The sequence below is a fragment of the Bradyrhizobium sp. 170 genome, from assembly GCF_023101085.1.
Taxonomy (GTDB): domain Bacteria; phylum Pseudomonadota; class Alphaproteobacteria; order Rhizobiales; family Xanthobacteraceae; genus Bradyrhizobium.
The window spans coordinates 7,416,902-7,474,572 of the sequence record NZ_CP064703.1 but is presented as its reverse complement, the minus strand read 5'-3'; the positions used below and the strand labels follow the sequence as shown (position 1 = coordinate 7,474,572).

The window sequence follows — 57,671 nt, the reverse complement described above, 5'->3', positions numbered from 1 at the left end:
TTTCGGCGCCAAGGACTCGATGACGCTGCTGAGCGGGGACGGCACCCTTCTGATGCGCGCGCCGTTCGACATCGACATGATCGGGCAGAGCCTGCGCAAATCCACGGTGTTCAAGCAGTTTCCAAGGATGCAAAGCGGCTGGTACGAGACGGCTTCGATCCTCGACGGCGAGAAGCGCCTGTTCGTCTTTCAGCAGATCGGCCAGCATCCGATGCTCATCATCAACGGCGTTTCACTCGACACCATCTATGCGGACTGGTGGCGGGAAGCCTGGCTGATTGGCTCGATCATGCTGGCGCTGTGCGCGGTGACGATGGCCTTGACGGTGTTCCTGGTGAATGCGCTGAAGCGGCGGACCGCCGCCGAAAACAAGCTCGCCCTGCTGGCGAACACCGACGCCCTGACCGGGCTTTGCAACCGGCGGAAATTCGATGAGGTTCTTTCCCGCGAATGGCGCCGTTCGCAGCGGACGGCGACGCCCGTCTCGCTGCTGATGATCGATGCGGACAGCTTCAAAGCTTATAATGATGCGCACGGACATCAGGCGGGCGACGCGGCCCTGACCTCCATCGCGCAATGCATTGCCGGCGGGACGCGGCGCGCATCCGATCTTGGCGTCCGCTACGGCGGCGAGGAGTTCGCGGTGCTGCTGCCAGGCGAAACCGCCCAGGGTGCACTTCGGATCGCCGAGGAGATTCGTGCAAGCGTGGTGTCGCTTAGAATCCAGCAGCACGGTCGCCCTGACATTTGTCCGACGATCAGCGTCGGCGTGGCCTCCATGATTCCTCAGGTTGGGCTGACGCCAAGCGACCTGATCAAATCGGCGGACCTGGCTCTCTACGAGGCCAAGCGTTCGGGACGCAACCGTACGGTCGCGGCGCCGACCATGGCACGCGCCCATCGCGTGGCGGCCTGAACCGTCCGATCCGGCGCTTCGCTCGCAGTGATGTGGATGCTGCGGCGTGTGGATATCCGCGCACGCAAGGCACGTGACGGGTGACGGCGGTTGCAGGGTTCGCCGCGTTCTCGCGTGGCATGGTATGATTAGAATCACACTAATTCCAAACTTCATCCGGCGGCTGCGAGTCGTTCGTTTGGACAAATACTAATTCTAAACGCGTGATTGATGCGCGCTGTATCCTTCACGCACTTCATCGCAGTGGACGCGCTTGTTACTGGTCCCGCGCAAAGCGATGAGGACTGGAAATGAATGCATGCTTGAAGACCGCGGGATGGCTCGGCGCCGCGCTGCCGATGCTCGCCGCGATGATCGATGTGACGCCGGCGCAAGCGCAATCGTCCACGCGGGAATTACCGGCAGTCGTCGTCGACCAGCCCTCACGTCCGCCGGCTGCGCGGTCGCGCCCCGCACCCAGACGGCAATCAGCGTCGGCCGCGAGCCGTCGCGCAGCCCAGCGCGCGCAAACGGCGCCTGATGCCGCGGCGGCCGCAGGCGCGCGCGCTGAGACCGCGACCGGCCCGGTGCGCGGTTATCTCGCGGGCCAGAGCGGCACCGGCACCAAGACCGACACGCCGCTGCGTGAAACGCCGCAATCGATAACGGTGGTCACCGCCGACCGCATCACCGACCAGGGCGCGCTCACCGTGCAGGAGTCGCTGCGCTACGTGCCCGGCGTGTTCGCCGATGCCTTTGGTCCTGATTCGCGCGGCGACTATCCGCGCATTCGCGGCCAGGATCCGAACATCTATCTCGACGGCACCCGGATGGTGAACACGTGGCAGTTCAACGAATGGCGGCCGGAGCCCTACACGCTGGAGCGGATCGAGGTGCTGCGCGGCCCGGCATCGGTGCTGTATGGCGACACCTCGACGGCCGGCCTCTTGAACCTGGTCTCGAAGCGTCCGCAGGCGGAAAGCTTCAACGAGATCGGCGTGCAGTATGGCAGCTTCAATCGCAAGCAGGTGCAGATGGACAGCACCGGCAAGCTGACCAAGGACGGCGAGTGGCTGTATCGATTCGTCGGCGTATTCCGCGACAGCGGCACGCAAACCGATTACGTTCCGGACGACCGCATCGTGCTCGCGCCGTCGCTGACCTGGCGGCCGACCAACAACACCAGCTGGACCGTGCTCGGCACCTATCAAAAGGATATCAGCGGCTCATCTACCGCCTTCCTGCCGCACGAGGGCACGCTGTATCCCGGCCCCAACGGTCTTATTCCGGTGCGGCGATTCGCCAGCGAGCCGGGCTTCGACAAATACCAGACCGAAACCGGCGCGGTCTCTAGCCTGTTCGAGCACAGCTTTGGCGATGGCCTGAAGATCCGGCAGAACATGCGATACGCCCACGTCGAGGGCATCTACCGGACGATGTATCCGAATTTGACGATCGATCCAGCTAATCCGGATTCTCCGTTTCTAGATCCCAGCAGACGCACCGTGGCGCGCAGCATCTGGAGCCGCGAGACTGTCAAGGACAGCCTGACCTCCGACAGCAATGCCGAACTCAAGGTGCTCACGGGTCCTGTTGCGCACAAGCTGTTGTTCGGCGTCGATTACCGCGAACTCAGGGAACGCGCGCGATCTGCCTTCGTCAGCGATCCCACGCCATTTGATCTCTACGCGCCGGTTTACACCGGCGTGACTCCGCCGGCGCTGTCGCTCGAACCTGACCTGCGGCAAAGCCAGCTCGGATTTTATGTGCAGGATCAGATGCGACTGGGGCCATGGTTGGCGATCGTCGGGCTACGGCAGGATTATGTCACCAACGACGTCGTGGGAGCACCGGTGGAAAACACCAAGGCGACCACTGGCCGCGCCGGGCTGATGTATGAACTGCCGTTCGGCCTGACGCCTTATGTCTCCTACGCGCAGTCGTTCAATCCGAACTTCGGCAGCGGCGTATGCGTCGGTGTCTGCCTGGCCTCGCGCGGTGAGCAGGTGGAGCTCGGCTTCAAGTACAATCCGTTTGCCGGCACTGCGATCAACGGTGCAGTCTTCGACACGACGGAGAAGAACCGGCTGGCAACCGATCCCAACGCCTCGCCGTTCTCCATCCAGACCGGCAAGGTGCGGATTCGCGGCGCCGAGCTTGAGGTGATCTCCCGCGTGACTCCGGACCTCGACCTGATCGGCGCCTATTCCTACCTCAATGCGATCGTGGAAAGCGGCGACAACGCCGGCAAGCACGTCGAGACCGTTCCTGAGCATCAGGCCTCGCTATGGGCGAAGTACCGTCTCACAGCGCTCGGCCTGCAGGGTGTCACGATCGGCGGCGGCGTGCGCTATATCGGCGTCTCCTGGGACGGCACCGACAAACTCCAGACGCCCGATTACACGCTGTTCGACGCGATGGTCCGCTACGAGACCGGGCCGTGGCGCTTTCAGGTCAATGCCACCAACATTGCCGACAAGCGTCATGTCACCACCTGTCTGGCGCGTGGCGACTGCTTCTTCGGCATCGGCCGAACCGTGCTGGGGAGCGCGACGTACAGGTTCTAGACGGGGGGAGGCCGGTCCTACTTCGGCTTTGCCCGATACGTCTGCAGAAAGAGCCGCGTCGCGCTGTCAACCACGCGCGCGATGCGCTCCGCCGATGGCGCCGGCTCTGCCTGGAACACGAACGGCAGAAACAGCGTCGCCTGACACATTTGCAGGAACTGCGCTGCTGCAAGCACGCAATCGTCGATCGCAAGATCGTCCGGCCCGACATGGGCCCGCAGATAATCGGCGAGACGGTTGATCGTCTGAGCCAGCACGTTCTCGTAGAACTGGCGTCCGACCTCCGGCATTCGCTCGGCGATCGCCATCACCGTGCGGATCGACGATCCGCCGCCTGGCCGGCACATCGATCCGATGTAGGTTTGGCCAAATTCACGCAGCGTGGTTTCGACATCGCGTTTGGGGTCGAGATTGTATGCGATCCTGGCCTTTTCGAGCGCTTCGTCCTCGACGATGGCTTCGAACAGCCGGCTCTTGTCGGCGAAGTAGACGTAGAGCGTGCCCTTGGAGACGCCGGCGGCGCGCGCGATCTCGTTCATGCTGGCTCCATCAAAGCCCAGATCCATGAACACCTTTCGCGCGCCATCCAAAATCTGCCGGCGCTTCGAACCATCCTCTTCGCCAAAGGGATGAATGGTGTTTGATGTGGATGCAACCATTGGTTTATCTTCTCGCGCAAGAATTCAACCCGGGATATGGCGGGAAGCCTTTCTCGCGTTATGGTAGGTACAGGAGCAATATATCTTGACCGAACCGTTCGGTCAATGATATGTTTTAGATTGAGCGCCAATGCGGCCGGTTTCCTTGGCCTCACGTGCATCGTGTTTTATGGGGAGGCCTGTAATGGCCGCAGCGAGAGACCAGGCCGCACGCATCGTTCGCGAGACGGCGAACGATGAAGCTGCGCCCGAGGCCAGTGCGCAGCTTGCGGACCAGTTGCGGACCCACGTTGCGGAAGAAACCAGGCGTCGTCCCGCCGAGGCGCCCGGCGCTCCCGCAGCCGAACGGTCAGACGCGCCGGTTGCCGGCACCGCCGATGCGGCGGCAAAACCGGGCAAGCGCAAATTCGTGATGATCGGTGCGCTCGCACTGCTCGCGCTGGCCGCGATCGCTTACGGCGTCTACTTCGTCCTGGTCGGGCGCTTCTACGTTTCGACGGACGATGCTTACGTTCGCGCCAACAACACCACGCTCGGCGCTCGGGTCTCGGGCCATGTCGCGGCCATCCTGCCTCGCGACAATTCGATCGTTCGCGCCGGCGACGTGATTTTCAGGATCGATGACGGCGACTATCGTATCGCCGTGGAAGCCGCGCGCAGCAAGATCGCGACCCAGCAGGCCACCATCGATCGCATCGGCCGTCAGGTCACGGCACTCGAAAGCGCCGTCGAGCAGACCAAGGCGCAGCTCGCTTCCGCGGAAGCCGCGATGAAGCGCGCCGGTCTCGACTTCGACCGCCAGCAGACGTTGAGCACCAAGGGTTTCGCTTCGCGTGCCGCCTTTGAAGTTTCAGAGGCCAGCCGCGATCAGGGCATTGCGGCGGTCAGATCGGCGCAAGCGGCCTACGACGCCGCGCGCGACAATGTCGAGGTGACGAAGGCGCAGCAGGCCGAGGCCCGCGCGCAGCTCGCGGAACTGCAGACCCAGCTTGCCAAAGCCGAGCGCGACCTTGCCTTCACCTCGGTGCGCGCGCCGGTCGACGGCACCTTCTCCAACCGCCTCGTCAATGCCGGCGACTTCATCCAGGCCGGGCAGCGGCTCGCCAACGTGGTGCCGCTCAACGACGTCTTCATTGATGCCAACTACAAGGAAACCCAGCTCAAGCGCATCCGTCCCGGCCAGCCGGTGAAGATCTCGGTCGACGCCTATGGCCATCGCAAGTTCGCCGGCGTCGTCGACAGCATTTCACCGGCGGCGGGATCGGTGTTCACGCTGCTGCCGCCGGATAACGCGACCGGCAATTTCACCAAGATCGTGCAGCGGCTGCCGGTTCGTATTCGGGTACCGAAGGACGTCGCCAAGCAGAACCTGCTGCGTGCCGGCATGTCGGTCTATGTGACCGTCGATACCCGCGAGGGCGCGGCCGACGCCGACAGCGAGGCCGACCTCGATGCGCCCGGGATGGTTCAACCGAAGTAATTTTTCCTTAAAGCTCCGGGCAAAGGCCCGGCGCCTGTTCCGAGCTGATCATGGCTGACGCCACCGCTGCATCGCCTTCCACGATGAACGCCGCGGCCGATGACCGCATCCCGCCGCGACGGCTGCTCGCGTTTCTCATCATGGTGTTCGGGATGTTCATGTCGATCCTGGACATCCAGATCGTCTCGGCGTCGCTGCAGCAGATTCAGGCCGGCCTTTCCGCCAGTTCCAGCGAAGTGTCGTGGGTGCAGACTTCCTACCTGATTGCCGAAGTGATCGCGATCCCGCTTTCCGGATTCCTGTCGCGCGCGTTCGGCACGCGTTTGCTGTTTGCGATTTCCGCCTCCGGCTTCACGGTCGCGAGCTTCTTCTGCGGCTTTGCCTCGACCATCGAGCAGATGATTCTGTGGCGCGCGATCCAGGGATTTTTGGGCGCGGGCATGATCCCCACCGTGTTCGCATCCGCCTACACGGTGTTCCCCCGTTCGAAATTCCATATCGTCGGTCCCATCATCGGCCTGGTCGCGACGCTGGCGCCGACGATCGGGCCGACGGTCGGCGGTATCATTACAGACATGATGTCGTGGCACTGGCTGTTCTTCATCAACATCGTTCCCGGCATCGCCATCACCATCGGCGTGCTGGCGCTGTGTGATTTCGACAAGCCGAACTTTGCACTGCTCGAGCATTTCGACTGGTGGGGCCTGCTGTTCATGGCCGGCTTCCTCGGCACGCTCGAATATGTGCTGGAAGAGGGCCCGCAGTCGCAATGGCTGGAAGACACGTCGGTCGCCGTCTGCGCGGCGATCTGTGTGGTTTCGGCGATCGCCTTCTTCTGGCGCGTGTTCAGCGTCAGGGAGCCGATCGTCGACCTCAGGACCTTCGCCGACCGCAATTTCGGTGTCGGCTGCCTGATCTCGTTCTGTGTCGGCATCGGCCTTTACGGCCTCACCTACATGTATCCGCGTTATCTCGCCGAAGTGCGCGGCTACAGCCCGCTGATGATCGGCGAGACCATGTTCGTCTCGGGTATCGCCATGTTCCTCACCGCGCCGATCGTGGGCCGGCTGATGGCGAAATACGACATGCGTTACCTGATCGCGGTCGGCCTGGTGCTGTTCGCGCTCGGCTCCTATCAGATGACCTGGATCACGAAGGAATATGATTTCTACGAATTGCTGCTTCCGCAGATCCTGCGCGGCGCCGGCATGATGCTGGCGATGGTGCCGACCAACACGATCGCGCTCGGCACGCTGGCGCCGGAGCGGGTGAAGAACGCCTCGGGCCTGTTCAACCTGACGCGCAATCTCGGCGGCGCGGTCGGTCTCGCGCTGATCAACCAGGTGCTGAACGAGCGCACCGACCTGCACATCTCGCGCCTGCACGACCGCATCAACTGGGGCAACGCCACCGCGGTCGAGACGCTCAACATGTTCACCCAGCGTCTGCAGGGCATGGGCGATGCCACGCTGATGGCGATGAAGCAATTGTCGCAGATCGTGCACCGCCAGGCCGTGGTGATGGGCTATGGCGACGCCTTCTTCATGCTGACCGTGTTCTATTTCGGCCTCAGCCTGTTCGTCGTGGTTTTGAAAAAGCCTTCCGCGATAGTGGCCGGGGGCGACGCGCACTAGCAGGCGTGGCAATACGCGATCACGCTGATGTCATGTTGCAAATCACCCGCGATGCATTTATAAGCTGCGCATTGTCGCTCGAACCGGGGAGATTTGCATGATTTCGATGTATTCGCAGATCGCACCCTCGCGTCCGATGCCCGTGCTGGATTTTCGGTCGCTTAGCTGACCGCGATCACCGCCAGCCCTGATCGGGCCTGACGTCCCGATCATCAAGCTTCCCAACGACTTAACGATATTTTCAACGACGCTTGCGTTCGGCCTTAGGCCACCGCGCGTCAATTCAGATGGAGCCGGCGGTGTGCCTTGAGCGCAGCCGGATGACGCGATGACCGTTCAAACAGATAAACGTCCCGCGGCCATACGCGTGGTGATCCCGTTCGTGTTCCGCCACTGGCTGCAACAGCCCGGCCGCGCCGCCATCGTCGCCGGCGGCCTGCTCGGCGCGACCGCGGCCGACCTGTTCATGCCGATCTTCTCCGGCCGCCTGGTCGATGCACTGACCTTGGGTGCTTCGGACGCGGCGGCGCGGCATGCGGCGTTCGTTGCCTTCGGTGGGATCGTGGCGCTCGGTCTGATGTCGATGATCCTGCGGCTGACCGGCCTGCAGGCGATCGTGCCGTTTACGCTGAAGACCATGTCCGACGTGTCGCGCGACGCGTTCGCACGCGTGCAGCGTTTCTCGACCGACTGGCACGCCAACAGCTTTGCCGGATCGACCGTGCGCAAGGTCACGCGCGGCATGTGGGCGCTCGACCTGCTCAATGACACCATCCTGATGGCGCTGGCGCCGTCGCTCTTGGTGTTGCTGGGCTCGATGATCCTGCTCGGGCTGCACTGGCCCGTGCTCGGCGCGGTCATCGCGGTGGGCACGGTGATCTACGTCTCGATGACGCTGGCGTTCTCGATGAACTACATCGCCCCCGCCGCACGCGTCTCCAACGCGTGGGACACCAAGGTCGGCGGCACGCTGGCGGACGCCCTGACCTGCAACGCCGTGGTGAAATCCTTTGGCGCGGAAGCGCGCGAGGATGCGCGGCTGGCTGGCGTCATCGGCCGTTGGCGCACGCGCGTGCGGCGGACGTGGTACCGTTACAACTACACCTCGACGGCGCAACTCGCGGTGTTGTTGTGCTTCCGCGCATCCGTGATCGGCGGCGCGGTCCTGCTGTGGATCGCGGGCCGCGCCACGCCGGGCGACGTCACCTATGTGCTGACCAGCTACTACATCATCCACGCCTATTTGCGCGACGTCGGCATGCACATCAACAATCTGCAGCGTTCGGTCAACGACATGGAGGAGCTTGTCGCGATCCATGGCGAGCCGATCGGCATTGCCGATGCGCCTGATGCAAGACCGATCGACATCCAGGGCGGCCGCATCGTGTTCGACGACGTGACCTTCCATTATGGCGGCCATCGCGCGCCGCTGTATGACGGCCTGTCGGTGGAGATCCGCGCCGGCGAGCGGGTCGGCCTGGTCGGCCGTTCCGGCTCCGGCAAGACCACCTTCGTCAAGCTGGTGCAGCGGCTCTACGACGTCAGCGGCGGAAAAATCCTGATCGACGGTCAGGACATCGCGAAAGCTGTGCAGCATTCGCTGCGCAGCCAAATCGCGATCGTGCAGCAGGACCCGATCCTGTTTCACCGCACGCTGGCCGAGAACATCGCCTATGGCCGGCCGGGCGCCAGCATGGCGGCGATTGAGCAGGCGGCGCGGCTTGCCAATGCGCATGACTTCATCCTGCGGCTGCCGAAAGGCTACGGCACGCTGGTCGGCGAACGCGGCGTCAAGCTGTCGGGCGGCGAGCGCCAGCGTGTCGCGCTGGCGCGCGCGTTCCTGGCGGACGCGCCGGTTCTGATCCTGGACGAGGCGACCTCGAGCCTCGATTCGGAATCCGAAGGACTGATCCAGCAGGCGATGGAGCGGCTGATGAAAGGGCGCACCTCGATCGTGATCGCGCACCGGCTGTCGACGGTGCGCAGCCTCGACCGTATCCTCGTGTTCGACCGCGGCGAGATCGTCGAGCAGGGCACCCACGCAGGCCTGACGGCGCGTCCCGGCGGCGTCTATCGCGGGCTGTTCGAACTGCAGGCGACCGAGTTCGGCCGCATCTCGGCGGCGGAGTGAGGTGCGTTCTTGCAGTCCTGCTTGGTGTCGGAATATGCTTCCGGCAGCGAGAGGACTTGCGCGATGCGCTGGTTTCATAGGCAACGGCGGCCGGAAGTCTGGGAAGTTGCCGACGATCAACCGTTGGGCGATATCGGTGCGGCCCACAAGATCCGCGATATTTGCGCTTCCGCCGGCGCCATCGCGGAAAAGCTGGTGGCGGCCGGCGGGCCCGATGCCGAGAAGAAGCTCGCCGCCGATGCCGAGCGATACCAGGCCGCCATCAAGCGCGCGCTCGAAATAGCGATGCAAATCTCCGACGATTCGATGCGTGACGTTTCAGTGAGCCAGATCATCAAGCTGTGCGTGCAGGTGGATCATCTGAAAACCGCGAGGGTCCTGCTTCGCACAGTACAGTCGGAAAAGACGAGGGCAGAATTGGTGGCCGATCACCCCAAGCTGATTGATCAGGATGCCGCCAACTGAGGCGGCTCCCGATCCTGCTTCGATGGCGCCGGCGCCACAGATGCGCGCGTGCGGCTCGAGATCGCAACTGTCACCACCACGGCTGTGGCGAACAGCAGGATCTGCAGCGTGATGGTCTCGTCGTTGAAGAACGCCGCGAGCGCAAAGGTGATGAAGGGTTGCAGCAACTGGATCTGCGACACCCGCGCGATGCCGCCCATTGCGAGGCCGGCGTTCCATGCGAAGAACCCGATCCATTGCGAGAACAGCGCGACATAGAGCAGCCCGAGCCATGGCCTCAGCGCGATGTGGGTGATGTCGGCAGGCATGGTCAGCGCGGCCGCGGGAATCGAGAGCGGCAGCGCGATGACCAGCACCCAGCTTATCACCTCCCAGCCCGGCATCTGCGAGGTGAGCCGGCCGGAGAACGCATAGCCGATCGCGGCGACCGCGACCGACGCGAACAGAAACAGGTCGCCGGCCGCGAGCGCGCCGCCGCCTTGACGCAAGGCAAACATGATCACCAGCGCGGCGCCGGCGGCGGAAGCGATCCAGAACAGCGGCCTCGGCCGCTCATGGGTGACGGCGACGGCGACGAGCGCGGTGGCGATCGGCAACACGCCCAGCACCACGCCGCCGTGCGACGCGTCCACCCTCTGCATCCCGAGCGACATCAGCAGCGGAAACAGGACGGCGACGCAGAGCATGGCGATCACGAGTTGCGGCCACAGCGCGCGGGGCGGCAGCTTGCGGCGCAACACCAGGAGGAGCGCCAGAGAACATAGCCCGGCAATCACGGTGCGCAGCGAGGTCAGTGCAATCGGATCAATTTCCGCAACCGCGATCCGCGTCGCCGGTAGCGTGCCGCCGAAGATCGCCATGCCGATGAAGCCCAGCAGCAGACCGAGACGTTCGCGCGACGCATTGGAAGTCATGACGCGATGGGTTAGCTGCTTTGCCGGTCAGCGTACAGCAATCTACTCGGAGCACATGGCGGCCATGCGCGGCTACCTCGGAGCAATGCTGCTCCACACCAATCCGAGCCCCGACAGAAACAGCAGCGCCAGCACGACGTCGTAGAAATTCCGGTCGTTCAGGGCGTGGTAGGTGCGCATGCCGAGGCGGGCGCCGATCAGCGTGCCGGGCATCGCCAGCAGCGCCAGCCAGAAGACGTTCAGCTTCACGAAACCGGTGGCGGCTTGCAGGATCAGCGCGGCGCCGAGCACGGTGCCGTTGAAGATCTGGAAAACGCCGCGGCGCTGATCCTTGGTCCAGCCGCGGATGCTGGCCCACAGGGTCGGAAGCGGGCCCGACAGGCCGGCAAGGCCGCCGAGAATGCCGCCGGCAAATCCGACGCAGGCATCCGCGATGCGGCCGCCGAAACGAAAGGCCATCGGCTTGCGGATGAAATAGAGCGCGGTCGGAAACACCAGCAGCATCACGCCGACGCTGAGCTTGAAAACCTGCGGGTCGGCGCGCGCGACCAATAGCGCCCCGATAGGCATGCCGAGGAGTCCGCCGGCCACGAACGGCAAGGCCAGTTTGAAGTCGAGCAGCTTCCACATCGACGGCAATGTCGAGATCTGTGAGCTCACCGAACAGATCAGGACCAGCGGCACGGCAATCGCGGGCGGCAGGATATATAGCCAGATCCCCAGCGCCATCAGCGCCGTGCCGAAACCGGCAAGCCCGGAGACGAAACCACCGGCGAGCGCGCCGGCAAGCAGGATCGCGTAGGTGGCGACGTCCACTCTTTTCTTCCTTCGTCATTCCGGGGCGATGCGCAGCATCGAACCCGGAATCTCGAGATTCCGGGTCTGGTCCTTCGGACCATCCCGGAATGACGACGTTGAATTTGCGCCGACGTTTACACGACGCGGCGGATGGGTACTATCGCAATTGAAGCCTTCAACAACAACCCGGTGGAAACGGCCCTATGAGCGCAACCTCTTCGAAAACATTTCTCGTCTGTCACGGCGCGTGGTCCGCGGGCTGGGTCTGGAAGAAAATGCACCCGCTGATGCACGCGGCGGGGCATCGTCTGGTGACGCCGACCTATACGGGTCTCGGCGAACGCGCGCATCTGGCCCATGCATCGATCGATCTCAATTCGCATATCGAGGACATGCTGAATGTCATCAAGTATGAAGACCTGCACGACATCGTGCTGATCGGCCACAGCTATGGCGGCATGGTCGCGACCGGCGTCGCCGATCGCGCCCGCGACAAGGTCAGGCAGCTCATCTATGTCGACGCCTTCGTGCCGCAGGACGGCCAGTCGTTGCTCGATCTGAACGAGGCGGCGCGGGCGCGCATGCAGGAGCTGGCGAAGAGCGGCGATGGCTGGCGCGTTCCGCCGAACCCGACGCCGCCGGATACCTCGCCTGCCGATGTCGAATGGCTCAGCGCGCGCCGCGTCGACATGCCGATTAAATGCTTTGAAACAAAACTCAAGCTGCAAGGCGGCGCGCTGACCCTGCCGCGCAGCTATATCTACGCCACGCGCATCACGCCGGCCGATACGTTCGGGCCGTTCGCCAGAATGACGAAGGGCGATCCCGCCTGGAGCTATCACGAGATCGACGCCAGCCATTCGCCGAATGTCACTGCGCCGGAGGCGTTGATGGCGTTGCTGCAAAAGATCGCTGCGTAGTTGCGTCGCTGCGTAGCCCGGATGTAGCGCAGCGAAATCCGGGACCGGTGCCAGATGCCATGCCAAGTATAGCTATTGAGCGAGCCGAGCGCTCAGATCCCGGATTGCGCTGCGCTCCATCCGGGCTGCGAGGTGGCTCCGAGGATTGACTCTCCACCATGCGCCCAACAAGCTGGGGAACCGGTGGTCGACGTCGATCGCGGAGGGCGGGTCATGACAGCCAGGACGACGGCAGGCATCGAGACGTGGTCGACCGGTCTGGTCGAGCCTGAGCGGCGCCTGGACTATTGGATCGGCGCCGTCTGCGAATGTTTTCTCGAAATGGACATCACGACGCAGGTTCGATCGGGCTTCGACTGCTCCGTTCAGCGCGGGCAACTCGACACCATCGGCATCAACCGGGTGCAGGGATCGGCGCAGCACGTCTACCGCCGCAAAGCCAGCGTCGCCCGCAGCACGGCCAACTACTATTACCTGCTGTGCAAGACCGACAACGACTGGACGGTGATGCAGAACGGTCACGCGTCGCGGATGCGGCCGATGGATCTCGTCCTGCTGGATTCCCGGCGCTGCTATGAATTCAACTTTCCGGTGAACGCGGACACGCTGTCGCTGGAGTTGCCGATCGCCTGGGTCGAATCGTGGATATCAGATCCCGAGCGGCGCATCGGACAGCGCATCGACGGTCGCGCCGGCTGGGGCGCGGCGCTCAGCGCATTTGCCTGCCAGCTAACTCCCGAGTTCGCCACCGACCGGCCGCTGCCGGCGCGGGTGCTGACCGACCAGCTCGGCGCGCTGCTGGCGCTTGGGTTCGGCAGCGAGATTCCGGCGACACCCGCCGAGCAGCGCGATGCCGCGAAACTTCTGGACCAGATCGGCCGTGTCATAAGGCTGCGCTACGCCGAACCGGGACTGACGGCTGTGGCGGTCGCGGAGGATTTGCGCGTCTCGGAGCGGACCTTGCACCGCTGCCTCAACAAAGCGGGCCTGACGTTCAGCGGGCTGCTCAACGATTGCCGCATGGCGGCGGCGCGCAGGATGCTGAGCGAGCCGCGGTTCGATCGCATCAGCGTCGGCGGGATCGGGCTGCGGGTCGGTCTGTCCGACCCATCCCACTTCATCCGCCAATGCCGCAAGTTTCTCGGCATGACCCCGGGCGCATTCCGGCGGCAGCGCTAAAGCCTTGTTGTAATCCCCCTGGCGTAATCAGGCGATGGCGGTGGCCGAATCCGGCCATCGGGGGCGAGACGCCATCTCTATCAAGGTCTGATTTTTCGAAATCGAGGGGAGACGGGAATGGCAGACACTTACGTACTGGTTCACGGCGCGTGGCATACCGGCGCCGAGATGGAAGCGGTGGCCGGACATCTGCGAAAGGGCGGCCACGTCGTGCATTGCCCGACGGTAGCCGGCAACAACAAGGACGACGATCGCGAGAAGATCGGCCTCGAGCAGGCGATCTCGTCGATCGTTTCCTACATCGAAGCGAACAATCTGCGCGACATCAGGCTTGTCGGCCACTCCTATGGCGGCATGGTGATTTCGGGCGTCGCCGACCGTCTGACGGACAGGGTCAAGCGGCTCGTCTATGTCAACGCCTTCGTTCCGCTGGACGGGCAGTGCCTCAACGACATGGTGCCGCCGCACTATGTCGGCCTGTTCGACGCGGTGGCCGCCGCCAACAAGGGCGCGGTGATGTTGCCGTTCGAAATCTGGCGCGATGCCTTCATCAACGACGCCGACCTCGAACTGGCGAAGTCCGCCTTCGCCAAACTCAATCTGCATCCGTACAAGACGTTCACCGACAAGATCGCGCTGAAGCACTCGTTGGCCGAACTGCCGGTCGGCAAATCCTACGTCAATTGCCGGCAGGACATCGCGCTGCCGCACAGCATGCCATGGCATCCGCGGTTGTCGGAACGGCTGGGGCTGTTTCGTTTGGTCGAGTGCGACGGCAGCCACGAGATGTTCTTCAGCAATCCGGCACGGCTGGCACAGGCGATCGCGGAAGCGGGGCGCGACTGAGGTTATTGCACCGCGTAGCCCGGATGGAGCGCAGCGCAATCCGGGGGCCGCTGTCAGTTTCAGATGCCGTGTCAATATGCGGAACTATTGAGCCAACCTGACGGATAGATCCCGGATTGCGCTGCGCTCCATCCGGGCTACGGGTTGCGTTGGTTGAAATGGCGAGGGGTCCGGCGTGTTTGCGCCGAACCCCTCATTCTCAGCGTTTTCTACTCGCTCGAAAACGCTTTAGAGCATCAGCCAGCCTGTAAGCCGGGTTCTGTAGGGCACCACTCTTGCGAATGGTACGTGACGGCCATTCCTCTGGGACCATGTTTGCACATGGCCTCGAGCAACCTACCCGGACGGCGAGCCTGACATCGCCCTGCGGAGTTATCACCCGAAAGCGAACTTTCCGCGTTGCCGTCCCTATTCGGTTTTGCTCCCGGTGTGGTTTGCCATGCCGTTTCCGTTGCCGGATACGCGGTGCGCTCTTACCGCACCTTTTCACCCTTGCTCCGTCCGGAGACGGAGCGGTTCGTTCTCTGTGGCACTTTCCCTGGGGTTGCCCCCGCCGGACGTTATCCGGCACCGTATGTCGATGGAGCCCGGACTTTCCTCCCCCGCAGCCTTTCGACCATAGCGGGAGCGGCCGTCCGGCCGACTGACGCCCTACGCATGGGGATTTAGGTGCGTCGCGTCAAGGGACCACGATGGTTAATCGGGTTCCGTCCGAGCTTATTTTGACATCCGCGGAGCAGCGGCATTTGATGCCAATGACTGAGGACGACGAGCAGATACGCACGATGAACATTCCTGCCGGTCTTGGTGAAGCCCTGCTGCACAGCGCCTCCGACGCGATCATCGCGACCGATCGCGAAGGCCGCATCACGTTCTGGAATCCCGGTGCGGAGCGGATATTCGGCTTCACGGCCGCCGACGCTGTCGGCCAGTTGCTCGACCTGATCATTCCCGAAAACCTGCGCGCGCGGCATTGGGAAGGATTTCGCCATACGATGACGACGGGAACGAGCCGCTATGGCCACGGTGACCTGTTGTCGGTACCCGGCCTGACCAGGGACGGCACGCGGATTTCGGTTGAGTTCACGATTCTGGCGCTGCGCGATGAAATGCAGGCCGTCACGGGCACCGTGGCCGTCATGCGCGACGTGACGAAGCGCTTTGCGGAAATGAGGGAATTGAAGCGGCGGCTCGCCGGGACCGGCGCGCAGTCCTGATCGCCGGCTCCGGGATTGCCGCTCCGTCTGAAAAATAATTTCCCGGACCATGTCGTCTTGCCGGGGGCCCGTTCGACTGGGTGTCGGCGATCCAGCCGATCAAGAAGGAGTAAAGCGATGCAGTATCTGCTGTTGATCTATCGGAACGATGCCGAATACGTCAAAATGGGCCCTGCCGAACGGAAGCAAATGAGCGCGGAGTATGGCGTCTTCACCCAGGCCATCGTTCAGAGCGGCCATTTCAAGGCTGGCGACGGCTTGCAGCCGACAACGACCGCGACCACCGTGCGGGTACGCGACGGCAAGATGTTGACCACGGACGGACCGTTCGCGGAGACGCGCGAGCAACTCGGCGGCTATTATCTGGTCGAGGCCAAGGATCTCGACACGGCCCTCGGCCTCGCCGCGCGTATTCCTGGCGCCAAGTCGGGTTCGATCGAGGTCAGGCCGGTCATGATCTATGACTGACGGCGAAGCCGTCATTCCGGGCTCGAAGCGGTAAACCAGATGACTCCGGTCGAGATCGAAAAGATATTTCGCGACGAAGCGGGCAGGGCGCTGGCGACCCTGATCCGCCTCGTCGGCGATTTTGATCTCGCCGAGGATGCACTGCAGGACGCATTCGCGGTGGCGCTGGAGCGCTGGTCCGTCGCTGAAATGCCGTCCAATCCGCGCGCATGGCTGGTCAATGTCGGGCGCAACAAGGCGATCGATCGCATTCGCCGCAACGTCGCGCTTCGGGGCAAGCAGCAGGAGTTGACGCGCGAAATCCTGCTCAATGCGTCGGCGCCTGACGAGGCCACGGACGGCGTGCTCGATGACGACATGTTGCGGCTGATCTTCACTTGCTGCCATCCGTCCTTCGCCGCGGAGGTGCAGGTGGCGCTGACGCTGCGCACGGTGTGCGGGCTCTCGACAGCGCAGGTGGCGCGGGCGTTTCTCGCGAGCGAAGACGCGATGGCGCAGCGCCTGGTGCGCGCCAAACAGAAAATCCGTCTCGCCGGCATTCCCTATGAGGTGCCGGAGCGCGACGCGCTGGAGCCGCGGCTGCGCGGTGTGCTGGCCGTAATCTATCTCGTGTTCACCGAAGGCTATGCGGCGACGTCAGGCGAAGATCTGATGCGGCCTGATCTGGCGCGCGAAGCCATCCGGCTGGCGCGGCTGCTCGATGCGCTGATGCCGGGGCGTGGCGAGATCAAGGGCCTGCTGGCCCTGATGCTGCTGCACGATTCACGGCGTGCAGGCCGCGAGACCGCAGGCGGCGACATCGTGCTGCTGGAAGAGCAGGACCGGACGCTGTGGGATCGCGGCCAGATATCGGAGGGCCTGCTTCTGGTGGAAGAGGCGCTGCGGATGCCGGGTCGGCCGCAATCCTATGCGGTGCAGGCGGCTATCGCCGCGCTGCATGCGCGTGCGCCCGGTTACACGGATACCGATTGGCGGCAGATCGCCGGCCTCTATGAAGTGCTGCTGCGGATCAGCCCGTCGCCGGTGATCGAACTCAATCACGCCGCTGCGGTGTCGATGGTCGACGGGCCGGCGCGGGCGCTCGGCCTGATCGATGCACTGGAAGCGCGTGGCGGGCTGAAGGGGTATGAGCTGCTGCCGGCGGTGCGCGCCGATTTGCTGCGCAGGTTGGGCCGACGTGACGCCGCGCGGGAGGCGTATCAGGCGGCGACGGCGGCAACGCAGCTCGAGCCGCTGCGACGATTTTATGCGCGAAGGATTGCGGAGATGGAGGGAAGCTCAGGCGGCCCTTAGTCCGTCATTGCGAGCGAAGCGAAGCAACCCATCTTTCCGCGCGCGGAGAGATGGATTGCTTCGTCGCTTCGCTCCCTTGCGCAAACGCTTCGCGTTTGTCGCAGGCAATGACGGCTGGGGATGCACCCGTGAGCTACTTCGCCGCAACCACCGTCGTGGTCGCATCCGCCGGCAGGCTCGCCAGCAGCGCATGCAGCGTGCTCATGGTCGAGTGATCGGCGATCCCATCGACGCGCGCGGGACGGAAGTGACGCTGAAACGCGGTGACCACTTCCATGGTCGGGCCGTCGAACTTGCCGTGGGTCGGGATATTGTAGCCGTATTTGGCAAGTGCGGCCTGCATACCTGCGACGTCGTCGCTGATGCTGCCGAGCTTGAGCGTTTCGCCGCGCACGATCGGCGCCGGCTGCACCCAGTGGCCGACGCCGGAATTGGCCAGCGAATGCCACGGAAACTTTTCGCCGGGATCCCTTTTGCGCGCCGGGGCGACATCGGAATGCGCGAGCACGCGATGCGTAGGAATCTTGCGGCGGAGCATGATGCCGCGGCACAGCGCGATCACGGCGGCGATCTGGCGCAGCGGGAAATCCGGATAGCCCCAGTCGTGGCCGCGATTGATGATTTCGATCCCGATCGAGCAGGAATTGATGTCTTCCTCGCCGGCCCAAAAGGACACGCCGGCGTGCCAGGCGCGCTTGGCTTCCGGCACGCACTGCACGATGCGGCCGTCTTCCAGCACGATGTAATGCGCTGACACGTCGGTGCCGGGAGTGCAGAGCTGGGCGATCGCGCCTTCCACATCCGGCATGCCGGTGTAGTGCAGCAGGATCATATCGGCGACGCGGCCGTTGTTGCGGTCGCCGTGGTTCGGCGACGGGATGACATCGGATGCGATCGAGGAATCTGGCGTAAAGGTCTTCATGTCGGCGTTGGCCCTGGGAACGGGAAGGGCGCGTTGACGCCTCGAATCAATACCAGCAGATGCGAACGTACCAGTAGCCATTTTTTAAACCCAAACCGGGCGGGAGCGCGGCAACATCGTGGCTTAAGCGGCAATGCCGTTTACTATTCATTTACCTCGTGGCCGCGCAATCCGGCGACCGAGTTCCAGCTCGCATTTTGACCGAGTGTGTGCGGGGCGCATCACCATTTTTCAGTATCTCGAAAACACTATAGAAAGCGCGCAAAACCCGTAGCCGGTCATCAACGCTTTCTTAACGCTAAGTGCCGTTACTAAGTGGTGAAGAGCCGAACCGGGTTGGGGACGGCCGAGGCCCTTTTTCGCGCTCGAAATGCCATGGCAACCCAGCAAATTCCGTCTGGAAATGAGGGGGCGCGGGACCGGGCCAAAAACGGCAATCGCGCCGAGTCGCGGCTTTTTGGCCGGAAAAGCGCGGCGAAGCGCAGAGATTTGAGGCGCAATGGGCCCGTTCGCGTCCATCTTTCATTTTGCAGGCTGGAATACGCCAGGGGACGGCGCATGAGCCCGGCTGCGCCGCGCCATATCTCGGTGCTCGGCCGCGAGGCGGTCGAGATGCTCAATCCCAAGAGCGGCGGCATCTATGTCGACGCGACCTTCGGCGCCGGCGGCTACAGCCGCGCGATCCTCAGCGTCGCGGGAACCCAGGTCATCGGCATCGACCGCGACCGGTCAGCGGTTACCGGTGGGTTCGATCTGGTCGAGCAGTCCGACGGCCGGCTGACCCTGGTCGAGGATCGATTCTCCAACCTTGCGGACATCTGCACGGCGCAAGGCATGGCCGAAGTGGACGGCGTCGTGATGGACGTCGGCGTTTCCTCGATGCAGCTCGACCAGGCCGAGCGCGGCTTCTCGTTCCGGCTCGGCGGCCCGCTCGACATGCGGATGGGCCATGACGGCCCGACCGCGGCGGATGTCGTTGCGAAGGCTTCCGAGGCCGATCTCGCCAACATCATCTATATTTTCGGCGAAGAGCGCCATTCCCGCGCCGTGGCGCGCGCCATCGTGGCGGCGCGCAAGGAAGCGCCGATCACGACGACGCAAGCGCTCGCCGATATCGTCGGCAAGGTGGTGCGCTCCAAGCCGAACGAGATTCATCCTGCGACGCGCACGTTCCAGGGCTTGCGAATTTTCGTCAACGCGGAACTCGACGAATTGCATCTGGCGCTCGTGGCAGCCGAGCGCGTGCTGAAGCCTGGCGGGCGGCTGGTGGTGGTGTCGTTTCATTCGCTGGAAGACCGCATCGTCAAGGATTTTTTCAACGCGCGCGGCAAGACCGGCGGCGGATCGCGGCACCTGCCCGAGGTGGCGCAGGCGGCACCGAGTTTTCATATCCTGACCAAACGTCCGGTCACGCCAACTGAAGCGGAAGTATCAGCCAATCCACGCGCGCGTTCCGCAAAATTGCGCGCTGCCGAGCGCACCGCGGCGCCCGCGCATGCGGCAGACCGCCTGCCGGCCTGGCCCGTTCTTGCCGATGTGATGAGGGGAGGCTGACCATGCGGATCATCCACCTCTTCGTCATCGGTGTGCTGGTGTTCGCGGCGGCCTACGTCTATCGGATCAAGATGGAATCGACCTCGCGCGTCGAGCGCGTGCTGCGGCTCAACGCCGAGATCCGCGAGCAGCGGGACGCCATCGCGGCGCTGCGCGCGGAATGGGCCAAGCTCGATGCGCCGCTGCGGCTGCAAGGGCTCGCCGAGCGCCATCTCGGCCTGAAGCCGCTCAACGCCACGCAATACGATCAGTTGAAGAATTTGCCGGAACGGCCGCCGGCCTTTGCAAGGCCCGGTGCGCCCGATCCGATCGGCGCGATGATCAACACTATCGAGGCGGCCGCCGATGCGCCGCCCACAACCGGGTCCGTGCCCGCGCCGGGAGATCGGCAATGACCGGCCGGGCGCTCACCAACACCAGAAGGCCCGTGGAGCCGTGGCGGCAGCGGCTGATCCGCAGCCTGCTCTACGGGCGCAACGTCGATCGCGCCGCCAAGGCGCGCGCCCGGGTAGGATTGGCCATCCTGCTATTCGCGGCGATCTATGCGGTGCTGGCCGGACGTCTGGTGATGTTCGCGGTCGGCGCCGACAGCCACGGCGCGCGCCGCGCCGGCTCGCAGGACGCGATTGCGACCGCGCGACCCGACATCGTCGACCGCAACGGCGAGGTGCTGGCCACCGACGTCAAGGCGCCGAGCCTGTTCGGCGAGCCCAGGCGCATCATCGACAAGGACGAGGCGATCGAACTCCTGACCGCGGCGCTGCCGGACCTCGACACGGCAGAGGCGCGCACGCGCCTGTCGTCGCGCAAGGGTTTTGTGTGGCTGAAGCGTGAGATCACGCCAAAGCAGCAGCACGACATCCACAAGCTAGGCATTCCCGGCATCGGCTTCCTGCGCGAGAACAAGCGGGTCTATCCGACCGGTGCTGCGGTCGCGCATTTGATCGGGCTCGTCAACATCGACAACCAGGGCATCGCCGGGATGGAGAAGTGGCTGGACAATAACGGTCTGGCCGATCTGCACCGCGCCGGCTTTGCCACCGATCGCTTGCAGCGGCCGGTGGAACTGTCGATCGACCTGCGCGTCGAACATGCGCTGCGCGACGAGCTGTTGAAGGCGAAGGAGAAATACAAGGCCAAGGCGGCGTCCGGCCTCGTCTCCAACGTCCGGACCGGCGAGATCGTGGCCCTGGTGTCGCTACCGGATTTCGATCCCAACAATCCGAAAGAGGCGCACGACCCCGAGCGCATCAACCGCCTGACCACGGGCGTGTTCGAAATGGGCTCGACCTTCAAGGCGCTGACGCTGGCGATGGCGCTGGATTCCGGCAAGGCCACCCTCAACACGCTCTACGACGGGCGTGGGGCGCTGAAATTCGGCAAGTTCACCATTCACGACACCCATCCGGTCGGCCGCCCGATCACGCTGTCGGAAGTGTTCACCTTCTCCTCGAACGTCGGCGCGGCCAAGATCGCACTGGCGCAAGGCGTCGAGGCGCACAAGGCGTTCCTGAAGAAGCTCGGCCAGATGGACCGCTTGCGCACCGAACTGCCTGAAAGCGCCTCGCCGATCGTGCCGAAGCGCTGGAGCGAGCTCAACACCATCACGATCTCCTTCGGTCACGGCATCGCGGTTGCGCCGCTGCAGGCGGTGATGGGTATCAACGCCTGCATAAATGGCGGTCTCCTGATTCCCCCGACTTTCCTCAAGCGGTCGGAAGAGGAGGCCAGGGCCATCGCCAAGAAGGTGCTCCGAACCGAAACCTCCGACAAGATGCGCTATCTGATGCGGCTCAACGCCGAGATCGGAACCGCCAAGAAGGCCGACGTCAAGGGCTACTATATCGGCGGCAAGACCGGCACCTCGGAAAAGGTCGTCAACGGGCGCTATTCCAAGAAGCAGGTGCTCAACTCGTTCACGGCGATCATTCCGGCCGACAATCCGCAGTACCAGTTGCTGGTCATGCTGGATGAGCCGAAGGCGCTGCCGGAAACCCATGGCTTCATCACCTCGGGCTGGAACGCGGTGCCGACCGGCGGCAAGGTGATTGCCCGCATCGGGCCGCTCCTGGGCATCGAGCCGCGCTTCGATCTGCCGCCGTCCGACCGCCTTATTCTTGCGGCATCGAGGACAACCCAGTAAGGCGTAGGATCAAGGCGCGCCAAGCTGCGCCGGGCCGGACTGGAAGAATATGAAACTTCGCGACCTCTTCAGCGATGACGCTGCGATCGAGCCGCAGGCGGAAGCTGTCGATGTGAAAGGCCTCGCAGTCGACAGCCGCGCGGTGAAACCGGGCGACCTGTTCTTTGCGCTCGCCGGCAGCAAGACCGACGGCTCACGCTTCATCGATTCGGCGATACAGGCGGGGGCTGTCGCGGTCGCCGGTGACCATGCGTCGCCCGGCGGCCTCCGCGTGCCCCTTGTCGTCACGTCAAATCCGCGCCGCGCGCTGGCGCTGGCCGCGGCGCGATTTTATCCGCGTCAGCCCGCGACAACAGCAGCGGTGACCGGGACCAGCGGCAAGACCTCGGTCGCAGCCTTCACGCGCCAGATCTGGGAACGGCTCGGCCATGCCGCGGCCAGCATCGGCACCATCGGTCTGGTTTCGCCGAAGCGCACGGTGTACGGCTCGCTGACGACGCCGGACCCGATCGCGCTGCACAGGCAGCTCGACGAAATCACGGGCGATGGCGTCACGCATCTCGCCTTCGAGGCGTCCTCGCACGGGCTCGACCAGTTCCGGCTGGACGGCGTGCGCATCGCCGCCGGCGGTTTTACCAATCTCACGCGCGACCACATGGATTATCACCCTGACGTCGCGCATTACCTGGCCGCCAAGCTGCGGTTGTTCCGCGATCTCGTCGCGCCTGATGGTGCGGCGGTGATCTCGGCCGATCATGAGTGCTCGCCGGAAGTGATCGAGGCGGCGCGGACGCGGGGCTTGCGGATCATCGCCGTGGGCCGCCATGGGGACGGGGCAGGCGAGGGTATCCGCCTTGTCGAAGCTGCGGTCGAAGGCTTTGCGCAAAAGCTCACGCTCGAACATCGTGGGCGTAAGCACACAATCAAGCTGCCGCTGGTCGGCGAGTTCCAGATCGAGAATGCGCTGGTTGCCGCAGGGCTGGCGATCGGCACCGGCAGCGAGGCGGATGCCGTCTTAGCGACACTGGAACATCTCGAAGGCGCCAAGGGGCGGCTGGAACGGGTCGGCGAACACAACGGCGCGCCGATCTTCGTCGATTACGCGCACAAGCCGGACGCGCTGGCGAAGGCGCTGCAGGCGCTGCGGCCTTACGCGAAACGCAAGCTCGTCGTCATCTTCGGCGCCGGCGGCGACCGCGACGCCGGAAAGCGCCCGATCATGGGCGCGATTGCGGCCGAGAATGCCGATCAAATCATCGTCACCGACGACAATCCGCGCAGCGAAAATCCGGCAACGATCCGCGCCGCCATTCTGGCGGCGGCGAAGGGCGCAAGCGACATCGGCGATCGCACTGAGGCGATCAAAGCTGGGATAGCGGCGCTGCAGCCCGGCGATGTGCTCTTGATCGCCGGCAAGGGGCATGAGACCGGCCAGATCGTCGGCGACAAGGTTTTGCCGTTCAGCGATCACGAGGCGGTGGCGGCCGCGTTGGCAGCGAGGGTGACATGAGCACGGCGCCATTGTGGACGGTTGCCGAAGTCGCGCGCGCGCTCGGGCTATCAGGCGAATATCCGGATACGCCGATTGATTTCGTCACGCAGGACAGCCGGCTGGTGAAACCAGGCTGCCTGTTCGTGGCGTTGAGCGGTACGCCGAGCGGCGGCTTCATCTCCAGTTTCGCCAGCGCGCGCGACGGCTGGGAATTCGCCGACAAGGCGGAAGCCGCCGGCGCGGCGGCGATGATCGTTCCGCATCGGATCGACGGCGTCAGCGTTTCGCAGTTGATCGTCAAGGACACGCTGATCGATGGCCTTTGGACGCTCGCGCGCGCCGCGCGGGCGCGGTTTGCCGGCCCGGTGATCGGCCTGACCGGCAGCGCCGGCAAGACCAGCACCAAGGAATTCCTTGCCGCGTATCCTGGCGCCTATGCCAGCCCGAGCAGTTTCAACAATTTCTGGGGCGTGCCGCTGACGCTTTGCAATGCCAGCCCCGAGGCGAGCGTGTGGGTCGTCGAAATGGGCATGAACCAATCAGGCGAGATCGCGCGGCTCAGCGAACTGACAAAGCCCACCGTGGCGCTGGTCGTGAACGTCCAGCCGGTGCATCTGGAAAAGCTCGGCAGCCTGGAAGCGATCCGGCGCGAGAAGGTGAGCATCGCGCAAGGCTTGCCCAAGGACGGCGTGCTGGTGTTGCCTGGAGATGTCGAGGCGCCGGAATGGAACGGCAAGGTCGTTCGCTTCGGCGAAGCATCAGAGGTCCGGGAGCTGCAGCATACCGCCGAGGGCGAGAGCTGGAACGCCGCCGCTGATGTGAACGGCAAGCCGATCGAATTCGGCCTGACGCCCGGTGCGCCGCATCGCCTGCAGAACGCGCTTGCCGCGCTGGCCTCCATCCATGCCGCCGGGCTCGAACCTGCGGCGCTGGCCAAAGAGCTCAGCCATGTCGGCATCATGACCGGCCGCGGCGTGGAGCAGGCAGCCCATGGCGTCACCGTGATCGACGACAGTTTTAACGGCAACCCGGCCAGCATGGTGGCCGCGCTTGGCAGCCTGAAGGCGCGGCCGGTGAAGGCCGGCCGGCGCATCGCCATTCTCGGCGACATGCTGGAACTGGGAGCTGACGCGCCCGGCTATCACGAGAAGCTCGCAGGCGACCTCCCGGGCATCGACGGCATTTACTGCGTCGGCCCGCTGATGCGCCATTTATACGATCTTGTGCCGGCGGAGCGGGCGCTCGGCTGGCATGCAGACCCGGCCACGCTCGATCCCCGGGAAATCGCCGCTTTGCTGCGGGACGGGGACGTGGTGGTCGTCAAGGGCAGCAAAAAGATGTTCTGGGTGAACAAGTTTGTGCCAAGGCTGCTGGCCGCCTTGCAGGCAAAGGCGTAAACTGGCCGTATTTGGCGGGTGGGTTGCGTCCGCGAGAGGCGATTCGTCAACACCCCGTGCATGGCCAACATTTGCTTGGTTTGAGGATGAAAACGATTATCAAGACGTTCCCGTAGCGCATCCCGCTCCAGAGCGCTTACCGCCAAAGACGGCGCAACCAAGCTGCGTGATAGGGCCTACCTGAATGTTTTACTGGCTGATCGAGCTTTCCAATACCGTCCCGGGTTTTGGTATCTTCCGCGGCGCGTTCAACGTGTTTCGCTACATCACCTTCCGCACCGGCGGGGCGATGGTGACGGGCGCGCTGTTCGTATTCCTGTTCGGGCCCTGGATCATCGATCACCTGCGGCTTCGGCAAGGCAAGGGCCAGCCGATCCGCGCTGACGGGCCGCAATCACACCTGATCTCCAAGAAGGGCACGCCGACGATGGGCGGGCTGATGATCCTCTCAGGCCTCGTGGTCTCGACGCTGCTGTGGGCCAATCCGCTCAATCCTTATGTCTGGATCGTGCTGGCGGTGACGCTCGGCTTCGGCTTCGTCGGTTTCTACGACGACTATCTGAAGGTGACGAAACAGAGCCACAGCGGTTTCGCCGGCAAGCTGCGGCTCCTGATCGAAGCGGTGATCGCGATCGTGGCCTGCTACGCGCTGGTGCGGCTCGGCCGCGACGCGACCTCGACCTCGCTTGCGGTACCCTTCCTGAAGGATGTGGTGATCAATTTCGGCTGGTTCTTCGTGATCTTCGGCGCCTTCGTCATCGTCGGCGCCGGCAACGCGGTGAACCTGACCGACGGCCTCGACGGCCTTGCGATCGTGCCGGTCATGATCGCCGCCGCGAGTTTCGGCATGATCTCGTATCTGACCGGCAATGCGGTCTTCTCCGACTATCTGCAGATCAGATACGTCGCCGGCACCGGCGAGCTCGCGGTGCTGTGTGGCGCGGTGCTCGGCGCCGGCCTCGGATTCCTCTGGTTCAACGCGCCGCCGGCTTCGATCTTCATGGGCGACACCGGCTCGCTCGCGCTCGGCGGCATGCTTGGTGCGACGGCGGTTGCGGTCAAGCATGAGATCGTGCTGGCCGTGATCGGCGGATTGTTCGTGCTGGAAGCCGTCTCCGTGATCGTGCAGGTCGCCTCGTTCAAGCTGACGGGCAAACGCGTGTTCCGGATGGCGCCGCTGCATCATCATTTCGAGCAGAAGGGCTGGACCGAGCCGCAGATCGTGATCCGGTTCTGGATCATCTCGGTGATGCTGGCGCTGGCCGGCCTCTCCACGTTGAAGCTGCGGTGAGCCGCGCGCGATGATCCCCGTCACGTCATTTGCTGGCAAGACGGTCGCCGTCTTCGGCCTCGGCGGTTCCGGCCTTGCGAGCTGCCACGCGCTGAAGGCCGGCGGCGCGGAAGTGATCGCGGGCGACGACTCTGCCGACAATGTCGCCAAAGCGGCGCAGGCCGGTTTCACCACCGCCGATCTGCGCATGGTGTCGTGGTCGAATTTTGCGGCGCTGATCCTCACCCCCGGCGCGCCGCTCACCCATCCGGCGCCGCATTGGTCGGTGCTGATGGCGCGGCAGGCCGGCTGCGAGGTGATCGGCGACATCGAATTGTTCTGCCGCGAGCGACGGCGCCACGCGCCGGACGCGCCGTTCGTCGCCATCACCGGCACCAACGGCAAGTCGACCACGACCGCGCTGATCGCGCATCTGATGAAGGTTGCCGGTTACGACACCCAGATGGGCGGCAATATCGGCACCGCGATCCTGTCGCTGGAGCCGCCGCGCATGGGACGCGTGCATGTGGTCGAGATGTCGTCCTACCAGATCGATCTTGCGCCCTCGCTCGATCCGTCGGTCGGCATTCTCTTGAATATCAGCGAAGACCATATCGACCGCCACGGCACGCTGGAGCATTACGCGGCCGTGAAGGCGCGGCTGGTTGCCGGCGTCCAGCCGCAGGGCACGTCGATCGTCGGCGTCGATGACGGCTGGTGCCGCAACATCGCCGACCGGCTCGACCAGGCCGGCAAGCGCGTGGTGCGGATATCAGTGAAGAACCCGCAGCCCGACGGCGTCTATGTCGAGCGCGAAACCATCGTGCAGGCCTCCGGCGGCGCCCGCCGTGAGATTGCGAGGCTAGGCGGCATCGGTTCGCTGCGCGGCCTGCACAACGCGCAGAACGCAGCCTGCGCTTCGGCCTGCGCGCTGGCGATGGGCATCTCGACCGACACGTTACAAAACGGCCTGCGCAGCTTTCCAGGCCTCGCGCACCGCATGGAGCAGGTCGGCCGCCGCGGCAACGTGCTGTTCGTCAACGACTCCAAGGGCACCAATGCGGACGCCGCCGCGCATGCGCTGTCGTCGTTCGCCGATATCTTCTGGATCGCCGGCGGCAAGCCGAAGCAGGGCGGCATCACCGGCCTCGCCGAATACTTCCCCCGCATCCGCAAAGCCTATCTGATCGGCGAAGCCGCGCAGGAATTTGCGGGGACCCTGGGCGAGCGCGTGCCGCACGAGATTTCCGAAACGCTAGAGGTCGCGGTAGCGACCGCCGCGCGCGACGCGGAAGCGTCAGGGATCGCCGATCCGGTGGTGCTGCTGTCGCCCGCCTGCGCGTCGTTCGACCAGTACCGCAATTTCGAAATCCGCGGCACGAAGTTCCGCGATCTGGTGACGGCGTTGCCGGGCGTCAAGCCGGTGGTGTGAGGATGCGGATCGCGTAGGATGGGTAGAGCGCAGCGAAACCCATCGCTGCGGTGCTGGATTGATGGGTTTCGCTGCGCTCTACCCATCCTACATCCTGCTCATTTGAGGGCGTCGCAAATGGCAATTCATGCTCCCGCACGTACTCTTGCGGTGCTCACGGCGACCTTTGCGTTTCCTGCCGTCGTAGATGCGGCTTCGCCGGCGTCCGACGGCGTGTCTCTCACCGAGTCGACGATTTCGTGGAGCGCCGTCAAATACGCGACCTCTACGGAGAACGGATTCGTCGACGGGTCGCTCGACAAGAAGACCATCGTCGATCGCACGTTCAAGATCCACGTGCTCGAGAATCGCTATCTGAAGGTAATGCTCGTGCCCGAATTCGGCGGACGCATTCTTTCCATCATCTACAAGCCGACCGGCCACGAGCAACTTTATCGTACCGAAGTCGGCGTGCCCTATGGGATGACGGCCGGCGTCTTTTATTACGACTGGTTGATGGTGTATGGCGGCATCTTCCCCACCTTCCCGGATGCCGAGCACGGCAGGACGTGGCTGAAGCCGTGGGATTTCAAGGTGGTGAAGGAGAGTGCCGGCGAAGTGACGGTGTCGATGTCGCTTAAGGATGATTTCGCGTATTCCGCGGCACCAAGCCAGTTCCTCAAGGGCTCGACGGGCATCGAAGCGACTTACTATGTCACGCTGAAAGCCGATCGCGCCGCACTTGATGCGCGCGTGGTGCTGAAAAACTCGCAAGCCAGGGCGATCGATTACGAGTACTGGACGTGCACGACGCTCGCGCCGGGATCGGATCCGAATAACCCCAAGACGACCGGCGGCGCCGAAATCGTCGCGCCGATCGAAGCCTACAGCACACCCCGCTGGTCGGCCAATCTGTCCGAAGGCGACGAGAGCGCAGGCGCGGGCAGGAGCCGTTTCGAAAAACTGCGCTACTTCAGGAACTGGCCGACGATGGGCATCGCGTACGCGGCGCCCGATATGCAGGGCGGGAATTTCTGGGGTGTGATCAACCACGACAACGAGGAGGGGATCATCCGCATCGCCGACAATACGGTCACGCCGGGCCTGAAGATGTGGACGTGGGGATATCAGTCGTTCACGAACGAAACCGACGCACGCAAAGACCCGAATGAAGCGCGGCCTTACGTCGAATTGTGGGCCGGCGTATCGGACCAGTTCTTCCACCGCGCTCAGCTTCCCGCACGGGGCGAAGTGTCGATTACGGAGACCTACAGCCCGATCGTCGGCATGAGCAGCGTGACGGCTGCGAACGAGAATATCCTGATCAATTTTTCGGCCGCGGCATCGGGCGTGAATCTTCAGTTCTTCAGCATCGAACCGGCCATGCCGTTGCGCGTCACGTTGAAGCGCGGCGATGCGATATTGTTCAACGACACCGTGACAGCCGACCCGAAAAACGGAAATCGCATTTCCGCGGCGATTCCTGCAGGCCACAGCGGTGAACAGGTGCGGCTGACGATCACGACCACGGAAGGCAAGGAGCTGATCGCGGCCGAGACAAGAATAAAGTGATCTGACCGTAGGATGGGTAGAGCGCAGCGAAACCCATCAACTTCGCCAACCAACCGCAATTACCGCAGGATGGGTATTGCTTCGCTCCACCCATCCTACGCAGCTACATTCTGTCGTCACCCACCTTGTGCGCAATTGCGGGTATGACGACCTTTTGTGAGGCGGGTACCGTGCGCTCCCATCTAAAAAGTTACCGTCCCCATTAACCTCCCATAAACCATCCTCCGCCACCAATGGGCGTTACCTCTGCCATTTTGGGGACGCCCATGCTCGCCCGTGACCAACGCACGCCGTTTTCGGACTGGTGGTGGACCGTGGATAAGCTGTTGCTCGGCGCGATCATGGCGCTGATGCTGGGCGGCGTCATCCTGTCACTGGCGGCGAGCCCGCCGGTGGCGACGCGGATCGGGCTCGATCCCTTCCATTTCTTTGGCCGGCACGTGCTGTTCCTGCTGCCTTCCTTGATGGTGCTGATCGGGGTGTCGTTCCTGTCGCCGAAGCATATCCGCCGCCTCGCGTTGCTGGTGTTCGTGGTCTCGATCCTGCTGATCGTGGCGACGCTGGTCTTCGGCGCGGAGGTGAAGGGGTCGCGGCGCTGGATCACGCTGCTTGGCGTCAACATCCAGGCCTCCGAATCCGCAAAACCCGCTTTCGTGGTGATGGCGGCGTGGCTGTTTGCGGAATCGACCAAGCGGCCCGAAATGCCGGCGACGTCGATGGCGATCGTGCTGTTGCTGACGCTGGTGGCGCTGCTGGTGATGGAACCGGATTTCGGCCAGACCATGCTGATCCTGATGGTGTGGGGCGCGCTGTTCTTCATCGCTGGTATGCGGATGATCTGGGTGGCCGGCCTTGCCGGCGTCTCGGCGGCCGGATTGTTCGGCGCCTATCTGCTGGTGCCGCATGTCGCGGGCCGCATCCGGCGATTCATGAATCCGGCCTCCGGCGACACGTTCCAGGTCGACATGGCGATGGAGGCGTTCTGGAACGGCGGCTGGTTCGGCCTCGGGCCCGGCGAAGGCATTGCCAAACGCAGCCTGCCGGACAGCCATACCGACTTCGTGTTCGCGGTGGCCGCCGAAGAGTTCGGCATCATCCTGTGCCTGGCGCTGGTCGCGCTGTTCGCCTTCGTCGTGATCCGGACGCTGACGCGCGCCTATTCGAGCGAGGACATGTTCGCGCGCTTTGCGGCGTCGGGGCTTGCGATCCTGTTCGGCGTGCAGGCCGCGATCAACATGGCGGTCAATCTGCAACTGATCCCGGCCAAGGGCATGACGCTGCCCTTCATCTCCTATGGCGGCTCGTCGATCATCTCGCTGGCCTACGGCGTCGGCATGATGCTGGCGCTGACACGGCAGCGTCCGCGCACCGAGGTGGAATCGATGAACGCGGCCGGCGTGGCGCGCGGTTACGCTTGATCGCACGGACGTGGTGACGGCGGCCCCGCCGTCGGCTATTTGAAGCCATGGACAAAAAAGCGCCTCTCATTCTACTCGCCGCGGGCGGCACCGGCGGTCATCTGTTTCCCGCCGAAGCGCTGGGCGTCGAGCTCATCAAGCGCGGCCTGCGGGTGCGTCTGGCAACCGACGCCCGCGCGCTGCGCTACAGCGGACTGTTCACCAGGGACAATATCGACGTGGTGCCGAGCGAGACCGTGCGCGGCCGCTCGCTGGTGTCGCTGATGCGCACCGCTTACATGCTCGGTTACGGCACGCTGGTTGCCGCCAGGCTGGTGCGGCGGCTAAAACCCGCCGCCGTGGTTGGCTTCGGCGGCTATCCGACGCTGCCGCCGCTGATGGCGGCAAGGCTGCTCGGCGTGCCCGGCATCATTCATGACGCCAACGCCGTGCTCGGCCGCGCCAACCGCTTTCTTTCCCGTCGCGTCAACGCCATTGCCACCTCGCTGCCGGGCGTGCTCGATCGCGATCCTGATCTCGCGGGCAAGACGACGACCGTCGGCACGCCGATGCGTCCCGCGGTCCTCACGGCTGCCGCCGTGCCGTTTGCGTCTCCCGAACCGAATGGGCCGCTGCGCCTGCTGGTGGTCGGCGGCAGCCAGGGCGCGCGGGTCATGAGCGATATCGTGCCGGGCGCCATCGAAAAGCTGGAGCCGATGCTGTGGAGCCGCCTGGTTCTGACGCAGCAGGTGCGCAAGGAAGACATGGGGCGAGTGCGCGCGATCTATGAGCGGCGCAGGATCAATGCCGAACTCGCGCCGTTCTTTACCGACCTGCCGGCGCGGCTGGCGTCCAGCCATCTCGTGATCTCGCGCTCCGGCGCCGGCACGGTGGCGGAACTCGCCGCGATTGGCCGGCCCTCGATTCTGGTGCCGCTGCCCGGCGCGATCGACCAGGACCAGTTCGCCAATGCCGGCGTGCTGGCGCAGGTGGACGGGGCCTTGCGGATCCCGCAGGCCGAATTCACGCCCGACCGGCTGGCAGCGGAAATCTCCGCCTTTGCCGCCGAACCGGCGCGGCTGACCGCGATGGCATCAGCCGCCCGCAGGGTGGGCCGACTCGACGCCGCCGAACGGCTGGCCGATCTGGTGATGAAAACCGCCGGAATCTAGGCGGTTACCCGCAAAATTGCCCCTTGTCAGCACCTTCGAAAGCGGGGCATCCAGTACCCTGCGGCGCCTGATTTGAGCCTCAGCTTCGCGGAATACTGGATCGGCCCCGCCCTGTGCGCAAATGCGCACGAGGCGGGCGATGACGGCCAAGGAACCATTCATGAGACTGCCGCGCGAGATCGGACCCATTCACTTCGTCGGGATCGGCGGCATCGGCATGAGCGGCATCGCCGAGGTCTTAAGCAACCTGGGTTATACCGTGCAGGGCTCGGACGCCTCCGAGAGCGGCAACGTCGCGCGGCTGCGGGAGAAGGGGATTACGGTTTCGGTCGGCCACAAGGCCGAGAATGTCGATGGCGCCGACGTGGTCGTGGTCTCGACCGCGATCAAGCGTGACAATCCGGAACTGATGGCGGCCCGCGCCCAGCGCATTCCGGTGGTGCGCCGGGCCGAAATGCTGGCCGAGCTGATGCGGCTGAAAAGCTGCGTCGCGATTGCCGGCACCCACGGCAAGACCACCACGACGACGATGGTGGCGACACTGCTCGATGCCGGCGATCTCGATCCGACCGTGATCAACGGCGGTATCATCAATGCCTACGGCTCCAACGCGCGGCTGGGCGCGGGCGAGTGGATGGTGGTCGAAGCCGATGAGAGCGACGGCACGTTCCTGAAGCTGCCGTCCGATGTCGTGATCGTCACCAACATCGATCCCGAACATCTCGACCACTTCAAGACTTTCGAGGCGATCCAGGACGCATTCCGTAATTTCGTCGAGAACGTGCCGTTCTACGGCTTTGCCGTGATGTGCACCGATCATCCTGTGGTGCAGAGCCTCGTCGGCAAGATCGAGGACCGCCGCATCATCACCTATGGCGAGAACCCGCAGGCCGACGCGCGGCTGGTCGACCTGACGCCGACCGGCGGCGGATCGACATTCAAGGTCGTGTTCCGCAACCGCAAGACCGACGCCACCCACGAGATATCTGACCTCATGCTGCCGATGCCGGGACGGCATAACGCGTCGAATGCCACGGCGGCGATCGCGGTGGCGCATGAGCTCGGCATGTCCGACGAGGCGATCCGCAAGGCGATCGCCGGCTTCGGCGGCGTCAAGCGGCGCTTTACCCGGACCGGGGAGTGGAACGGTGTCACCGTCATCGACGATTACGGCCATCACCCGGTCGAGATATCAGCCGTCCTTAAAGCGGCGCGTGAATCGACCAACGGCAAGGTCATAGCCGTGGTGCAGCCGCATCGCTTCACCCGCCTGCAATCGCTGTTCGAAGAATTCTGCACCTGCTTCAACGACGCCGATGCGGTCGTGGTCGCCGAGGTTTATCCGGCCGGCGAGGCGCCGATCCCGGGCATCGACCGCGACAGTTTCGTGCTCGGCCTGCGCGCCCATGGCCATCGCGAGGTGATCCCGCTGCAGAGTTCGGCGGAGTTGGCAAAGGTGGTTCGCGGCCTCGCAGGCCCCGGCGACTTTGTCGTGTGCCTGGGGGCCGGCAACATCACGCAATGGGCTTACGCGTTGCCGGACGAATTGAAGGCGCTGGGGTGAGCGGTGGCATTTCCTGACATCACGCCCGAATTGAAAGCCGCGATGCCGGACCTGCGCGGGCGGCTGCTGGCGAACCAGTCGCTGGCGGAGCTGACGTGGTTTCGCGTCGGCGGGCCGGCGCAGGTGCTGTTCACGCCGGCGGATGAGGACGATCTCGCGTACTTCTTAAAGCTGCTTCCGAACGAGTTGCCGGTTTACGTCGTCGGCGTCGGCTCCAACCTGATCGTACGCGACGGCGGCATGGCGGGTGTGGTCATCCGGCTGTCGCCGCGGGCGTTCGGCGAGACATCTGCGTCGGGCGATATCGTCAGCGCGGGCACGGCCGCGCTCGACAAGCGCGTGGCGGAGACCGCGGCAGCCGCCAATATCGGCGGCATGGAATTCTTGTTCGGCATTCCCGGCACCATCGGCGGCGCGCTGCGGATGAATGCCGGCGCCAATGGCGGGGAAACCAAGGATATCCTGATCGAGGCTGTCGGCATCGGTCTCGACGGCACCAGGCATGTTTTCAACAATGCTGACATGAAGTTTGTCTACCGCAACAGCGGCGTCGATCCGTCGATCATCTTCACGTCGGCGCGTTTTCAAGGCGCAATCACGGACGCCGAAACCGTTCGTGCGCGAATGAAAGAGGTGCAGACCCACCGCGAAACCGCTCAACCGATTCGCGAAAAGACCGGAGGTTCGACCTTCAAGAATCCACCCGGCAACAGCGCCTGGAAACTGATCGACGCCGCCGGCTGCCGCGGCTTGCGGGTCGGCGGGGCGCAGGTCTCGGAAATGCACTGCAATTTCCTCATCAACACCGGTAATGCTACCGGGCATGATATTGAAACGCTGGGTGAAACCGTGCGCGAGCGGGTTAAAGCGAATTCTGGAATCGAGCTACACTGGGAAATCAAGCGGATCGGGATCGAGCAGGGCTGATGCGGATCACCATTCTCTTTGGCGGCACCAACAAGGAGCGGCTGGTCTCGGTCGCGAGCGCCCAGGCGCTGCATCGGGCGTTGCCCGAAGCCGATCTCTGGTTCTGGGACGTCGCCGATACCGTGCATGAGGTCGCGTCGCAGAAGCTGCTCGGGCACGCGCGTCCGTTCGAGGATGAATTCAAACCCGGCAACCGCGGCCTGCCGCTCGAAGCGGCGCTCGACAAGGCGAAGTCCGAGGATCGCGTGCTGGTGCTCGGCCTGCATGGCGGCCGGGCCGAAAACGGCGAGTTGCAGGCGATGTGCGAGCTGCGCGGGATTCCCTTCACCGGCTCCGGTTCGGCGTCGTCGAATCTCGCTTTCGACAAGGTGGCGGCAAAACGCTTTGCGGCATATGCGGGCGTCACAGCGCCGGCCGGTGTCGCCCTGGAAGAGCTCGACACGGCTTTTGCCGAATACGGCAGGCTGATCGCAAAGCCGGCGCGAGACGGATCGAGCTATGGCCTGATCTTCGTCAATGCAAAGCAGGATCTCGTCGCCGTGCGCAATGCCGCCAGGACCGAGGAATATCTGATCGAGCCGTTCGTCGCGGGCGTGGAGGCGACCTGCGGCGTGCTGGAGCGGCCCGACGGCTCGGTGCTTTCACTGCCGCCGATCGAGATCGTTCCGGCGGAAGGCGCCTTCGACTACACGGCGAAATACCTGCTGAAATCGACCCAGGAGATCTGTCCGGGGCGATTTTCGCCCGAGATCAGCGCCGCGCTGATGGACCAGGCGCTGCGGGCGCACCGGGCGCTGTCGTGCAGCGGTTACTCCCGGACCGACTTCATTGTCTCGGCGAAGGGGCTGGCTTACCTGGAAACCAATACTCTGCCGGGCCTGACAGCGGCCTCGCTCTACCCAAAGGCGCTCAAGGCCCAGGGCATCGAATTTCCGGATTTTCTGCGTGATCAGATCGCGCTGGCCGAACGGCGGAACCGGGAACGGGTTTGACCGGCCGGATAAGCCATTAACAGGCCGTTAACCCGGAACTAACCTCGCCACGAGAATTGTTGCTAAAATCCTAAGAATTGTCCGGCAAACCACTCAAAAGACGCACCAAAGCGCGTCCGCAGGCCTGCGAATTTACACTTTGTTTACCAGGAAGTCCGAAGGTTAACGCTGGCGGCGCATGTTGCGCTTGGCTCCGGGGCGTGCGCTGTTCCGACTTCAGATCAGCACCAAGTCCGGCAAGACCGAGGCGTCATATGGGCCGGAACCCGCAAAAACGCTTGCGGGAACAACACTTGGACAGGCTCGTGCAATGGATGGTGCAGGACGCCTCGCTCGGTCGCTGAGATCGCTGGGGCCCCAAGCTGACCTGAAAGCGGCCGCTATTGGAGCGGCCGTGCTGCTGCGCGAGCGGCTGGGCCTTCGTGCCCGTGTCCCGGCGAGGCCCGCGATCGATCGGGCACCGCCGAATCGCCTGGTCCTTCTGGTCGAACGTTACCTGCCGAACCGCGCCGGCGTCGCCTTGACCGTGCTGATGCTGCTTGGCAGCGCCGGGCTTGGCATCGTCAAGGGCGGTCATGTCGATGAATTCGCGGTGGCGCTCAGTGACACCCGCAATGCGCTGGCCAATTCGGCCGGATTCCGCATCACGACGGTTGCCATCAATGGCCGCAAGCAATTGAGCCAGGACGAGGTGCTCGCGATCGGCGGCGTCAACGGCCGCTCCTCGTTGCTGTTCCTCGACGCCGCCACCGTGCGCGACAAGCTCAAGGCCAATCCGTGGATCGCTGATGCGACCATCCTGAAGCTTTATCCCGGTCAACTGCAGATCGACATCGTCGAGCGCACGGCTTTCGCGCTGTGGCAGCAGGACGGCCGGCTGTCCGTGATCTCGGAAGATGGCGCGGTGCTGGAGCCTTACGTGTCGCGCCGCTTCGTGACGCTGCCGCTGGTGGTGGGCAAGGGCGCCGACGTCAAGGCCCGCGACTTCCTCGCCCTCCTGGACCGCTATCCGCAGGTTCGCACCGCGACCAAGGCTGCGATCCTCGTCGGCGAACGGCGCTGGAATTTGCGGCTGAAGGACGGCCTCGACATTCGCCTGCCGGAGAACGACGTCGGCAACGCGCTTGCCATGTTGAGCAAGCTCGACAAGGAGGATCGGCTGTTCTCGCGCGACATCGTCGCGGTCGACATGCGCCTGCCGGACCGGCTGACGGTGCAATTGTCTGAAGACGCGGCCAAGGCCCGCGAAGAACTGTTCAAGGACAAGAAACCCAAGAAAAAGGCCGGTGACGCATGACCGGCCTCGATCGCAATCAGACCCCGAAGACGCGCCCCGTCGATCACAAGCGCACGGCGCTGGTGGCGTCCCTCGATGTCGGCACCAGCAAGATCGCCTGCATGATCGCGCGGCTGAAGCCGTCGCCGGCGAACGACGCGCTGCGCGGCCGCACCCATGCGGTGGAATTGATCGGCTACAGCCAGATCCAGTCGCGCGGCGTCAAGGCCGGCTCCGTGGTCGATCTCGCCGAATGCGAGCAGGCGGTGCGCCAGGCGGTGGCGCTGGCCGAGCGCATGGCCAAGGTCCGTGTTGAGTCAATATTGCTGTCGGTTTCCGGCGGCCGGCTGCAGGGGCAGCTGGTCGAGGCTGCCGCCGATATCAGAGGCGGCGCCGTTACTGCCGATGACGTCACACGGGTGACCTCCACCGGCATGCGCCACGCCACCGGCGAGGGGCGCACGGTGCTGCATGCGCTGCCGGTCGGCTACGCGCTGGATGGCGTCAAGGGTATCCGCGACCCCCGCGGCATGGTGGCCCGGCAGTTCGGCGTCGACATGAACGTGGTGACGGCGGATGCGACGGTCGCGCGCAACCTGATGCTGGTGGTCGAGCGCTGCCATCTCAATGTCGAAGCCATGGCGGCGAGTCCTTATGTCGCAGGCCTGTCCGTGCTGACGGACGACGAGGCCGATCTCGGCGCCGCCGTGATCGAAATGGGGGCCGGATCCACCACGATTGCGACCTATTCGGCCGGCCGCTTCGTTCATGCTAGCGGATTTGCGCTCGGCGGGCAGCACGTGACGATGGATCTTGCACGCGGCGTCGGCGCATGCATTGCGGATGCCGAGCGAATCAAGACTTTATACGGGACCGTGCTGACCGGCGGGTCCGACGCGCGCGAGCTGATGTCTGTTCCGACTGCAGGCGAGGAACACGATGCGCCGCAGATCGTCTCGCGCGCCACGATCGCGAACATCGTCCGGCATCGCGCCGAGGAGATTTTTGAAATGGTCCGGGACCGGCTCGCGGATTCCCCCTTTGCGGCAGAGCCGCGGGCGCGGGTTGTCTTGAGCGGCGGCGCGTCCCAGCTGACCGGCACGGTCGAACTCGCGACCCGCATTCTCAACCGGCCGGTTAGGATCGGCCGTCCGCTCGGCTTCGGCCGGTTGCCCAGCGAGGCCAAGAGCGCCTCGTTCGCGGTGCCGACCGGCCTCTTGGTCTATCCGCAATACGCTCATCTGGAACACGTCGAACCGCGGCATACGCGGCAGCTCAGGACAGGGACTGACGGCTATTTCGGAAAGGTCGGACGATGGCTTCGCGAGGGCTTCTGATGACGGCTCCAGTAACCAAACGATTTTCACCAAAGCCCGCGGCCGCCGGCCGGGGCGAACCAAAGCGCGCGTCGTAAGAGAGGCAACCATGGCACTCAATCTGACCCCCCCTGACATCAGCGAGCTGAAACCGCGGATTACCGTCTTCGGCGTCGGTGGAGCAGGCGGCAATGCCGTCAATAACATGATCACTGCCGGGTTGCAGGGCGTCGATTTCGTCGTCGCCAACACCGACGCGCAGGCGCTGACCATGTCGAAGGCGCAGCGTATCGTGCAGATGGGCACACAGGTGACGCAGGGCCTCGGCGCGGGGTCCCAGCCTGATGTCGGCGCGGCGGCGGCGCAGGAAGTCATCGACGAACTTCGCGACCACCTCTCGGGCGCCAACATGGTGTTCGTCACCGCCGGCATGGGCGGCGGCACCGGCACGGGTGCTGCCCCCGTCATCGCCAAGACCGCGCGCGAAATGGGCATCCTCACCGTCGGCGTGGTGACCAAGCCGTTCCACTTCGAAGGCATGCGCCGCATGCGCACCGCCGAGTCCGGCATCGCCGAACTGCACAAGGTGGTCGATACGCTCTTGATCATCCCGAACCAGAACCTGTTCCGGGTCGCCAACGAAAAGACCACCTTCGCCGACGCCTTCGCGATGGCCGACCAGGTGCTCTATTCGGGCGTTGCCTGCATCACCGATCTGATGGTCAAGGAAGGCCTGATCAACCTCGACTTCGCCGACGTGAGGGCGGTGATGAAGGAGATGGGCAAGGCGATGATGGGCACCGGTGAAGCCACCGGCGAGAAGCGGGCGCTGACCGCGGCGGAAGCCGCGATCGCCAATCCGCTGATCGACGATAGTTCGATGAAGGGCGCCCGCGGCCTGTTGATCTCGATCACCGGCGGCAAGGACTTGACCCTGTTCGAAGTCGACGAAGCCGCAACCCGGATCCGCGAGGAAGTCGATCAGGACGCCAACATCATCGTTGGCGCCACCTTCGACGAAACGCTCGACGGCATCATCCGCGTGTCCGTCGTCGCCACGGGTATCGAGCAGGCGCAGATCGCGCGCAACGCCGCCGCCGCCCCGGCGGTCGCGGCCACTGCCACTGCCGCCGCCACGTCCTCGCCCGACAACCGTCTGGCCGAACTGACCGCTCGCCTTCGCGCCGACAATGCGCGCCTGGCCGAACGCGCCCAGAAGCTCGAGCCGGCGCCCGCGCCGCAGGCGATGGCTCAGGCGCCGGCCCAGGCCGTCGCGTCGGCGCAACGTCAAGCCAACAATGTCGAGCGCGCGGCGCTGGCTGCGATCGCCGCGGCGGTTGAGACGCCGCAACAGGCGATCCAGCCGGCGTCCTATGGTGACGTCACGGTCCGCCCGATCGCGCAGAAGCCGACTTTGTTCCCGGATCATAACGAGGCCGCCCGCGCCGAGCCCGAGCAGCCTGCGACACCCGAAACCTTCATCCCGCAGGCGGCCGAACGTGCGCCGGCCCGCTCGCCGCGGATGCCGAAATTCGAGGATCTCCCGATGCCGGCGCAGGCCGAAATCCGGCAGGCCCGCGGCGACGGCGAGGAGGAGCATCCGCAGAAGACCCGGCTGTCGCTATTGCAGCGGCTCGCCAATGTCGGCCTCGGCCGCCGCGACGAGGAGACCGAGCCGCCGATCGCGGCCCGCGCCTCCGGGCCTGCGATGGCGCCGCTGCCGCCGCTGCCCGATCGCAAGCCGCAGCGTACCGTCGCCCAGCAAATGGCGACGAATCACGAGCCGGTATCGGAGTACGCAAAACGCCCGGCACCGCAAGGTTTGGACATCCATGGTCGCCCGGCACCTGTTGCGTCGGCGCCACAGGGCGACGACCATCTTGATATCCCGGCCTTCCTCCGACGCCAGGCCAACTGAGGTTTTGTAACAATTGAGGCGAGCCAAGGGGCCCCGGCTGACCCAGCCGGGGCCCTTCTCTTATGCGTGGTGCCGAGTCTCGGCTGACCGCTCAAGCAACTGATTTTAAATGATTAATTATTCATTCCGTGATCAGATATTGCAGATGAAGCGGCCTTCGGCCGTGCCGGAGTTTGGTTAACCCTTGGCGCGATTGCGGCAGAGATAGGGTAACAATCCGTAAAGAAGCGTGAGTTGGCGCGCTTTTGGAAATGGCTATGGTCTGCCGTGACTTGGGGATGCCTAGAACGCGAATCGGCGCTCACGCGCGGTTCCCGTCTTTAGATTAAGTCGGGTAGTGGGCAGTTATCGATGAAATTCAGCCGCCAAACCACGCTTCGGTCGCAAGCCACCGTAACGGGCGTCGGCGTTCATTCCGGTTTACCTGTCAGCCTGACGCTCGGACCTGCCCCTGTGGATGCGGGTTTTATTTTTGTCCGCACCGGCCTCGATGAAGCCGATCGCGAAGTTCCCGCACTCGCGGAATCCGTAACCGCCACCGATCTTGCTACCGTTCTCGGCGACCGCGAAGGCCCGCTGGTTTCCACCGCCGAACATGTGCTCGCTGCCTTGCGCGGCATGGGCGTCGACAACGCCATCATCGAAGTCGACGGTCCCGAAGTTCCGATCATGGACGGCAGCGCGGCAGCCTTTGTCGCCGCCATCGATCAGGCCGGCATCGTCACCCAGTCGGCCTCCCGCCGCTTCATTCAGATCTTGAAGCCGGTGCAGGTCGCGATCGGCGATAGCTTCGGCGAGCTGCGCCCGCATGCGGGCGGGTTCCGCGTCGAGGTCGAGATCGACTTCGCCAATCCCGTGATCGGCCGCCAGAATTTCTCGCTCGATCTCAACCCCGAAAGCTTCCGCCGCGAGATTTCCCGCGCCCGGACTTTTGGCTTCATGAACGACGTCGCGCGGCTCTGGAGCGCCGGTTTTGCGCGCGGCGCCTCTTTTGAGAATACAGTGGTGCTCGATGACGCCCGCCTGCTCAACACCGAAGGGCTGCGCTTCAGCGACGAATGCGCTCGCCACAAGGCGCTGGATGCGGTTGGCGACCTTGCCCTGGCCGGTTTGCCGCTGCTTGGCGCCTACCGCTCGGTGCGTGGCGGCCACAAGCTGAACCACGCCGTACTGACGGCCCTGTTGGCCGATCGCAGCGCCTGGCGGGTGGTCGAGGCTGAACCGGCACGCCGTCCCCGCGGCCATGTCGAGGCCGGCGCGGGCATGGTGGGCGGCTTGATCGCCCCGGCCTATGGTCCGGATGTTTCCTGACTTTCGCTCGCGAAATGTCCCCGGACTTTCGCTTGCGAAATGTCCTGACTTTCGCTTGCGAAATGTACTGACTTCGGCTGCGAAAGGCCGGGCTTTCATGCCGTACAGCCGCGTTTTCCGTAATAACCACAATCGGTAACGCTGCCGTTCAGCCGCCTTAATCCGGGCGAATTGGCTGCGTATTCGGTTGGTTGAGGACCATTTTTCGGCTACAGAGGCTCGCGGTTGCAACGACAAGCGCCACGTGCCCCTGAGGAATTACGCATTGGGCACGGGAAATATGGCTTCCATGACCGCGGTTCATGGACAGGCGGGCTCCAGTCATCAACCGCATCAAAGGCGTCAGGTCACAGATTCAATGTCGGCACAGCGTATGACGCTTGAACCACGCAAATCACTACGGTCGCTGCGGCTGGCGGCGGGCCTGATTGCGCTCGCCATTCCCTTGAGCGGATGCGGCAGCGCATCGCTGTGGGACAAGTTCACCGCCAAGGACGACACTTTCAACGAGGAACCGGCGGACAAGCTCTACAATGAGGGCTTGTACCTGATGAACCAGCGCAAGGATAACAAGGCGGCGTCGAAGAAATTCGAGGAAGTCGACCGCCAGCATCCCTATTCCGACTGGGCGCGCAAATCGCTGCTGATGTCGGCCTATTCCTTCTACAATGCCGGCGACTACGACAGCTGCATCGGTGCCGCCACCCGTTACGTCACGCTGCATCCCGGCAGTACCGATGCGGCCTACGCGCAATACCTGATCGCGGCTTCGCATTACGACCAGATCCCGGACATTTCCCGCGACCAGGGCCGCACCGAAAAGGCGATCGCGGCGCTGGAAGAGGTGATTCGCAAATACCCGACCTCGGAATATGCCAACTCCGCCAAGGCCAAGCTCGAAGGCGCGCGCGACCAGCTCGCCGGCAAGGAAATGGACGTCGGCCGCTACTATATGGAAAAGCGCGACTACACCGCCGCCATCAACCGCTTCAAGACGGTCGTCACCCGCTACCAGACCACGCGGCATGTCGAGGAGGCGCTGGCGCGGCTGACCGAGGGCTATATGGCGATCGGCATCGTCGGCGAGGCGCAGACGGCGGCGGCCGTACTTGGGCACAACTTTCCTGACAGCCGCTGGTACAAGGACGCCTATAATCTTGTAAAGTCCGGCGGTCTCGAGCCGAGCGAGAACAAAGGTTCCTATATTTCCAGGGCCTTCAAGAAATTGGGTCTCGGTTCCTTGACCAATATGGGTCGCGGCTAGGAATTTACTTCGCATGCTGGCGCGTCTGTCGATCCGTGACATCGTCCTGATCGAACGGCTCGATATCGAATTCTCCCGTGGCCTCGCGGTGCTGACCGGCGAGACCGGCGCGGGAAAATCCATCCTGCTCGATGCCTTCGCGCTGGCGCTCGGCGGCCGCGGCGATTCGGGCCTGGTCCGCCATGGCGCGGAGCAGGGCCAGGTGACGGCCACCTTCGATGTCCCCAGGGACCATCCGGCGGCAAAGATCCTGTCCGAGAACGGCCTCGACGATACCGGCGAAATGATTCTGCGCCGCGTGCAGCTCGCCGACGGCCGCACCCGCGCCTTCATCAACGACCAGTCGATCAGCGTGCAGACCCTGAAGGCCGTTGGCGCGGCGCTGGTCGAAATCCACGGCCAGCATGACGAGCGCGCCCTGGTCGATGCCTCGACGCACCGGCAGTTGCTCGATGCTTTCGCCGGGCTGGAGAAAGAGGTCTCGGCACTGGAAACGCTGTGGGAGGCGCGGCGCACCGCGAACGCGGCGCTCGACACGCATCGCGCCAGCATGGAACGCGCCGCGCGCGAGGCGGACTATCTGCGCCACGCGGCCGACGAACTCAAAGCCCTGAAGCCGAAGGACGGCGAGGAGACGGCGCTCGCCGGACGCCGCACCATCATGATGCAGGGCGAGAAGATCGCAAGCGACCTTCGCGAGGCGCAGGAGGCGGTCGGCGGCCCCCATTCGCCGGTGCCGGCGCTGGCCGCCGCGGTACGCCGCCTCGAACGCCGTGCCGCCAATTCGCCCGCCCTCGTCGAACCGGCGGTGAGGGCGATCGATATCGCGATCAACGCGCTGGAAGAGGCCGACCAGCATCTCAGCGCAGCTCTGATCGCGGCCGATTTCGATCCCGCCGAGCTGGAGCGCATCGAGGAGCGGTTGTTTGCGCTGCGCGCCGCCTCGCGCAAATATTCGACGCCGGTCGACGGGCTGGCGGCGCTCGCCGCCAAATTCGTCTCCGACGTCGCGCTGATCGATGCCGGCGCGGATCAGTTGAAGAAGCTGGAAGCCGCCGCGGCCGAGGCCGACCAGCGCTACGGCGCGGCAGCGACGAAGCTGTCTGCGGCCCGCAACAAGTCCGCCGAGAAGCTCAACAAGGCGGTGAATGCTGAGCTCGCGCCGCTAAAACTCGAACGCGCAAAATTCACGACGCAGGTCGAGACCGACGCGAAGTCGCCGGGGCCGCAGGGCATCGACCGCGTCGAGTTCTGGGTGCAGACCAATCCCGGCACCAAGCCGGGCCCGCTGATGAAGGTCGCCTCCGGTGGCGAGCTGTCGCGGTTCCTGCTGGCGCTCAAGGTGGTGCTGTCCGACCGCGGCTCGGCGCCTACGCTGGTGTTCGACGAAATCGATACCGGTGTCGGCGGCGCGGTGGCGGATGCGATCGGCGCGCGGCTGTCGCGGCTGGCCGGCCAGGTCCAGGTGATGGCGGTGACGCATGCGCCGCAGGTCGCCGCCCGCGCCAGTACGCACCTGCTCATTTCCAAGGACGCGCTCGACAAGGGCAAGCGCGTCGCCACCCGCGTCAACGCGCTCGCCGCCGACCACCGCCGCGAGGAAATCGCCCGCATGCTGGCGGGTGCCGAGATCACGGCGGAAGCGCGGGCGGCGGCGGAGCGGCTGCTCCGCGCGGCGACGGCGTAACGGCGGCGCGGCGCCATGGCGGTGAAAGCAAAGAAAGCGCTGGTTGACGTCGAGAAGCTCACCAAGGCCCAGGCCAAGGTCGAGCACATGCGCCTGGCGCTCGAGATCGAAGCCCACAACGAGCGCTATTACCAGAAAGACGCCCCGACCGTTTCGGATGCGGCCTATGACGCGCTGCGCCAGCGGCTGGTGGCCATTGAGATAAAGTTTCCCGATCTCGTCACCACGGATTCGCCCACGCAGAAGGTTGGCGCTGCGCCTGCGCGCGGCTTTGCGAAAGTGCAGCATGCCGTTCCGATGCTGTCGCTCGGCAATGCCTTCAGCGATGAGGACGTCACGGAGTTCGTCGATCGCATCCGGCGGTTTCTCAAGCTCGATGCCGACCATATTCCGGCACTTGTTGCCGAACCGAAGATCGACGGCCTGTCGCTATCGCTGCGCTACGAAAACGGGGAACTGGTCCGCGCCGCGACGCGCGGCGACGGCTTTACCGGCGAAGACGTCACCGCCAACGTCCGTACCATCAAGGATATTCCGCACAACCTGAAGGGCCGCAACATTCCCGCGGCCTGCGAAATGCGCGGCGAAGTCTACATGCTCAAGAAGGACTTTCTCGAGCTGAACAAGAAGCAGGCGGAAGCCGAAGACACCGTGTTTGCCAATCCGCGCAATTCGGCGGCGGGCTCGCTGCGCCAGAAGGACGTTTCGATCACCGCCTCGCGGCCGCTGAAATTCTTCGCCTATACCTGGGGCGAGATGAGCGAGCGCCCGGCCGATACCCAGCACGGCATGCTGGAGTGGATGGACAGGGCCGGTTTCGTCGTCAATCCGCGGACCAAGCTTTGCAAGGATGTCGACGCCGTCCTGGAATTCTACAACAAGATCGGCGAAGAGCGCGCCTCGCTCGGCTTTGACATCGACGGCGTGGTCTACAAGGTTGACCGGCTCGACTGGCAGGATCGCCTGGGTTTTGTTTCGCGCAGCCCGCGCTGGGCGATTGCGCATAAGTTCGCGGCCGAGCAGGCGACCACGATCCTCAATGGCATCGATATCCAGGTCGGCCGCACCGGTGCGCTGACGCCGGTGGCGCGATTGGAGCCGGTCACCGTCGGCGGCGTCGTTGTGTCGAACGCGACCCTGCATAATGAGGATTACATCAAGGGTATCGGCAACGACGGCAATCCGATTCGTGACGGCGTCGATCTTCGCGTCGGCGACACGGTTGTCGTCCAGCGCGCCGGCGACGTGATCCCGCAGGTCGTCAGCGTCATTATGGACAAGCGGCCGAAGAGCGCGAAGCCTTACAAGTTTCCGGAGACATGCCCGGTTTGCGGCAGTCATGCGGTGCGCGAGGAAGACGAGGCGGTGCGCCGCTGCACCGGCGCGCTGATCTGCCCGGCGCAGGCGGTGGAGCGGCTCAAGCATTTCGTTTCGCGGCTGGCGTTCGATATCGACGGCCTCGGCGACAAGCAGATCCAGGAATTCTACGAGGACGGTCTTGTGATGTCGCCGGTCGACATCTTCACGCTGCAGAAGCGCGACACCCGTTCGGCCAGCAAGCTGATGGCACGCGAGGGCTATGGCGAAACCTCGGTGCGCAATCTTTTCAATGCGATCGACGCCCGCCGCAGCATTGACCTGCACCGCCTGATCTTCGCGCTCGGTATCCGCCACGTCGGCGAGGGCAATGCCAAGCTGCTGGCGCGGCATTACCGCACGATCGAGAATTTTCGCGAGGCGATGCTGGCCGCCGCCAAGGGGACGAAGGACGAAGAGAATACGACCGAGGCCTATCAGGACCTCAACAATATCGGCGGCATCGGCGAGATCGTCGCCGATGCGGTGGTCGAGTTCTTCGCCGAACCGCGCAATGTGAAGGCGCTCGGCGAACTCCTGCGCGAGATCGAGGTAAAACCGGCCGAACAGCCGCGCAAGAGTTCGCCGGTGTCGGACAAGACCGTGGTGTTCACGGGCTCGCTGACCAAGTTCACACGCGACGAAGCCAAGGCAATGGCGGAGCGTCTTGGCGCCAAGGTTGCTGGATCGGTGTCGAAGAAGACGGACTATGTGGTTGCCGGCGAAGACGCCGGGTCCAAGCTGACGAAGGCGCGCGAGCTCGGCGTGGCCGTGCTGACGGAAGACGAGTGGTTGAAGCTGATCGGGGAGTGAGTGGCGTTCTCGTCATTGCCTGCGACAAACGCGAAGCGTTTGCGCAGGTGTGGTATCATCGTAATTTGTGGTCCCATTTTCGTGAATGATTTCCCGTGCAATCGATGAAGAGATATCCGTGGCATTAGATCGTGTTTCGTCGGCGCTAGGTGCCGCCGGAATTCCAGCGGAGGTATTGAGCGCTCCAGAAAAGAGAGCGCTTGTGGTCAGGTTGCAAGAGCGGCTCGGTGTTGACGTGAGAGCACATGCGCCTTGGGACCATAAAACCGCACCTGACGGGCAGCTAAGACCGGACGGTTGGGAAATAATTCCAGCGTATGTTGGGGCCAGGACCTGCTTGATGTTCTTGGATGGTGCGGACATCGTTTGGAAGTTTAGCAGCGGTCCTGATCTGCTGTGCGTCTTGAATGAATGTCCGGCGCTTGAATTTTATGTTTGTGACCAAGATGCGAGCTACCTCCTATGCAGCAATCACCATGACTTCATTATTGGTTGGGGCGCTGCCAGGCCGTGGGTGGAACGCCTTGGTTCTAGCTAGAAGGACGCGTGGCTCGTTTCGAATAAAATCACAAGGGTTCGATCGTCAGTTGAATTCGAGGCGCTGATATGTCTCCCACGATCGGAAGGGTGAGACCACACGTCCCCTGCGGTCGATGCGTCCCCATTGTCCGCCCTCGTACCAGCTGCGCTCGCCTTCAGCGACAGTGCGGTCATAGACAATAGTGCAAGACGTGCAGACAACGGCAACTCCATCCTTGAATGGATAGGCGCCGTCATACGTCGCCGGGATCACGAGATTGAGTTTGCGGTCGATGTATCCAATCTTGCCGCCGACCGGCGATCGCGCGAGACCGTCCTCGAAATAGTCCGGGCCGTTGTCCATTGTTTTAACCGGCACTGGGATGACGCCACGTCGAACGTAGAACCATTGGGCGTTCCGTTTGTCAGTCTCAACGAACAACAAGACGGAAGCCAGCCCATCACGGTCATATCGAAGTCGAGCCAAATAGGATCGCTTCAAGCGCGGCCGCCCGTCGGGGCCGGTTGCCGCACACTGCTTGAAAGTGCGCTCGGGCTCCCAGCAATCAAAGACCACAGGCGCAACCGTGTCCTGATCTTTTGCTATGACCGGCTTGGACGAGAGTGCAAGCAGAGCGCCCAGCACAACAATCTTGAGAAAATCAGGCATGAGGCACGCTCGTCGCAGGGCTGGCTCTATCCGGCCGTCATTGCGAGCAAAGCAATCCATTGCGGCATAAAGAAAGTGATGGATTGATTTGCCTGGCTCGCAACGACGAAATGACGTCGTCGGGTGCGACCAATTGGCACGACGGGCAAATCACCAAAAGTCTGTCCAGCCCCTTATGCAAAAATATTTCGCTTAACGCTCAGGCCAAATCAGTCGCATAACACCGCCCGTCTCACGGCGGATGAGGGGCGTTGGCCATCGTCACGAACGTGCGGTGAGATGCGATGGACGCGAGAGCTGCGACTGACGTGTGTGGCTTGAGCGTACGGCGAAGTCGTGTGGTCCTGATGTCGCGGTGCTGGCATTAAGTTGCGCGGGTTTATTTCCTGCGTGGCGACGGTGGCAAAAGAGCCGTTCACCGGGGAGAGCTCGATATAAGCCGTAAAGCCATTGCGCAGGGAAGGCCGGAGTGTTTCCGCTGAACCTGTATGCTCATGTGCGTTTTTGCCAAGTGCGCTTTGCACATGGGACCGCGGGTGCAGCGTTCACCCGGTCTTCCCTGCGCCCTCTGACAAAGAGGGCAGGAAGTTCTCCAGCAAACCTCGGGCGAACGCGCCGCGAGAACGCGAAGCTGTATCCACCGTCATTGCGAGCGCAGCGAAGCAATCCATTGTCACCTCATGCACGGAAAGATGGATTGCTTCGCTACGCTCGCAATGACGGTATCGGCAATTTGGGGCCCTCACAACATCCCGCTCTCTTCCTCCTCCGCCTTCTTGATCAATTCCTCGCTGACCACGACCGTTGGCCGCGGTACCAGAAAGAACATCGCCGACGCGCAGGCGATCGAGAGGGCGAAGATCGCGGCCGTCAACGGCAGTGTGGTGGTGGAGTGGCCGCCGAGATAGGCGCCGAATTGCGAGACCAGCGCGCCGATGCCCTGCTGCAGAAAGCCCATCGCGCCCGCCGCGGTGCCGGCGGCCTCGGGCCGCACGCTGATGGCGCCGGCCGAGGCATTGTTCATCACGAACGCGTTGGCGACCATCACGATCATCTGGGTGCCGAACAGCCAGAGCGGCGCCTGGTTGGTCCCGGCGATGCTCAGGAGAAGATTCAGCAGCGCGCCGCCGAACTGCAGCGCCAGCCCGAACCAGATCAGCTTCTCCAGCGAATGGCGCGGCGCGAAGCGGACGCAGAACAGGTTGCCGACCAGATACGCAAATCCGGTGGTCGCGAACCATGCGCCATATTCGGCGGTGGTTCGGCCCATCTGCGTCACCACGATGTAAGGCCCGCCGCCGGCAAAGGTGAAGATGATCTGCGAAGCCAGCACCTGGCACAGCACATAGCCGAGAAAGGCGCGGTCGCGCATCAGCTTGCCGACATCGCCGCGGAAGCTGCTGCTCACGCCGCGGTCGCGCCGCGTCTCGGGCAGCGCAACGGCGATCAGCACGGCAACACCGAGTGAAGCCGCGGTGATGGAATAGAAGATCGCGCGCCAGCCGAACGCGGTCTCCAGCAGGCCGCCGGCGAGGGCGCTCAGCATCTGCGCCACCATCATCACCCCGATGACGAGGCTGATCATGGAGCTGATGCGGTCGCGGCTGTAGAGATCACGGACGATGGCGCGGCTCACCACCATGCCGGTGGCGCCGCCGAGCGCCTGCAGGAACCGCGCGGCGATCAACTGCGGCAGCGTCTGCGCCAGCGAGCAACCGATGCTGGCTGCCACCATCAGGGCAAGGCCCGCGAGCAGCACCGGACGACGGCCGAACTTGTCCGACAGCGGCCCCATGATGAGCTGCGAGCAGGCGATGCCGACCATGAACAGCGACACCGTCATCTGTGCGATCGAGATGTCGCTGCCGAACGTCGTCGCCAGCACGGGCAGCGCCGGCACCAGCATGTAAAGCGAGATCGGCGCGACGCCGGTCATCGCGACCAGCATCAGCAGCATGATTTTCGATGTCGCGACGGCATTATTGTTCGCCGCCGCGCCGGGCGGCTTGCCCACGACGCCGTGCATTCAGTCCGATCCCGCTGGTTGAAGATTCTGTTGGTTGAATCAGACCATAGCGCGATGGCTCATGGCGGATACGGATGTTTCAGCATGCGGCCATGCCGAATTCGGGAGGCGGGGAGCTCACGTTCCGTCGCGCGAAACAAACTCCCCTGTCATCATCCGCGAAGGCGGGTGATCCAGTATTCCAGAGACGTTAGTGATGAATGGATAGGCCGCGGCGTACTGGATCCCCGCCTTCGCGGGGATGACGAGCGGCGGGGCAGCAACGATTAAAGCGGCAGCATCGCTGCCGTCGCGTCATCCAGCCATAGTTTCGTGGCGTTGTCGTCGAGATGCGGGCGCACCGCGCGGTTGACGCGCTCGTGGTAATCGTTCAGCCATTTCAGTTCCGTCGCGCTCAGCATATTCACGTCGATGAGGCGGCGGTCGATCGGCGCCAGCGTCAGCGTCTCGAAGGCGTTCACCGGCTTCTCGGCGCCGGCGACGTCAGTGCCGATGACGAGTTCGAGGTTCTCGATCCGGATGCCGTAGGCGTCGGTCTTGTAATAGCCGGGCTCGTTGGAAAGGATCATGCCGCGCTTCAGCGGCGTGGTGCCGAGTTTTGAAATGCGCGCCGGGCCTTCATGTACCGAGAGGTAGCTGCCGACGCCATGGCCGGTGCCGTGCTCGAAATCGAGGCCGGCCTGCCACAAAAATTGCCGTGCAAAGGAGTCGAGCTGTGCGCCGGTGGTGCCGTCGGGAAAGATCGCGCGCGCGATCGCGATGTGCCCGCGCAGCACGCGGGTAAAGCGGTCGCGCATTTCGTCGGTGGGCTTGCCGATCGCGATCGTGCGGGTGACGTCGGTGGTGCCGTCTTCATATTGCGCGCCGGAATCGATCAGCAGGAGGTCGCCGGGCGCAATCCGCCGGTTGCTCTTGCGGGTGACGCGGTAATGCACGATGGCGCCGTTCGGTCCGGTGCCCGCGATCGTGGGAAACGAAACATCCTTCAGCGCGCAGGTCTGGCGCCGAAAAGTTTCCAGCGCCTCGACGGTGTCGATCTCCGTCAGCGCGCCGGAGGGCGCCTCGCGGTCGATCCAGGCGAGGAAACGTGTCAGCGCCACCGCGTCGCGCCTGTGCGCGGTCCGCGTGCCCTCGATCTCGGTGATGTTCTTCACCGCCTTCAACAGGCTCACCGGATCGTTGCCGCGCACCGGCTTTCCCCCGGCGCCTGCGATCAGGCGGCTCAACGCGTCCGCGGCGGTGGCGCTGTCGAGGGCGATCGCGGCGCCGCTGCGCGCGAGCTCGGTCAGATCAGGCACCAGCGCGTCGGGCTCCCGGACATCGGCGGATTGTTCGAGATGGTCGCGTGTCAGGTTCGACAGCTTGCGGTGGTCAATGAAGACGGTGGGGCGGCCGTCCTTCGGCACCAGCGCGTAGGACAAGGGCAGCGGCGTGTGCGAGACGTCGGCACCGCGGACGTTGAAGGTCCAGGCCACCGCGTGACTATCAGATAGCACCAGCGCCTCGACGCCGAGCTTGCTCATCTCGAGCCGGATCCGCTTGAGTTTTTCGGCTTCGATCTCGCCGGAAAATTGCGTGCCATGAACGGCGACGGGGCCGAGCGGCGGGGCCGGGCGCTCATGCCACACCGAATCCACCGGATTGCTGTCCACCGCGATCAATTCGGCGCCGGCCTTGGCGCAAGCGGCGGCCAGACGCTCGGTTGCCGCCGAAGTGTGCAGCCACGGATCAAAACCGAGGCGGTCACCGGCCACGAGATGCTTGGTCAGCCAGTGTTCCGGCGGCGGATCGGCCAGCGGCTCGATGTGCCAGGCCTTGCGGTCGACCTGCTTGGCGGCCTGCAGCGTATAGCGGCCATCGACGAAAAGGGCGGCCTCGCGCGTCAGGACAACAGCCATACCGGCCGAGCCGGTGAAGCCGGTGAGCCAGGACAGCCGCTCTTCGGAGGCCGCGACATACTCGTTTTGCTGCTGATCGGCGCGGGGAATCACGAATCCGGTCAGCTTCCGGCGCGCCAGTTCCTCGCGGAAGGTACCCAGCCGCGCGGTCAGCGCGATGCCGCTCTCGGGTTCTTCGAATGTCTGGAAATGGGCTTCGAACATCGCCTTGTCACTTTAGAGTTGGGTGGAGCGGTCCGCAATGCGGCCGGCATGGCCACAATTTGGCATAATCCGTGCTTCAATATATCCGTCCGCGTTAGTCGGATCGAACGGTTTTGCGGGTGCAGGCTGTTCGGCTCAGGATATCCGGGAGGCTCCAGGAGTGTTTCAACTCAACGAAGAGGGGATACACCATGCCTGCTTTCACGTTTGAGAAGATTTCGCCACCGGCCGACCGCGGCCCGGTCCCGCCGGTCGCCAACAAGAAACAGCGCGGCGTCATCGTCCAGATCCTCGACCGGTTCGCGGAAGCGCGCGTCAAACGTACGTTGAAGGAAGAAAAGGACGGAGTCGCCCGCAACCGGCACACATCGCAGGATTAGAGAGTTTCAGTTCACCTTGCGCAGCAACAGGCTGCTCCAGCCGTCGATGCGAAGGTGCCGCACCGGCACCAGCCCACGGGCGCGATAGGCAGCGATGACGCCGGGCGCCTGGTGCGTCAGCAGGCCCGACAGAATGACCAAGGCCGATGGCGCCAGATGCCGCGCCATCGGCCCTGCCAGCTGCCGCAACGGATTGGCGAGAATATTCGCCAGCACCAGATCGAATGGCGCGGCGGCTACGAATTGCGGGGCCGCGAAGCCGGTAGCGCGGATCGCCTGCACCAGATGCCCTGACACGTTCAGCCGCGCGTTCTCGCGGGCGACCTGCACCGAGGGCGGATCGATATCGCTGGCCAGTATCTTTTCATGCAGCGCCCTGGCGGCGGCGATCGCCAGCACGCCGGTGCCGGTGCCGAGATCGAGCACGCGGCGCGGGCGCCAGGCTTTCAGGACATGATCGAGCAGCAGCAGGCAGCCGCGCGTGGTGCCATGGTGGCCGGTGCCGAATGCCAGCGCCGCCTCGATTTCGATGCCGAGCTTGTTGGCCGCGATCCTCTCGCGGTCATGCTGGCCGTGAATCACGAAACGTCCGGCGGGCACAGGGACGAGGTCTTCGAGGCTGGCCTTGACCCAATCCTTGGCCTCGACCGTGTCGAAGGCGATGCCCTCTGCGGCTTCTGCACCGGCTGCATTGGCAACGAGTTCGCGCACCAGCGACTGATCAGGCGGCTCGGCAAAATGCACCGTGACGTCCCATCGGCCATCCGGCCGTTCGAACGCGGCGACCGCGGCCTGGCCTTCAAAAAAAACTTCGGTCAGGGCATCGACCACGCCTTTGGCCGCGTGCTCGTCACCGATTGCAAAGCTGACACGGTACGTAGGGGCGATAGAAGTCATTGAAGGACCTGGAGAAAAGCGGGAAGACTCGTTTGGGGGAAGTAGCGCTTCATTCAAATTTGAGCAAATTTCATGTCGTACTACTCGGAAAAGTTGAGTGGTGGCCGTTAGGACAGCCTTAGATTCATTTCCGTAGGTTCCCCGATAGGAACTGCAGGGGAAACCTGTGTTCCGAGAACATAAACCCCAGGTCGGAACCAGCCATGAAATCGATCATTAAGTCATTCTTTAAGGACGAATCAGGAGCCACGGCCATCGAGTATGGCCTGATCGCAGCGGGTATCGCGATTGCGATCATCACCGCCGTGAACGGTCTCGGCACCCAGCTGTCGACGAACTTCGTTACGATCTCGAACTCGCTGAAGTAATCGCCCATTTCGGGGGCATTTCGGGGCCGGCGCGCCAAAACGCCGGCCCCGTCCTTTTTTGGGGCGGGATTTGCGCACGCAATCTCCACTGACTATCCACAGCCGAGCAGGGCATTTGCCAACCGGCTATCCGCGAAAGCATCCCGATGCTTTCCACAGGCGCTGCGGCGAGGTTTCCACAACCGCCACGGCCGGTTTTCGATACCCAATGCACAGGCTTTTCCCCGTCGTTATCCACCGGCCTTACACACATTGTCCCAGCCAGCCGCATGCTGGAGCCGGATCGGCGGGGAGCTGGTTAAGATCCGGTTTACGCCGCCGCTGCGTACACCCGCGATTCACCGCAGCCCCAGACGCCTCCCTCCAACCGACCAGATGGAACCGCACATTAAGTTGCCACGCCTAGAGCGGGATGGGTCTAGTTTGAATCGATTGAGGATTCCCAAATCGGAAGGCTTCTGATTCAACATGCTGGCTGGGAAGGAGGCCAGCATGGATGGGAAAACCCTATTCGAACGACCTTCGTGAGCGGGTGGTGAAGGCTGTCATCAAAGGCGGCCTGTCGAGGCATCAGGCGGCCGCCCAATTTGGGGTGGGCATCAGCACGGCGATCAACTGGGTACAGCGCTTCCACGAGACCGGCAGCGTCAAGCCGGACCAGATCGGCGGCTATAGGCCAAAGAAGATTGCGGGGCCGCACCGCGAATGGCTGATGCAACGGTGCCGGAAGGATTTTACCGTGCGCGGGCTGGTGGCCGAACTCGCTGTGCGTGGGCTCAAGGTCGATTACCGCACGATGTGGGAGTTCCTCCACGCTGAGAAGCTCAGTTACAAAAAAAGACGCTGATTGCCGCCGAGCAGGATCGTCCCGATGTTGCCCGTCGGCGGATGCAGTGGACCAAGTATCAGAATCGGATCGATCCCACTCGGCTGGTGTTCATCGACGAGACCTGGACCAAAACCAATATGGCGCCGCTACGGGGCTGGGCGCCGCGTGGTCAACGTCTCAAAGCCAAGGTGCCGCACGGCCGCTGGCACACCATGACCTTCATGGCCGCTTTGCGCCACGATCGCATCACCGCTCCCTGGTTCATCGAGGGGCCAATCAACGGCGAAGCCTTCCTTCTCTACATCGAGAAGGTTTTGGTTCCGACCCTGCGGCCCGGCGACATCGTGGTCATGGACAATCTTGGCTCGCACAAGGCCCGCGCCGTGCGTCGCGCCATCCGTGCCGCCGGCGCAAGACTCTTCTACCTGCCGAAATACTCGCCAGATCTCAACCCAATCGAGCAGTTCTTTGCCAAGTTCAAACACTGGCTGCGCAAAGCCGCGCAGCGAACCACCGAGGCCGTCTACGATGCTATCGCTCCAATCCTCGACACCGTATCACCGGCCGAATGCGCCAATTACTTCGCCAACGCCGGTTATGACCAAACCTAGACTCATCACGCTCTAGGAACGGGGCACGCTGAAAACAGCGAAAAACAACAGGGGGAATTCAACGTGAAGAAAATTACTGTAGTTATTGCCTTGATGTGCGCCCTGAGCGCGTATGTGAGCTATCCGTCGGCCACCGTGTCCGGCGGCGCGACGCCTTCGCTGGCGCTGTCGATGCAGGAATCGCGTTCGCTTCCGGTCGAAGCCTACGACGCCGTTTGATTTGAAAATTTGATCGTTTCACAAGGCGCGACGCCGATCCCGGTGTCGCGCCTTGTGCGTTCTATCGGCCTATCCGAAAAGCGCGCGGTGATCGCCCAGGATGGTCCTCGCGGCGTTGTGGCCGGGGGCGCCGGTGACGCCGCCGCCGGGATGGGCGCCCGAGCCGCAATGATAGAGGCCCTTCAGCGGCCCGCGATAATCGGCATGGCCCAGCATCGGCCGCGCCGAGAACAATTGATTGAGCGTCAAGGCGCCATGGAAGATGTCGCCGCCGAGCAGGCCGAACTGCCGCTCGAGGTCGAGCGGCGACAGCACCTGACGGCCGATCACGCTTGTCCCAAAGCCCGGCGCGAATTTATCCACCGTCGCGATCATGAGGTCGGCGACCTCCTCGCGATGGTCGTCCCATGACTTTCCGTCCGGCAATTCCGGTGCGACATGCTGGCAGAACAGGCTCGCGACATGTTGGCCCTCTGGCGCAAGCGAATCGTCCAGCGTCGAGGGGATCAGCACTTCCACCACCGGCTCACGGCTCCAGCCATGGCTGCGCGCATCCTGCCAGGCGCGGTCCATGTAGCCGAGGCTGGGCGCGAGGATGATGCCGGCGGTGAGATGATCGCCGGCGCCGGGCAATGCAGTGAAAGAGGGCAGGGCGTTCAGCGCGACATTCATCCGGAAGGTGCCGGAGCCGTTGCGCCAGCGCGAGATCCGTTCGAGGAATTCCGGCGCCAGCGCGCCCGACGGCACGAGCCGCGTATACAGCAATTTCGGATTGACGCCGGAGACGACGTATTTCGCGCGGATGGCCTCGCCATTGTCGAGGATGACGCCCGCGGCGCGGCCGCCCTCGACGATCACCTCGCGCACGCCGGCTTCCGTTTCGATCTCGGCGCCATGCCCGCGCGCCGCGCGCGCCATCGCTAGCGTGATCGCGCCCATGCCGCCGATCGCATGGCCCCACACGCCCTTCTTGCCGTTCACCTCGCCGAACGCATGGTGCAGCATGACGTAGGCCGAGCCCGCCGCGTAGGGGCTGGCGTAATTGCCGACGATGGCGTCGAAGCCGAACAGCGCCTTCACCAGGTCGTTCTCGAAACGCTCGTCCAGCATCTCGCCGGCCGAGCGCGTGAACAGGTCGAGCAGATTGCGCTGCTGTTCAAGCGATAGCTTGCGCAGGATGCCGGCCGTGCCGATGGCGTTGAAGGCTTCGCGGATCGCGCCGATCCCAAAGCCCTCGACGATGTTCGGCGGCGCGCGCAGCACGAATTGCCGCAGCACGTCGGCGATGGCCTCCAGTTCGCGCGAGAAGGCATCAATCGTGGCCGCATCGCGCTCGCTGAGTTTTGCTACCGATTGGTGGGTGCGGCCCTCGCCGGTCAGCAGATAGCTGCCGTCGGGCGCGGGCAGGAAATTCTGCGCGCGGCGCTCGACGATGCGCAGGCCATGATTGGCGAGTTTCAGGTCGGCAACGATCTGCGGATTGAGCAGGCTGACCGTATAGGCGGCCACCGAGTTGCGGAAGCCGGGGTGGAATTCCTCGGTCACGGCGGCGCCGCCGACCGCCTTGCGGCGCTCGACCACTTTTACGCGCAGGCCGGCCATCGCGAGATAGGCCGCGCAGGTGAGGCCGTTATGCCCCGCCCCAATGATGACAACGTCCGTCTCGTTCATGCCAGCTTCAGCTTCAAGAAGGTTTGATCGGGATGGGCGCGGCGCGCCCTATCCGTGCTTTCTTATCCCGCATTGCTCGCCGTGTCGCCCTATGCTCCATTGCGCCCCGCCGGCGGCCCTGCCGGGCATCCCGCCACCGGCGCCCGCCGGTTTCCAGCCGGAGTTTTGATGATTTCTCCCGATCCGTCCGTTTCAGCGGACCAGCCTTCCGAAAGCCGGAACCGGCTGGTCCTGGTCGTCTACACCGCCGCGATCTTCGTCAGCGCGCTGCTGCTGTTTTCGGTGCAGCCCTTGTTCACCAAAATGGTGCTGCCGCGGCTCGGCGGCTCGCCGGCGGTGTGGTCGGTGGCGATGGTGTTCTTCCAGTCGCTGCTGCTCGGCGGCTATGCCTATGCGCATTTTCTGATGCAGCTCCGCAACCGCGCGATTCCCGTGGCGATCCATCTGGTGCTGCTCGCTTGTGCGATGCTGACGCTGCCGTTGTCGATCTCAAGCGGGTGGGGCGATCCGCCGAATTCAGGCTATGCACTCTGGCTGCTCGGCCTGTTTGCGGTGTCGATCGGGCTGCCGTTCTTCGCGCTCGCGGCCAACAATCCGCTGCTGCAGGCCTGGTTCGTCCGTACCGGCCACCCCAACGGCCCCGACCCTTATTTCCTCTATGCTTCCTCGAACATCGGCAGCTTCCTGGCGCTGTTGTCCTATCCGGTGCTGCTCGAGCCGATGTTCACGCTGCGCACGCAAAACCTGATCTGGACCGGCGGCTATGGCCTCTTGATCGTGCTGATCGCAACCTGCGGCGTCTTGCTGCTGCGCTCGCCGGCGAATGCGGCAAAGTTGAACATGCCGGACGACGATAGCGACGCGCCGGCGCCATCGTGGATTCTGCGCGCCCGCTGGATATTCCTTGCCGCCGTACCGTCGGGGCTGCTGATCGCGGTGACCGCGCATATTTCCACCGACGTTGCCGCCGCGCCGCTGCTGTGGGTGCTGCCGCTGTCGCTCTATCTCCTGACTTGGGTGCTGGTGTTCCAGTCGCGGCCATTGCTGCCGCACAAATGGATGCTGCTGGCGCAACCGCTGGCAATTGCGGGTGTCGTGGTGCTGCTTGCGTTTGGCGGCGAACAGAACCTGCTGCTGACGCTTGGTGGCCATCAGCTGT

At 63.9% G+C, this 57,671-nt stretch carries 46 protein-coding genes, 1 other RNA gene and 1 pseudogene (2 of these 48 running past the window's edge); 38 read left to right on the top strand and 10 right to left on the bottom strand.

Features of this window, described 5'->3' with window-relative positions; genetic code table 11:
- Nucleotides 1-916 carry the 3' portion of a sensor domain-containing diguanylate cyclase gene (locus IVB05_RS34820; RefSeq protein WP_247780501.1) on the top strand. Its footprint begins 593 nt before the window's first position, so only the last 916 of its 1,509 coding nucleotides appear in the window; its start codon lies beyond the left edge, outside the window; the stop codon is at nt 914-916.
- 290 nt (nt 917-1,206) lie between these two features.
- Nucleotides 1,207-3,462 (top strand): TonB-dependent siderophore receptor, encoded by a 2,256-nt coding sequence (locus tag IVB05_RS34815; protein WP_247780500.1) that lies wholly within the window; start codon nt 1,207-1,209, stop codon nt 3,460-3,462.
- A gap of 17 nt (nt 3,463-3,479) precedes the next feature.
- On the opposite strand, the gene IVB05_RS34810 is transcribed toward IVB05_RS34815, so the two are convergent.
- The gene (locus IVB05_RS34810; RefSeq protein ID WP_247780499.1) at nt 3,480-4,121 is read right to left on the bottom strand and encodes a TetR/AcrR family transcriptional regulator; all 642 of its coding nucleotides are present in this window, start codon (nt 4,119-4,121) and stop codon (nt 3,480-3,482) included.
- 184 nt (nt 4,122-4,305) lie between these two features.
- On the opposite strand from IVB05_RS34810, the gene IVB05_RS34805 reads away from it, so the two are divergent.
- The 4 genes from IVB05_RS34805 (at nt 4,306) to IVB05_RS34790 (ending at nt 9,831) form a co-directional block, all read left to right on the top strand.
- Nucleotides 4,306-5,601, top strand: a complete 1,296-nt coding sequence (locus IVB05_RS34805) for an HlyD family secretion protein (RefSeq protein ID WP_247780498.1) — start codon at nt 4,306-4,308, stop codon at nt 5,599-5,601.
- Between the two features lie 50 nt (nt 5,602-5,651).
- Complete coding sequence (locus IVB05_RS34800) at nt 5,652-7,235, top strand: DHA2 family efflux MFS transporter permease subunit (protein ID WP_247780497.1); 1,584 nt, start codon at nt 5,652-5,654, stop codon at nt 7,233-7,235.
- A gap of 328 nt (nt 7,236-7,563) precedes the next feature.
- The gene (locus IVB05_RS34795; RefSeq protein WP_247780496.1) at nt 7,564-9,366 is read left to right on the top strand and encodes an ABC transporter ATP-binding protein; all 1,803 of its coding nucleotides are present in this window, start codon (nt 7,564-7,566) and stop codon (nt 9,364-9,366) included.
- A 63-nt stretch (nt 9,367-9,429) separates the two neighbouring features.
- Nucleotides 9,430-9,831: a hypothetical protein gene (locus IVB05_RS34790; RefSeq protein WP_247780495.1), complete on the top strand. Its 402-nt coding sequence runs from the start codon at nt 9,430-9,432 to the stop codon at nt 9,829-9,831.
- Here IVB05_RS34790 and IVB05_RS34785 read toward each other — a convergent pair.
- Complete coding sequence (locus IVB05_RS34785; RefSeq protein ID WP_247780494.1) at nt 9,813-10,745, bottom strand: DMT family transporter; 933 nt, start codon at nt 10,743-10,745, stop codon at nt 9,813-9,815. The two genes, IVB05_RS34790 and IVB05_RS34785, sit on opposite strands and share 19 nt — an antisense overlap.
- Nucleotides 10,746-10,817: 72 nt before the next feature.
- Nucleotides 10,818-11,561, bottom strand: a complete 744-nt coding sequence (locus IVB05_RS34780; protein ID WP_247780493.1) for a sulfite exporter TauE/SafE family protein — start codon at nt 11,559-11,561, stop codon at nt 10,818-10,820.
- A 185-nt stretch (nt 11,562-11,746) separates the two neighbouring features.
- On the opposite strand from IVB05_RS34780, the gene IVB05_RS34775 reads away from it, so the two are divergent.
- The 3 genes from IVB05_RS34775 (at nt 11,747) to IVB05_RS34765 (ending at nt 14,488) form a co-directional block, all read left to right on the top strand.
- Nucleotides 11,747-12,463: an alpha/beta hydrolase gene (locus tag IVB05_RS34775; RefSeq protein WP_247780492.1), complete on the top strand. Its 717-nt coding sequence runs from the start codon at nt 11,747-11,749 to the stop codon at nt 12,461-12,463.
- Between the two features lie 213 nt (nt 12,464-12,676).
- Nucleotides 12,677-13,642, top strand: coding sequence for an AraC family transcriptional regulator (locus IVB05_RS34770; protein WP_247780491.1), 966 nt, complete (start codon nt 12,677-12,679; stop codon nt 13,640-13,642).
- A 117-nt stretch (nt 13,643-13,759) separates the two neighbouring features.
- Nucleotides 13,760-14,488, top strand: coding sequence for an alpha/beta hydrolase (locus tag IVB05_RS34765; RefSeq protein WP_247780490.1), 729 nt, complete (start codon nt 13,760-13,762; stop codon nt 14,486-14,488).
- A gap of 232 nt (nt 14,489-14,720) precedes the next feature.
- On the opposite strand, the gene rnpB is transcribed toward IVB05_RS34765, so the two are convergent.
- Nucleotides 14,721-15,135, bottom strand: an RNA gene (rnpB, locus tag IVB05_RS34760) — RNase P RNA component class A.
- A gap of 138 nt (nt 15,136-15,273) precedes the next feature.
- Between rnpB and IVB05_RS34755 the strand changes: the two genes are divergently transcribed.
- The 3 genes from IVB05_RS34755 (at nt 15,274) to IVB05_RS34745 (ending at nt 17,466) form a co-directional block, all read left to right on the top strand.
- Nucleotides 15,274-15,705, top strand: a complete 432-nt coding sequence (locus IVB05_RS34755; RefSeq protein WP_247787234.1) for a PAS domain S-box protein — start codon at nt 15,274-15,276, stop codon at nt 15,703-15,705.
- Between the two features lie 117 nt (nt 15,706-15,822).
- On the top strand, nt 15,823-16,173 hold the full coding sequence (locus IVB05_RS34750) for a YciI family protein (protein ID WP_247780489.1): 351 nt from the start codon (nt 15,823-15,825) through the stop codon (nt 16,171-16,173).
- Between the two features lie 39 nt (nt 16,174-16,212).
- The gene (locus tag IVB05_RS34745) at nt 16,213-17,466 is read left to right on the top strand and encodes an RNA polymerase sigma factor (RefSeq protein WP_247780488.1); all 1,254 of its coding nucleotides are present in this window, start codon (nt 16,213-16,215) and stop codon (nt 17,464-17,466) included.
- Between the two features lie 133 nt (nt 17,467-17,599).
- Here IVB05_RS34745 and IVB05_RS34740 read toward each other — a convergent pair whose 3' ends face one another.
- Entirely contained in the window at nt 17,600-18,388 is a 789-nt protein-coding gene (locus IVB05_RS34740) for an N-acetylmuramoyl-L-alanine amidase (RefSeq protein WP_247780487.1), read from the bottom strand.
- Nucleotides 18,389-18,946: 558 nt separating this feature from the next.
- Between IVB05_RS34740 and rsmH the strand changes: the two genes are divergently transcribed.
- The 21 genes and pseudogenes from rsmH to ligA all read left to right on the top strand — a co-directional run bounded on the left by rsmH (nt 18,947) and on the right by ligA (nt 46,220).
- Complete coding sequence (gene rsmH, locus IVB05_RS34735; RefSeq protein WP_247780486.1) at nt 18,947-19,942, top strand: 16S rRNA (cytosine(1402)-N(4))-methyltransferase RsmH; 996 nt, start codon at nt 18,947-18,949, stop codon at nt 19,940-19,942.
- 2 nt (nt 19,943-19,944) lie between these two features.
- Nucleotides 19,945-20,337 carry a hypothetical protein gene (locus IVB05_RS34730; protein WP_247780485.1) on the top strand — a complete coding sequence of 131 codons (393 nt, stop codon included), beginning with the start codon at nt 19,945-19,947 and terminating at the stop codon, nt 20,335-20,337.
- Entirely contained in the window at nt 20,334-22,085 is a 1,752-nt protein-coding gene (locus tag IVB05_RS34725) for a penicillin-binding protein 2 (RefSeq protein ID WP_247780484.1), read from the top strand. The genes IVB05_RS34730 and IVB05_RS34725 overlap by 4 nt, the downstream gene beginning before the upstream one ends.
- Before the next feature lie 49 nt (nt 22,086-22,134).
- Nucleotides 22,135-23,595, top strand: coding sequence for a UDP-N-acetylmuramoyl-L-alanyl-D-glutamate--2,6-diaminopimelate ligase (locus tag IVB05_RS34720; RefSeq protein ID WP_247780483.1), 1,461 nt, complete (start codon nt 22,135-22,137; stop codon nt 23,593-23,595).
- Nucleotides 23,592-24,974, top strand: coding sequence for a UDP-N-acetylmuramoyl-tripeptide--D-alanyl-D-alanine ligase (gene murF / locus IVB05_RS34715; protein WP_247780482.1), 1,383 nt, complete (start codon nt 23,592-23,594; stop codon nt 24,972-24,974). The genes IVB05_RS34720 and murF overlap by 4 nt, the downstream gene beginning before the upstream one ends.
- A gap of 184 nt (nt 24,975-25,158) precedes the next feature.
- Entirely contained in the window at nt 25,159-26,265 is a 1,107-nt protein-coding gene (gene mraY, locus IVB05_RS34710) for a phospho-N-acetylmuramoyl-pentapeptide-transferase (RefSeq protein WP_247780481.1), read from the top strand.
- Between the two features lie 10 nt (nt 26,266-26,275).
- On the top strand, nt 26,276-27,676 hold the full coding sequence (gene murD / locus IVB05_RS34705) for a UDP-N-acetylmuramoyl-L-alanine--D-glutamate ligase (protein WP_247780480.1): 1,401 nt from the start codon (nt 26,276-26,278) through the stop codon (nt 27,674-27,676).
- 117 nt (nt 27,677-27,793) lie between these two features.
- Entirely contained in the window at nt 27,794-29,227 is a 1,434-nt protein-coding gene (locus IVB05_RS34700) for a DUF5107 domain-containing protein (protein WP_247780479.1), read from the top strand.
- 266 nt (nt 29,228-29,493) lie between these two features.
- Nucleotides 29,494-30,645, top strand: coding sequence for a putative lipid II flippase FtsW (ftsW, locus tag IVB05_RS34695; protein ID WP_247780478.1), 1,152 nt, complete (start codon nt 29,494-29,496; stop codon nt 30,643-30,645).
- Nucleotides 30,646-30,692: 47 nt separating this feature from the next.
- Nucleotides 30,693-31,796: an undecaprenyldiphospho-muramoylpentapeptide beta-N-acetylglucosaminyltransferase gene (gene murG, locus IVB05_RS34690; protein ID WP_247780477.1), complete on the top strand. Its 1,104-nt coding sequence runs from the start codon at nt 30,693-30,695 to the stop codon at nt 31,794-31,796.
- Between the two features lie 160 nt (nt 31,797-31,956).
- A complete protein-coding gene (gene murC, locus IVB05_RS34685) occupies nt 31,957-33,360 on the top strand; it encodes a UDP-N-acetylmuramate--L-alanine ligase (protein WP_247780476.1) in 1,404 nt (467 codons plus the stop codon).
- 3 nt (nt 33,361-33,363) lie between these two features.
- Nucleotides 33,364-34,287, top strand: a complete 924-nt coding sequence (murB, locus tag IVB05_RS34680; protein ID WP_247780475.1) for a UDP-N-acetylmuramate dehydrogenase — start codon at nt 33,364-33,366, stop codon at nt 34,285-34,287.
- A complete protein-coding gene (locus IVB05_RS34675; protein WP_247780474.1) occupies nt 34,287-35,279 on the top strand; it encodes a D-alanine--D-alanine ligase in 993 nt (330 codons plus the stop codon). Before murB ends, IVB05_RS34675 begins: the two co-directional genes overlap by 1 nt.
- Before the next feature lie 132 nt (nt 35,280-35,411).
- A pseudogene (locus IVB05_RS34670) lies at nt 35,412-35,544 on the top strand (D-alanine--D-alanine ligase); the annotation flags it as partial.
- Nucleotides 35,545-35,589: 45 nt separating this feature from the next.
- A complete protein-coding gene (locus tag IVB05_RS34665; protein ID WP_247780473.1) occupies nt 35,590-36,576 on the top strand; it encodes a cell division protein FtsQ/DivIB in 987 nt (328 codons plus the stop codon).
- On the top strand, nt 36,573-37,892 hold the full coding sequence (gene ftsA / locus IVB05_RS34660; protein WP_247780472.1) for a cell division protein FtsA: 1,320 nt from the start codon (nt 36,573-36,575) through the stop codon (nt 37,890-37,892). The genes IVB05_RS34665 and ftsA overlap by 4 nt, the downstream gene beginning before the upstream one ends.
- Before the next feature lie 88 nt (nt 37,893-37,980).
- Nucleotides 37,981-39,789 (top strand): cell division protein FtsZ, encoded by a 1,809-nt coding sequence (ftsZ, locus tag IVB05_RS34655; RefSeq protein ID WP_247780471.1) that lies wholly within the window; start codon nt 37,981-37,983, stop codon nt 39,787-39,789.
- Between the two features lie 351 nt (nt 39,790-40,140).
- The gene (lpxC, locus tag IVB05_RS34650) at nt 40,141-41,100 is read left to right on the top strand and encodes a UDP-3-O-acyl-N-acetylglucosamine deacetylase (RefSeq protein WP_247780470.1); all 960 of its coding nucleotides are present in this window, start codon (nt 40,141-40,143) and stop codon (nt 41,098-41,100) included.
- A 358-nt stretch (nt 41,101-41,458) separates the two neighbouring features.
- Nucleotides 41,459-42,364, top strand: coding sequence for an outer membrane protein assembly factor BamD (locus IVB05_RS34645; protein ID WP_247780469.1), 906 nt, complete (start codon nt 41,459-41,461; stop codon nt 42,362-42,364).
- Between the two features lie 13 nt (nt 42,365-42,377).
- The gene (gene recN / locus IVB05_RS34640) at nt 42,378-44,051 is read left to right on the top strand and encodes a DNA repair protein RecN (protein ID WP_247780468.1); all 1,674 of its coding nucleotides are present in this window, start codon (nt 42,378-42,380) and stop codon (nt 44,049-44,051) included.
- 15 nt (nt 44,052-44,066) lie between these two features.
- Nucleotides 44,067-46,220 (top strand): NAD-dependent DNA ligase LigA, encoded by a 2,154-nt coding sequence (gene ligA, locus IVB05_RS34635; RefSeq protein WP_247780467.1) that lies wholly within the window; start codon nt 44,067-44,069, stop codon nt 46,218-46,220.
- A 583-nt stretch (nt 46,221-46,803) separates the two neighbouring features.
- Here ligA and IVB05_RS34630 read toward each other — a convergent pair.
- The 3 genes from IVB05_RS34630 to IVB05_RS34620 form a co-directional block, all read right to left on the bottom strand.
- Complete coding sequence (locus IVB05_RS34630) at nt 46,804-47,409, bottom strand: WG repeat-containing protein (RefSeq protein WP_247780466.1); 606 nt, start codon at nt 47,407-47,409, stop codon at nt 46,804-46,806.
- Nucleotides 47,410-48,151: 742 nt separating this feature from the next.
- The gene (locus IVB05_RS34625; protein ID WP_247780465.1) at nt 48,152-49,435 is read right to left on the bottom strand and encodes a multidrug effflux MFS transporter; all 1,284 of its coding nucleotides are present in this window, start codon (nt 49,433-49,435) and stop codon (nt 48,152-48,154) included.
- A gap of 266 nt (nt 49,436-49,701) precedes the next feature.
- Nucleotides 49,702-51,537: an aminopeptidase P family protein gene (locus tag IVB05_RS34620; RefSeq protein ID WP_247780464.1), complete on the bottom strand. Its 1,836-nt coding sequence runs from the start codon at nt 51,535-51,537 to the stop codon at nt 49,702-49,704.
- Between the two features lie 191 nt (nt 51,538-51,728).
- Here IVB05_RS34620 and IVB05_RS34615 point away from each other — a divergent pair, with 191 nt between their 5' ends.
- On the top strand, nt 51,729-51,917 hold the full coding sequence (locus IVB05_RS34615) for a hypothetical protein (RefSeq protein ID WP_247780463.1): 189 nt from the start codon (nt 51,729-51,731) through the stop codon (nt 51,915-51,917).
- A 6-nt stretch (nt 51,918-51,923) separates the two neighbouring features.
- On the opposite strand, the gene IVB05_RS34610 is transcribed toward IVB05_RS34615, so the two are convergent.
- Entirely contained in the window at nt 51,924-52,814 is an 891-nt protein-coding gene (locus tag IVB05_RS34610; RefSeq protein WP_247780462.1) for a 50S ribosomal protein L11 methyltransferase, read from the bottom strand.
- Between the two features lie 203 nt (nt 52,815-53,017).
- Here IVB05_RS34610 and IVB05_RS34605 point away from each other — a divergent pair, with 203 nt between their 5' ends.
- The 3 genes from IVB05_RS34605 (at nt 53,018) to IVB05_RS34595 (ending at nt 54,841) form a co-directional block, all read left to right on the top strand.
- Nucleotides 53,018-53,182, top strand: coding sequence for a Flp family type IVb pilin (locus IVB05_RS34605; RefSeq protein WP_247780461.1), 165 nt, complete (start codon nt 53,018-53,020; stop codon nt 53,180-53,182).
- Nucleotides 53,183-53,678: 496 nt separating this feature from the next.
- Nucleotides 53,679-54,622 (top strand): IS630 family transposase gene (locus IVB05_RS34600; RefSeq protein ID WP_247777928.1). Its coding sequence is split into 2 segments (ribosomal slippage): nt 53,679-54,014 and nt 54,017-54,622, totalling 942 coding nucleotides; the frame shifts between segments, so codons are not numbered across the junction.
- Nucleotides 54,623-54,685: 63 nt separating this feature from the next.
- Complete coding sequence (locus IVB05_RS34595) at nt 54,686-54,841, top strand: hypothetical protein (protein WP_247780460.1); 156 nt, start codon at nt 54,686-54,688, stop codon at nt 54,839-54,841.
- A 69-nt stretch (nt 54,842-54,910) separates the two neighbouring features.
- Here the strand turns inward: IVB05_RS34595 and IVB05_RS34590 are convergent, their stop codons facing one another.
- On the bottom strand, nt 54,911-56,512 hold the full coding sequence (locus IVB05_RS34590; RefSeq protein WP_247780459.1) for an NAD(P)/FAD-dependent oxidoreductase: 1,602 nt from the start codon (nt 56,510-56,512) through the stop codon (nt 54,911-54,913).
- A gap of 168 nt (nt 56,513-56,680) precedes the next feature.
- On the opposite strand from IVB05_RS34590, the gene IVB05_RS34585 reads away from it, so the two are divergent.
- Nucleotides 56,681-57,671: the 5' portion of a fused MFS/spermidine synthase gene (locus IVB05_RS34585; RefSeq protein WP_247780458.1), read on the top strand. 1,295 nt of this gene lie beyond the right edge of the window; only the first 991 of its 2,286 coding nucleotides appear in the window; it begins with the start codon at nt 56,681-56,683; its stop codon lies beyond the right edge, outside the window.

Coding starts and splice junctions, on each gene's coding strand:
- IVB05_RS34755 (WP_247787234.1), top strand. CDS start 15,274: ATGAACATTCCTGCCGGTCTTGGTGAAGCCCTGCTGCACAGCGCCTCC.
- IVB05_RS34745 (WP_247780488.1), top strand. CDS start 16,213: ATGACTCCGGTCGAGATCGAAAAGATATTTCGCGACGAAGCGGGCAGG.
- murG (WP_247780477.1), top strand. CDS start 30,693: ATGGACAAAAAAGCGCCTCTCATTCTACTCGCCGCGGGCGGCACCGGC.
- lpxC (WP_247780470.1), top strand. CDS start 40,141: ATGAAATTCAGCCGCCAAACCACGCTTCGGTCGCAAGCCACCGTAACG.
- murC (WP_247780476.1), top strand. CDS start 31,957: ATGAGACTGCCGCGCGAGATCGGACCCATTCACTTCGTCGGGATCGGC.
- IVB05_RS34805 (WP_247780498.1), top strand. CDS start 4,306: ATGGCCGCAGCGAGAGACCAGGCCGCACGCATCGTTCGCGAGACGGCG.
- ligA (WP_247780467.1), top strand. CDS start 44,067: ATGGCGGTGAAAGCAAAGAAAGCGCTGGTTGACGTCGAGAAGCTCACC.
- IVB05_RS34810 (WP_247780499.1), bottom strand. CDS start 4,121: ATGGTTGCATCCACATCAAACACCATTCATCCCTTTGGCGAAGAGGAT.
- IVB05_RS34720 (WP_247780483.1), top strand. CDS start 22,135: ATGAAACTTCGCGACCTCTTCAGCGATGACGCTGCGATCGAGCCGCAG.
- ftsA (WP_247780472.1), top strand. CDS start 36,573: ATGACCGGCCTCGATCGCAATCAGACCCCGAAGACGCGCCCCGTCGAT.
- IVB05_RS34770 (WP_247780491.1), top strand. CDS start 12,677: ATGACAGCCAGGACGACGGCAGGCATCGAGACGTGGTCGACCGGTCTG.
- murF (WP_247780482.1), top strand. CDS start 23,592: ATGAGCACGGCGCCATTGTGGACGGTTGCCGAAGTCGCGCGCGCGCTC.
- IVB05_RS34815 (WP_247780500.1), top strand. CDS start 1,207: ATGAATGCATGCTTGAAGACCGCGGGATGGCTCGGCGCCGCGCTGCCG.
- IVB05_RS34605 (WP_247780461.1), top strand. CDS start 53,018: ATGAAATCGATCATTAAGTCATTCTTTAAGGACGAATCAGGAGCCACG.
- IVB05_RS34800 (WP_247780497.1), top strand. CDS start 5,652: ATGGCTGACGCCACCGCTGCATCGCCTTCCACGATGAACGCCGCGGCC.
- IVB05_RS34630 (WP_247780466.1), bottom strand. CDS start 47,409: ATGCCTGATTTTCTCAAGATTGTTGTGCTGGGCGCTCTGCTTGCACTC.
- IVB05_RS34750 (WP_247780489.1), top strand. CDS start 15,823: ATGCAGTATCTGCTGTTGATCTATCGGAACGATGCCGAATACGTCAAA.
- ftsZ (WP_247780471.1), top strand. CDS start 37,981: ATGGCACTCAATCTGACCCCCCCTGACATCAGCGAGCTGAAACCGCGG.
- IVB05_RS34790 (WP_247780495.1), top strand. CDS start 9,430: ATGCGCTGGTTTCATAGGCAACGGCGGCCGGAAGTCTGGGAAGTTGCC.
- IVB05_RS34730 (WP_247780485.1), top strand. CDS start 19,945: ATGCGGATCATCCACCTCTTCGTCATCGGTGTGCTGGTGTTCGCGGCG.
- IVB05_RS34665 (WP_247780473.1), top strand. CDS start 35,590: ATGGATGGTGCAGGACGCCTCGCTCGGTCGCTGAGATCGCTGGGGCCC.
- IVB05_RS34675 (WP_247780474.1), top strand. CDS start 34,287: ATGCGGATCACCATTCTCTTTGGCGGCACCAACAAGGAGCGGCTGGTC.
- IVB05_RS34775 (WP_247780492.1), top strand. CDS start 11,747: ATGAGCGCAACCTCTTCGAAAACATTTCTCGTCTGTCACGGCGCGTGG.
- IVB05_RS34785 (WP_247780494.1), bottom strand. CDS start 10,745: ATGACTTCCAATGCGTCGCGCGAACGTCTCGGTCTGCTGCTGGGCTTC.
- IVB05_RS34700 (WP_247780479.1), top strand. CDS start 27,794: ATGGCAATTCATGCTCCCGCACGTACTCTTGCGGTGCTCACGGCGACC.
- IVB05_RS34610 (WP_247780462.1), bottom strand. CDS start 52,814: ATGACTTCTATCGCCCCTACGTACCGTGTCAGCTTTGCAATCGGTGAC.
- murD (WP_247780480.1), top strand. CDS start 26,276: ATGATCCCCGTCACGTCATTTGCTGGCAAGACGGTCGCCGTCTTCGGC.
- IVB05_RS34725 (WP_247780484.1), top strand. CDS start 20,334: ATGACCGGCCGGGCGCTCACCAACACCAGAAGGCCCGTGGAGCCGTGG.
- IVB05_RS34620 (WP_247780464.1), bottom strand. CDS start 51,537: ATGTTCGAAGCCCATTTCCAGACATTCGAAGAACCCGAGAGCGGCATC.
- IVB05_RS34740 (WP_247780487.1), bottom strand. CDS start 18,388: ATGAAGACCTTTACGCCAGATTCCTCGATCGCATCCGATGTCATCCCG.
- IVB05_RS34765 (WP_247780490.1), top strand. CDS start 13,760: ATGGCAGACACTTACGTACTGGTTCACGGCGCGTGGCATACCGGCGCC.
- ftsW (WP_247780478.1), top strand. CDS start 29,494: ATGCTCGCCCGTGACCAACGCACGCCGTTTTCGGACTGGTGGTGGACC.
- IVB05_RS34590 (WP_247780459.1), bottom strand. CDS start 56,512: ATGAACGAGACGGACGTTGTCATCATTGGGGCGGGGCATAACGGCCTC.
- rsmH (WP_247780486.1), top strand. CDS start 18,947: ATGAGCCCGGCTGCGCCGCGCCATATCTCGGTGCTCGGCCGCGAGGCG.
- IVB05_RS34625 (WP_247780465.1), bottom strand. CDS start 49,435: ATGCACGGCGTCGTGGGCAAGCCGCCCGGCGCGGCGGCGAACAATAAT.
- IVB05_RS34615 (WP_247780463.1), top strand. CDS start 51,729: ATGCCTGCTTTCACGTTTGAGAAGATTTCGCCACCGGCCGACCGCGGC.
- IVB05_RS34645 (WP_247780469.1), top strand. CDS start 41,459: ATGTCGGCACAGCGTATGACGCTTGAACCACGCAAATCACTACGGTCG.
- recN (WP_247780468.1), top strand. CDS start 42,378: ATGCTGGCGCGTCTGTCGATCCGTGACATCGTCCTGATCGAACGGCTC.
- IVB05_RS34795 (WP_247780496.1), top strand. CDS start 7,564: ATGACCGTTCAAACAGATAAACGTCCCGCGGCCATACGCGTGGTGATC.
- mraY (WP_247780481.1), top strand. CDS start 25,159: ATGTTTTACTGGCTGATCGAGCTTTCCAATACCGTCCCGGGTTTTGGT.